Origin of the sequence: Paenibacillus selenitireducens (genome assembly GCF_002021565.1) — a bacterium.
GTDB classification, from domain to species: domain Bacteria; phylum Bacillota; class Bacilli; order Paenibacillales; family Paenibacillaceae; genus Paenibacillus_K; species Paenibacillus_K selenitireducens.
The window spans coordinates 288358-346028 of the sequence record NZ_MSZX01000007.1 but is presented as its reverse complement, the minus strand read 5'-3'; the positions used below and the strand labels follow the sequence as shown (position 1 = coordinate 346028).

The following is a 57671-nucleotide window of genomic DNA, read 5'->3' as shown; positions in this document are numbered from 1 at the left end:
ACGACTTCGTATATTCCCCGGACCCGATGTCGGCAACAAACGTCTCCCCATCGAGATGCAGCACGAAATTCCCAATATCGTTATGGTTATGGTGTTCGTCGTTATGTCCTCCTTTTGCGGCGAATGCCATTCGAAACCCTTCCACCGTCCGACGGCTGACATACCATTGTGCGTCAGGCAATAGATCATCGGTATCCGGCCAGTCCTCTCCTGTGGCTTCGACAGGCCCCCACACCAAATCGCGAACAGCCGGTGCCCATCGGCCAAGAGGGTCTTTAAGCAAAGTCATACGATGCCGCCACTCCGGTATGTGGATTTCCGTATCCTGTCGATGCAGCTCGTGGATGAGTCCGGGAGCGAAATATCCTTGGGGTTCACAATCGGAAAAAGGTACAGTCAGTAAACCGCTTAAGTAGCTCTTCTGATGGAACCTTGCAATATTGCGAACTTTGGGATGCTTCATCAGATCAATCTGTCCACCCGTACGCTGTTTCAACAAGGAGGCGAAATAGGCATAGAAGCCAAACCCATAGGTCCAGTAGCCGACGCCCTCCGTACAAGCCCCGTCTTCTTCAAATCCGCTTATGTAACACGCCAATGTCCCTGAGACCCGATAGAGAAGGGAGGCAAGCTCACTCTCATGCTGTAGGAGGTACAGCGCTGCAGACCCAATCGAGCCAGCGCAGACACTTGCCCAGTTGCTCGTCACCTTTTCCCACCCATACGAAGGTTTGGGGGAGGTATAAGGCACGAATATGCGCTTGCGGACTTCCTCCTCGGCACGGTGCACGATCATAGGGTGTAATGGCTGGTGGAGCAAGGAAATGATCTCTGCGAGTGCGAATCCCGTCTCTGCTGCGAACAAATCAATACTGTAGCGGAAATCACGATCCCGAGGGTCCAGTGATCTGCCGCCCATATGTGCCGGCAAACACCAGGTGTATTCTTCGCAGATGGCCCAGATCGTATCTTCGATGGCTGTTAAGCATGCCGGCGATTCCTCGAGCAAATAAGCAAGGACGAGAAGAGTTAAGCGCTTACGTCTTGCAAAATAATGCTGCTCATATTCGATGCGTGAACCTGTCGTATCAAATTGGCGGAATGCGGAGAATGGGAGCACGGGGATGGGCTCGTTCATTAGACGATGGCTCTCCGCAAGAATATACGCCACTTCCTCTTGATAATGTGGTGCTTCACGCAAGTTCTGCCAGTGCCCCCGAGCTCTCGCCTCTTCGAATAGCGTGTTCCTGTTATGTAACGGACCGGAGCCAGATCGGAGTGCCTGCTTCAATGCAAGAATGTCCATTGGATTATCCCCCTTCTATTCATAACCATAGTCTACACGCTAACCCGCACAGCTTAAAGAGAAACGCGTCATATAGCTGAATTTTTCATAAAAATCAGATTCGTTCACTACGCAGAAATCAGTATAATCCATCAACCTTTCAATGGTTCACTACCCCCGCGCAATTGCCAGATTTATACTCAAATCAATCGGTCAGGCAATAACGGTCAGCGGCATCCTACCCGGATGACACCAGACCATTTCAACAAGGAAGGTGATGAACCATTGAAAGCAGATCTTGTCGCAAGTCCAAACGCTCCTGGGAAGAAAAAACGTGAGGAACTCCCGTTAAAGAAGAAGAAAGGATTCCTGCATGAATTGATCACGAACCGGATCATGTTCCTCATGCTATTGCCAGCAATTGTGTTCTTTCTTATTAATTCGTACATTCCTATGGTCGGTATCTACTACGCCTTCGTGCGTTTCGATTTTAATACGAGCTTGTTCAACAGCCAGTTCGTGGGTCTGGAGAACTTCAAGTTCTTATGGAAGTCAGGAGCTCTTGGAAGATTAACGTTGAATACGTTCGGCTACAATCTTGCGTTTATCGTGATTGGGAATATGCTTGCGATTACTTGCGCGATTCTCGTCAGCGAGCTGCGGATTAAATGGCTGAAGAAGCTGACGCAGTCCATTATGTTCCTCCCGTATTTCATTTCATTCGTTATTTTAAGCGTTATCGTCTACAACATGTTCAATTACGAGACAGGGTTCCTCAATACGATGCTGAAGACCTTCCATATGGAGCCGGTCGATATGTACAGCAAACCGATCATGTGGGTATTCCTCATTATCATTTTCTACCTATGGAAAAATCTCGGGTACAGCATGGTGATCTACCTCGCAGCGATTACGGGAATCAGTGAGGAGTACTATGAAGCCGCAAAAATTGATGGCGCGAACATTTTCCAACGTATTTGGTTCATTACGCTGCCTATGCTGAAGTCAACGTTCGTCATGCTGCTCCTATTCGCACTCGGCAGCATTATGAAAGGACAGTTCGACCTGTTCTATCAATTGGTGGGTAACAATGGCTTACTCTATAACACGACGGATATTCTGGACACGTATGTCTATCGTTCCTTAAAAGTGACGTTTGAGATGGGGATGGCGACAGCTGCAGGGGTATATCAATCCGTGTTTGGATTTGTGCTCATTATGACCGTGAACTACATCATTCGAAAAGTGAATGACGAGTACGCACTATTCTAGAGGGGAGGAACCGTCACATGAAAATTAAAGATGAAAAATATCATCGATTATTTCAATGCATTGCCTATACGGTGGTGCTTCTGATTACTGCAGCATGTTTATTTCCCTTCTTGTTGATCATCTCGGCGTCGCTTACCGATAATGAGACGATTCTTACGCAAGGATATCACCTCATCCCGCCAGCATTCTCGCTCGAAGGATATCGTATGGTATTTCAATTTCCGGATGAAGTGCTTCGAGCCTACGGGGTTACGGGATTAACAACGGTTGTGGGGACGTTAGGCGGGTTGTTCTTCATTACGATGGCCGGCTATGTCCTGCAACGCAAAAGCTTCAAATACCGGAATCAGTTCGCCTTCTTCATTTACTTCACGACATTGTTCGGCGGCGGCTTGGTACCTTGGTATATTATGTACACGAAATATTTGAACTTAATGGATACGTACGCTGTTCTTATTATCCCGGGCCTCATGTCACCGTTCTTGATCATTCTCATGAAGAACTTCATTAAATCGGCTGTACCGGAAGAGATTTTCGAGTCGGCTCAGATCGATGGTGCGAATGAGTTCACGATCTATGCACGCATCGTATTGCAGCTCTCTCTCCCAGGATTGGCAACCATCGGATTATTCCTAGCCTTGCACTATTGGAATGATTGGTTCAGCTCGTCTATGTTCATTAACAATCCGCATATGTATCAGCTCCAGTACTACTTGTATAACGTCATTAATACGATTTCGTTCGTGACGCAAATGGGGGCAAGCAGCGGGGTATCGCTAGGTCAAGACATCCCAACCGAATCTACGAAAATGGCGATGGCCATTATCGTGACCGGCCCGATCCTGCTATTGTATCCGTTTGTGCAGCGTTACTTCGTGAAAGGTCTAACGATTGGAGCAGTCAAAGGTTAGGTTAGAACTGCGGAAGATCGAGAAGGCTCTTCATCAAGATCGAGGTTGAAATCTTTCGCAGCTAATATATATATTCATAGTAAGGGGAGGATGTACATGGCAACAAAAAGAAAAAGATTCATCTCCGCGCTTCTATCCGTATTTCTGTTGATCACCATTCTAGCAGGATGCTCGAGCTCCAATTCGGAGACAAAGACGGATACCACCGGAACAAGTGAAGCACCAACGACTACGGACAAAGACACGACGAGTACGACAGGTATCGATACATCGAAGAAAGTCGAATTGCAATTTTACATGCTAGGGAGTGCACCGAAGGATCTATCCGTCGTAGAAGCCGAAGTAAATAAGCTAACCGAGAAGGACTTGAATGCAACCGTGAAATTCAATTTCACCACCTGGACGGATTGGGAGCAAAAATATAAGCTGCTGCTATCCTCGGGACAATCGGTGGACCTCATCTATACCGCAGAGTGGACGCAATTCCAAGCGTATGCCAAAAAAGGCGCTTTTTTACCTCTAGATGACATCCTGCCGAAAGCTGCACCTAAAGTGCAAGCCTATGTGCCGCAAGACATGTGGGATGCGGTGAAGATCGATAATAAAATCTATACCGTTCCAGCGACGTATCAAGAGTACGTCACGAATGGTTTCGTATGGCGCGAAGATTTACGTCAGAAATATAATCTTCCGAAACCTGTGGACCTCGCTTCATTCGAAGAATATTTAGATGGAATCAAGAAGAACGAGCCTACGATGATGCCGCTCTCCGTCAACTCGGATGTTCGAGGCAATCTACTGAACCTTCTCCGTGAATTGCGCGGATGGATTGGCGGTCCGATTCCTTACGGCGTGAACATTCAGTATGACAAACCGGGCGAGGCCTATTCGTACTGGGGATCCGATGAACAGCTTCAAGACCTAGAGACGATTAAGCGTTGGCAAGATAAAGGCTTCTTCTCGAAGAACGTTCTGAATGTGAAGGATACGCTGCAGGACCCGGTAACAAGCGGAAAGGCTGCAGCGATACTTGGCGATAACCCAACACGTTACAATGACACGAATAACAAAATGAAATCGACCCACCCTGATTGGGATTTAGGTTATACGCCGTATGCAACCGTGACGGGGTTCGCTACGCCGGTTCATCCGATTCATAATGGGTTTGCCGTTCCTGCTAGCAGTAAGAACGCTGAGCGTGCATTGGCATTCTATGAGAAGATGGTGATGGATAAAACGTATAACTGGCTAACGGAATACGGGATTGAGGGCAAGAACTTTGAAGTGGATAGCGAAGGACACTATAAAATGCTTGGCGACAGTAACTCCAATGGATTCCAACGTGAAGGCATGCAAGGTTGGGCTTGGCGCAATCCGGAATTTATGTTGTTCGATAAGAGCTATGACGGCGTAGATGCCATCTTTAAAGAATTGGATAAGGTGAAGAAACCGGATCTTTATTTAGGATTTGCAGAGGATTACACGGCATATCAAGCGGAGCGGGCAGCCCTCGAGCAAGTGGAGAAGCAGTATCTCTTCCCATTGCAGGCAGGGATCGTGGCTGACGTGAAGGGCGGAATGGAGACCTTCATGACCAAAGCGAAGCAAGCAGGCTTGGATAAAGTTCAATCGGAGTATATTAAGCAGTGGAATGCGTATGTAGCTGAAAAAGGAATTCAATAAAGAAGAGCGGCCATCCTCCAAGTGGGGATGGCCGCTGCTTTTAGCTTAGCTGCTTGGCGAAGTTCGCCTTGCGATAATCTGCCGGTGTGACACCAAAATGCTTTTTGAACATGCGATGAAAGTAGGAGCTGCTCGTATAGCCTGTTTTTTCGGCAATCTCCGCAATGGAAGTGTTGCTCTCCTCGAGGAAGGCCCTCGCCTGGTCCAACCTCGTCTCATTGATCACATCAATGATCGCTGCCAGGGTCTGTTGCTTATATATACGGCTGATGTAAATCGAAGACATATCGAGTTGATCTGCGATCCAGTTCAAGCATAGATTGGAGTCGGCATAATTCAAGGCAATGAGTGAATTGATTTTGCGGACCAGTTCCTCTTGCTTCAAGCTCCGTTTCTCCAAGAGCTTATTCTGGATTTCATCGAAGTAAGTAAAGAAGGCCGTATGAATCTCGGCTAGCGTCTCATAGCTGTCCGCCGAAGGCATGTAGATATCCAGCCCGCCGCTAATTTCAAAGGTTCCATTCTTCTGGATGGTGAAAATGACATTATTCAAGGTCATCGTCAAATGCGATATCGCCAGCTGTACGACGTGGATCGGATATTGTGCCGTTTCATCGAGAATTTCGGAGAACACTTTCTTGGCTTCGTCTATTTTCCCCGCCATTAATGATTCGACAAGCTTCTTCTCCCGATCCAAGGGATACATATATGCTTTGGATTTGAGTGCAACAATATCGTCGGAATCAATCAAACAACCATGTCCATAGAACAATCGGTGCTTCGTCGCCTCTTTCACTTGTTGAAATAAAGGATGAAGGTGTAACGGCAAGTTCGTAACGGGACTGTAGGTGATGGATAGACCGATTTTCAAATAATTGAGACAGGCTAACTGAACCCGATGGAGCAAAGCTTCAAAAGCAGTATGATCCGCTAACTCCTCTTCATCCGGGAAATTCAGCAGTACCGCAATGGAGTCATCCTCAATGTCTACCGTCTCGACATCATACACACCGGATAGAATTTCCGAGCTAATGTTCATAATAGCGAATTTGTAAGTTGGCAGATCCTGCACATGTTCTTGCTTCAAGGTCTGAAAATGGTCAATTTGCAAAATCGCGATCCGGTAGTTCTTATGAAAATCGAATTTAATGCCCATCTGGCTAAGGTTATGCAATCGCGCCTCAAGCTTCGAGGGAGGAAGGCCTTGCAATAAGGAATGGAGTGCGTTCTGCTTCAAGGTATGTTGATTATTTCGTTTCTCCGTCTCGAGTGAATGAAGGCTCAACAGAATCTTGTGTATCGGTACATAAAGGAATCTGGATAATCGCCAAGACAACATGATGCCTAGAAGGAGAATAATCGCTGCAATCCCTATGGTCGTATTCCGAACGGTCTTTACATTGGTTGTGACATATTGATAGGGTGTTGCACGAATATACTGCCAGCCTAAGGGATCGGGTTGTGTATAAGAGATTAAGGATTTGACCCCTTCGAACTTGGATACCACATAACCTGTGTCTTGATTCTTGATTTTGGAATCGAGAAGCGCACGATCGGTCGAACTTAAATGTAAAGGCTGGAGCGTATCGGTACGCAATACTTGGTCACGATCGTCTAATAATAAGTTGGTTCCCTTGTCGTCTAAGGAGGTCAAATCCCCTTGGTTCCGATTGATCCAGTCGGACGAGATATTGACGATGACCGCTGAATTAATGACCTGGTTCCTTCCGATCGCATCATAGCAGAGAAACGTGTAAACGTTCACATGATCTTGCGAAGCATCATCGATGGCATACGTCCGAGGAATCGGTGTAAACGGTTTGTATTGTTGAAAGTCGTTCAGGATCGTAAGCAAGCCGGTATCGGTCAATTCGTTTTTCGAATAGATCCCGTTCTGCCCATGGTTGCCTTGGATATAGAAGACTTCGTCTTTGGCATTGTAGACGATAATGGATTCCACGAAGGGCATCGAATTCAAGTAGTTCGAGAGCTCGGTCATCGCCCCGGTCACATCGAAGATATGAGGTTTTTCGTAATACATTAATTTGGCGATGTTACTGTTCTGATATATTTGGAAGGATAAGGATTGGGCGCTGTCTCGTAAGGTTACGATTTGCTTGCTTGTCTGCGATAGGCTATCCACATCTGATTGAAATGTCTGCTTGAATCCAATGCGGGAGTAGTTCACATACAGGATATAGGAAGAGGCCAGTAAAGTGATGACAATGCACAATGTAATACTGATGAGAATGGTTGAATAGAGTGACGGTCTCTTCTGGAAACGACGAATCTTCATACCTCGACCTCCATACGTTTCTTTTTTCAATATATTAATGAAAGTGCAATATAATTAACATTACCGTTTTTAGTAAAAATTGAATAGTGAAAAAAGATGTAGAGTATGAACTATTCTAACTATATGAACCCTGTCGATCTTAAGCGGGCATCCATAGTTTTCCTTGTCCCAGCGTGGTATGATGAGGAAAAACCAACAATTAGGCGAAAGCAATTGACGAGTGAATTCGATCGTGATAACATGATCAATAAATCTTTAATTTGTTAGATTGGTAACTTGGTATCGCGTTAATATAATAAAGTAATTTCTGAGGTGGATGTTATGTCTAAACCAAAAGTATTCGAGAAGCCCGTCGGAGTCAAAGATTATCTGCCGCATGCCGTATCCAAGCTGCGTTCGATTGAACGTCGTGTATTGGATTGTATGGGCCGGTGGGGATACCAGCAAATCTTGACGCCAACGATTGAATATTACGATACAGTCGGGGTTGCGAGCGCAACATCTGATCATAAGCTGTTCAAATTATTAAATAATCGCGGTACGGCACTCGTGCTGCGCTCTGATATGACAGCACCCATTGCACGCGTGGTATCCTCTCTATTGAAGGATCAGTCATTCCCAATCCGTCTGTCTTACCATTCCAATGTGTTTCGTGCCATTGAAGAGGAAGCAGGCCGCGAGGCGGAGTTCTTCCAGACCGGCGTTGAGCTGGTTGGAGACGCGTCTGCGGAAGCGGATGCCGAGGTTGTAGCTTTGGCCATTGCATCCTTAGAAGCTGCTGGGGTGACTCATTTTAAATTTGCAATGGGGCATGTAGGTTTTCTGAACGGATTATATGAAGAGATTTTGCCTGGACGCCAAGAAGATCAAGAAGCGCTTAAGGCATGTCTTCTCAGTCGGGATTATGTAGGGTATCGGGAAAAAATACGGGCTTGGAGCTTAGCGGAGGAAGAACAGCAGAAGCTCGAAAGCATTCTGCGCCTACGGGGCGGTCGCGATGTCTGCGCTCAAGCGCTTCAGCTGAGCACGAATGTGGAAATGCAGGCTTCGATTCGCCATTTGGAAGAGATATGGGAAGTGCTAGAAGCTTATCAAGTGAGTGATCAAGTGTTGATCGATCTAACGATGATCGGAGATTTCTCCTATTATACAGGCATGACATTCGAAGGTTATGCCCTGGATCTCGGTTCACCGGTATGCAGCGGCGGTCGGTATGACAATCTATTGCAGCAATTCGGACGTCCTGCGCCTGCCACGGGCTTTGCGCTGAAGACGACACGAATTCTGGATGTGGTGGCGGATGAAGAGGAAGAGGCGAATCCCGTCACGGAGTTGCAATATACAGCAGAGACTCGCGCGGAAGTATTACAAGAAGCACGCCGCTTGCGGGAAGCGGGTCAGCGTGTAGTGACATCGGTAGTGAAGGAGGATGCTTCATGCGAGAAACGATAAAAGTAGCGATGCCGAAAGGTCGTATCTATAAGCAGGCTTCCGCATTATTCCGGGCAGCGGGATTGCCGATATCGACGGATTTTGATGAGACGCGGAAGCTCATTATCCCGTTGCCGGAAGCCAATATGGAATTCATTATGGCCAAACCCGTGGATGTACCCACGTATGTCGAATACGGCGTAGCGGACATCGGTATTGTGGGGAAAGACGTCTTAATGGAAGAAAATAAGGATGTGTACGAGCTTCTCGATTTGGGGATTGCACGCTGCCGGATGTCCGTGATTGCCCTTCCGAACTGGAAGCCTGTTATTCATCCCCGAGTGGCGACGAAGTATCCGAACGTGGCTTCGGAATATTTCCGCGAGTTGGGACAACAGGTGGACGTGATTAAATTAAACGGTTCGATCGAGCTTGCACCGCTCATTGGTCTAGCAGATCGAATTGTCGATATGGTCGAGACGGGTCAGACCCTAAAGGATAACGGTCTCGTTGAGATGGAACAAATCTTCAGTATTACAAGCCGATTGATTGCGAATCGTGTGAGTTACCGGATGAAAAATGAGGCGATTCAAGGGTTGTGTGATCAACTCCAAAAGGTCATCCCAACAACAACGAAATAATAGAGATGTTGAAAAGGTAGGAGGGATTATTCATGCGTATCGTACCGGCTAGAGAATTCTCATTGCAACGGGAAGTGGAATACGGTTCACCGGAACAAAATGCGACGGTCAAAGCGATTGTGCAAGACGTGAAGCATGAGGGAGATGCTGCATTACTTCGGTATACGGAGAAGTTGGATCGTGTGGCACTAGAGGCCTCCCAATTGCGAGTAACCGACGAAGAGATTCAAGCGGCTTACAGTAAAGTGGAGGCATCGTTCGTAACTGCCATTCAGAAGGCAGCTCATAATATTCGGGTGTATCACGAGAAGCAGAGACGAACTTCATGGTTCGATCTTCAACCGGACGGCACGATGCTAGGTCAAATTATTCGGCCGCTTCGCCGCGTGGGCGTCTACGTTCCCGGCGGAAAGGCAGCGTACCCGTCCTCGGTCCTGATGAATGTCATTCCAGCCCAAGTGGCAGGTGTGCCTGAGATCGTGATGGTTACACCTCCAGCTACAGGCGGGAAGGAAGGTATCGACCCTTACATTCTGGTTGCAGCAGCCGAAGCGGGTGTGAAGGAACTCTATCGCGTAGGCGGTGCACAAGCGATTGCAGCCCTTGCTTATGGTACAGAAAGCATAGCTCCGGTAGATAAGATCTGTGGACCGGGTAACATTTATGTGGCGCTCGCGAAGCGTGAAGTCTACGGAGCAGTGGATATCGACAGCATGGCGGGTCCAAGCGAGATTGTCGTCTTGGCCGATGATAAAGCGGACGCCTCTTATGTGGCTGCTGACTTATTATCGCAGGCTGAACATGATGAAATGGCCTCTGCGATTCTTGTAACGACTTCATCGAGTCAAGCACAAGCGGTGGCGGACGAAGTCGCACGGCAGGTTGCTGAGCTTCCTCGGCGTTCCATTGCACAAGCTTCGATCGATCAGTACGGCGCGATCATTGTAGTGGATACGATTGAAGAAGGGATTCAAGTCGTGAACCGCCTGGCGCCGGAGCATTTGGAAGTCATGGTTGAGGAACCGATGCAATATTTAGGGCTTATCGAAAATGCCGGAGCGATCTTCCTCGGTGCTTACAGTTCGGAGCCGGTAGGCGATTATTTGGCTGGGCCGAACCATATTATTCCGACGAATGGGACTGCACGTTATTCTTCGCCGGTCGATGTGGATGATTTTATTAAGAAATCAAGCTTAATTCATTATAGCAAGGAAGCCTTGCTCGCCAATGGCGCGACCATTATGGAGCTGGCGCGGCATGAGGGTCTGGAAGGACACGCGAGAGCGATTCAAATTCGGTTGGAGAAGGAAGGAAAGTAATCATGGCGGATGTAGTGAAAGAGCAAGGATTGGTACGCGAAGCAAGCGTGGCGCGCAAGACCAATGAAACGGATATTCAATTAACGTATAACGTAGATGGAACCGGCATCTCAGAAATTGAGACCGATGTACCGTTCTTGAACCATATGCTGGATCTGTTCACGAAGCACGGTCAGTTCGACCTGAACGTCGTGGCACGCGGTGACGTTGATATCGATGACCATCATACGGTTGAGGATATCGGCATCTGCTTAGGTCAGACCTTACAGCAAGCGTTAGGCGATAAAAAAGGAATTAAGCGCTATGCTTCCGTATTCGTCCCGATGGATGAAGCCTTGGCGCAGGTCGTGATCGATTTGAGCAACCGTCCTCACTTTGAATATCGCGCGCAATATCCTTCGCAGCAAGTGGGCAGCTTCTCCACGGAATTGGTGCATGAATTCTTGTGGAAATTCGCGTTGGAAGCTCGGATGACCCTGCATGTCATCATGCACTATGGGCAGAACACGCATCACATGATCGAAGCGATCTTCAAAGCGCTCGGACGCGCGTTGGATGAAGCAACGAGCATTGATCCGCGCGTGCAGGGGGTACCTTCGACGAAAGGGGTGCTGTAAGCATGGCAACCATTGCGATCGTAGACTACGGGATGGGCAACCTGCACAGCGTTGCCAAGGCCGTGGAGCGCCAAGGCAGCGAGGCGCTCGTCACGAGCGATCCGTCCGCCATCCTGGCGGCGGACGCGGTCATTCTGCCCGGCGTCGGCGCTTTTGGCGACGCCATGGCCTGCTTACGCGACACCGCGCTCGATGCGGTAGTCGCGCAGGCCGCGGCAAATGGCAAGCCCCTGCTGGGCATTTGCCTTGGCATGCAGCTGCTCTTCGCGCGCAGCGAAGAGCACGGCGACCACGAGGGCCTCGGGCTGCTGCCCGGCCGCGTGGTGCGGTTCACGGGCGGCACCTACAAAGTGCCGCATATGGGCTGGAACCGGCTGCGGTTCGAGCAGCCGGAGAGCCCGCTGTTCGCGGGCTTGGACGAAGGCCACGTCTACTTCGTCCATTCCTTTCACGCGCTGCCGGAGCGCGCGTCGGACCTGCTCGCCGTTACGGAGTACGGCGGCGGTCCTGTCACAGCTATCGTAGGCCGTGACAATGTGTACGGCATGCAGTTCCACCCGGAGAAGAGCGGGGAACTGGGCATGCAGCTGCTTCGCAACTTCCTGAAGCTCGCAGAGACAACCGTTCGGGTATCGTAAATCCCGATTCTATACATGCAAGTCTAGGAACGCTTTGCACCCGACAACATAGGGTAGCAAAGCCGTTTCTACATATTCATCCGAATTTATATTTCATTGTGAAGGAGATTTCTCTATGTCATCGTTTATTATATATCCCGCCATCGATATCCGCGGCGGCAAATGCGTACGCCTCGTTCAAGGCGATTATAATCAAGAGACCGTCTACAATGAAAACCCGGTCGAAGTTGCAAAAGAGTGGGAAGCAAAAGGCGCAAGCTGGATTCATCTCGTCGACTTGGACGGCGCGAAAGCCGGACATCCTGTGAACGACGAGCTAGTGGGTAGAATTGCCCGCAGCGTGAATGTACCTGTACAAATCGGCGGCGGTATTCGGACGATTGCTGATGTGGAACGTTACATGGAACTTGGGGTTTCCCGCGTCATCTTGGGAACGGCAGCCATTGAAGATCGTGCCTTCGTTGAAGAGGTGCTTGCAAGTTACGGGGAGAAGGTTGCCATCGGCATTGATGCCCGCGACGGTCTAGTAGCGACGCGCGGCTGGTTAGAGACTTCGTCCGTGAAGGCCGAAGACCTTGCTGTCGAGCTAGCAGCCAAGGGAGCAAAGACATTCATCTTCACGGATATTTCTCGTGACGGCATGATGGGCGGCCCGAATACGGAGGCGATCGCCAACCTAGCCCGCATTTCCGGTCAGACGGTAATTGCTTCGGGCGGCGTAAGCCAAATGAGTGACTTAACTAAATTGGCTGAACATACACAAGAAGGTGTCGGCGGTGCCATTGTTGGCAAAGCGTTGTATATTGGCAACATCGATTTGGCTCAAGCCGTTCAAGAGATCCATGCTGTGAATGCTGCTGCCAGCCAAGGGGGCAAGTAACATGTTAGCGAAACGCATTATTCCTTGTCTTGACGTCAAGGATGGCCGTGTGGTGAAAGGCGTTAACTTCGTGAATCTCCGTGATGCAGGCGATCCGGTGGAGCTCGCGGCACTCTATGATCGCGAGGGCGCAGATGAACTCGTCTTCTTAGATATCTCGGCTTCTGTCGAAGGCCGGGCAACCATGATTGAAGTCGTACGTCAGACGGCGGGTGAAATCGCGATTCCATTTACGGTTGGCGGTGGCATTTCGCATATCGATGATATGAAACGCTTGTTGCGAGCGGGGGCAGACAAGATCGGAATAAACACAGCAGCCGTTCGTAATCCGCAGCTGATCTCGGATGGTGCACGCAAGTTTGGCTCCCAGTGTATTGTGGTCGCAGTTGATGCGAAGTTCAATGACGCCTGGGGCGAGTGGGAAGTCTATACCCATGGCGGACGGACGCCAAGCGGTATACGTGCGCTTGAATGGGTGCGCGAAGCGGAGCGGCTCGGTGCGGGCGAGATTCTGCTTACAAGCATGGATGCAGACGGCACCAAGGACGGTTTTGATATTCGATTGACTCGTGCCGTATCGGAATCGATTGGCATCCCGGTCATCGCATCGGGCGGTGCAGGGAAGAAAGAGCATTTCTATGATGTGTTTACGGAAGGAAAGGCCGATGCAGGGCTTGCAGCGACCATTTTCCATTATAAAGAAATGACGATTCAAGAAGTAAAAGATGATCTATTGCATAAAGGAGTGGAAATTCGATGACATTAGAACAACTTTCCGCACAATTGAAATGGGACGCGGCCGGCTTAATACCCGCTGTCGTACAAGACTATAGCAGCAAGGAAGTGCTGATGCTTGCCTACATGAATCGGGAATCGCTCCAACTATCAGTGGAGTCGGGTGAGACGTGGTTCTGGAGCCGCTCTCGTCAGGAGTTATGGCATAAGGGAGCCACTTCCGGACATACGCAGCACATCGTGTCGATGCAGTATGATTGCGACGGCGATACATTGCTTGTTCGCGTAGATCAACAAGGGCCAGCTTGCCACACGGGTAAGTATAGCTGCTTCTTCAATGACATCCCTACTTCGGAGCAAGCGGGTGCGAGTCGCGAAGCAAGCGGATCCGATCGATTCGCAGTCCTATCCAAGCTGGATGCGACGATTGCTGAGCGATATGCGGAGCGCCCTGAGGGCGCGTATACAACCTATTTATTCGAGAAAGGCCTCGATAAAATATTGAAGAAGATCGGAGAAGAATCCGCTGAAGTGCTCATCGCCGCGAAGAATAACGACCGTGAGGAATTGCGTGCTGAAGCCGGAGACCTGATCTACCACCTCATGGTGTTATTACGTCAACAGAATATGCCGATCGATGAAGTGCTCCAAGTACTGGAGAATCGTCATTATACATCCGATATTAAGAATAAAACCAAATAAAGAGAGGCCGATAACTTATGCGGATCGATTACCATACCCACCATGCCCGTTGCGGACATGCCGTTGGAGAACTCGAAGAGTATGTGCTTCGTGGAATAGAAATCGGGCTGCAGCAGATCGGCCTTTCCGATCATATGCCGCTCCTTCACGTGGATCCTGCCACGTATTATCCCGAAATGGCCATGCCGATGGAAGAACTGCCGCGTTATGTGGAAGAATGCTTCCAATTGAAAGAAAAATATCAGTCTCAGATCGACGTACGCGTTGGGATGGAGGCGGATTATATTGAAGGTTATGAAGATGCAATTGAACGAATCATTCAAGCATACCCTTGGGACTATGTTATTGGTTCGGTGCATTTTCTAGGGGAATGGGATGTCACCGACTTCCGTCAGACCCATCAATGGGAAGGCAAGGATCGACTTGCCGTCTATCAGCAATACTACGATGCCGTTGAGCAAGCCGTCCGAACAGGTTTCTACGATTATATCGGACATATCGATGTCATCAAGCGGTTTGGATTCCCTCCCCCTGCGGAGCAAGCTGCTGAGGTAAGAGCTTTGGAATGGTCTGCCCTGAATACGGTCAAAGCGCATGATTTAGCGATTGAATTGAATGCTTCGGGACTTCGCATGCCTTGCGAGGAGATGTTTCCTAGCCGTGATATGCTCGAAATTTGCTATAAGTTGGGGATCCCGCTGACGATTGGTTCGGATGCACATCAACCAGAACGTCTAGGTCAATACCTCGATCAAGCTCGAGCACTCCTGCATGAAATTGGATATACGCAGTTAGCTACGTTTCAAGCGAGAAGACGGATGCTCGTCCCGTTTCAAATTTGAAACAATCCATGTATAATAAATCATATTAGCCCAATTCATAGTCTATTCGACAATATTCATAGGCATCATGACGGTTTCTATTTTTTATTAAATTCAGGAGGGTATCATGTCAAGCGACAAGTTACGTGTTTTTTCCGGATCTTCCAATCCGAAGCTAGCTGAGAAAATCTGCGCAGATTTAGGTGTTGAGTTGGGGAATGTGAAATTATCTCGATTCAAAAGCGGCGAAATTTATGTTCACTATGAAGAGTCGATTCGAAACTGCGATGTATTTCTCGTGCAATCCTTCTCGCATCCTATCAATGATCATTTCGTAGAGCTGCTGGTCATGATCGATGCGGCCAAACGAGCTTCTGCACGCACCGTCAATATTATTATGCCTTACTATGGGTATGCAAGACAGGAGCGTAAGGCAGCTCCACGTGAGCCCATCTCAGCGAAAATGGTTGCGGACGTGCTAACCACCGTTGGCGCGAACCGAGTGATCACAATTGATCTGCATGCACCGGCCATTCAAGGCTTCTTCAACATTCCGGTGGACCATTTAACCGCACTCGATCTCATCAGTGAATATCTTCGTTCTCAACAAATCGAGAACCCTATTATCGTATCCCCAGATGCTGGACGCGCGTCTACCGCAGAGAAGCTTGCCAATCAATTGGACTCTCCCTTTGCCATCATGATTAAGAAACGCCCAAGTCACAATGAATCGGTCATTACACATGTTATTGGCGATGTCAAAGGACGCACCCCGATTATCATTGAGGATTTGATTGATACAGGAACGACGATCGTGAATGTTGTCGAAGGATTGAAGGAACGCGGCGCGAAAGATGTCTACGTATGCGCAACGCATCCATTATTCTCTGGACCGGCATTGCAGCGATTGGATCATCCGAACATTCGTGAAGTTGTTGTGACGGACTCCATTCTGATTCCTGATAATCACCCCGAGCGGTTCAGAGTCATTTCTGTGGCGCCTATGCTCGCTGAAGCTACGCGTATTATTACGAATGGCGGATCGATTAGCACGTTATTTAAAGATGCTGGCATTTAACCCTCTTTTACAAGATTATGCACATTCTGGAAAACGGTTTAGGTAATCGCCTCAATTTATGGTATACTTAATTGCAAATAAGCTTGGTTTGAAAGCCATAGGGGGTGCCTTGTAATGAAAGAAAAAAAGCTGCAGCCGGAGACTCAGCGTAAGAAAATAATACCGATCCACTTGGATGCTACTTTTTTCTTTGAGCGCGCCGTTCGTTCGTTGGATCGCTGCCATTATGACAAGGCATTGAAATATTTTCGCAAAGCCGTGGAATATGAGCCGGAAAATCCTGTGAACCACTGCAATATGGCAGGTATTTTGTCGGAAATGGGCAAATATGAGGAATCCAATGAGATTCTGCGTACCGTAATCGATTCCATTGAGCCTGCCCTGTCGGAATGTTATTTCTATATGGCCAATAACTATGCGAACATGGACCAATTCGAAGAAGCGGAAGAGTCATTGCTTCGCTATCTCGAAGAGGATAAGAGCGGTCAATACATGAGTGAAGCGGAAGAAATGATGGATCTTCTTCAGTATGAGTTAGATCGCCCGACGCGTCTTACCTCCTTCAAATCCCGTGACGGGATGGCGGAGCATGATCAAGCGCGCGCCATGCTGGAAGAAGGCCGTTTTGGTGAAGCTGTCAAAGTGCTGGAACAAATTGTGGACGATCAACCTGAGTTTTTTGCAGCGCGTAACAATTTGGGCTTGGCCTATTATTATATGGGATTATTCGATAAAGCGATGGAGACCATTGTAGATGTGTTGGATCGGGATCCGGGCAATTTACACGCATTGTGTAACTTGGCAATCTTCTATCAGCACGCCGGAAATCTAAATGATCTCTTGCCGCTTGTCGTGGCATTGAAGAAGACGTACCCGTTCCATCAAGAACATGTCTTTAAATTAGCGACAACGATGGGAATATTGGGACAACATGAAGCGGCGTATACGCATTTTCGCCGACTGCTCAAAGACGAAGAGGTTAATTTCGACCCTTCCTTATATCATTATACAGCCGTGGCGGCATGCCATATTGGCCGGTTGGACGAAGCGGAGCGGCTGTGGCTTCATGCCCAGCGGTTAGATCCGAATTCGGAGATCCCGCAATTCTATCTCTCTCAATTGCAAGAATATCGGCATGTCGGGGTGGATACAAGCCCTGAAGGCGTCGAGAAGCCGATGTGGAGCTATCATTACCATCTGCCGTTTGAAGAGCAGTTCCGCCTGTGGGAGAAGACATCCGGAGGTCTTCCGGATCATCTCAAGCGCGATCCGCTTGTCCGGTCTTCTTTCTTCTGGGCATTGCGCCACGGGGATCAGCAGACTAAGCTTCAGGTGATTCAAGCCTTAGGCTTGATTGCCGATTATGAAGTGCAAGAAGCGCTTTGCGCTTTTCTGTTGGAGCCGGAGGAAGATGATTATTTGAAGCAAGTCGCCATCTTTGTATTGCGTTCGATGGGTTATGATCAACCGCTCCATGTGATTCTCGATGGAATTAGAACGACGATTGAGGGGAACGATTTATCTGCAAGGCTTCCTGCATGGGACGATCAATGGCAGCATGTGTTGGAGCTCGCGCTGCGCACGATGAATAAGCGATACGATATGCTGCAGCAGTATGATCTGCAGACCCTTTGGGTGGAGTTTCTGACACGCGTCTATCCAGACGTTCCCAAAATTCATAAAATTGAAGGATGGGCTGCGGCGCTGGAATATTTAACGGCCAAAATGCATCGCAGAGCGATCTCTTACCATGAAGTTGCACAACGATACAACACGTCGATCACCACGGTCAGCAAGTTTGTGAAGTGGATGGACGAAGTATGCGGGATCAAGAAGAAGATGGATGCGATATTCCCTTCGTATACGAAGGAATTTTGATGGAGTACTTGCGATCTTAGTTGAGGAGGTAACGTGGATGTACAAAACAATTGTAATCGGAACAGGGCCTGCTGGACTAACGGCAGCCATTTACTTAGCACGTGCGAATTTGAATCCTTTGGTGATTGAAGGTCCAGAGCCAGGCGGACAGCTTACAACAACGACGGACGTCGAGAACTTCCCTGGTTTCCCAGAAGGTATCTTAGGTCCGGAGCTCATGGATAACATGCGCAAGCAAGCAGAACGGTTTGGCGCGGAATTTAAGACTGGCTGGGTGAACAGCGTTGATTTCTCCAAGCGTCCATTTACGTTAAGTGTGGAAGGGTTGGGCGAATTACAAGCGGAGACGGTCATTATTTCAACAGGGGCTTCGGCAAAATACCTTGGTATCCCTGGGGAAAAAGAAAACTTGGGCCGCGGTGTCAGCGCATGTGCGACATGTGATGGATTCTTCTTCCGTAATAAGAAGATTATCGTCGTGGGCGGTGGAGACTCTGCCATGGAAGAAGCCAATTTCTTGACGCGGTTCGGAGATGTCACGTTGGTTCACCGTCGTGAAGAACTTCGTGCATCGAAGATTATGCAGGATCGCGCTCGCGAGAATAGTAAAATTACATGGAACTTGAACCGTGCACCTATCGAAGTCGTTGCTGGCGACAATGGGGTGAAAGGGTTAAAAGTGTTAAATAATGAGACGAACCAAGAAGAAATTATCGAAACGGATGGTCTGTTCGTTGCCATCGGACATACGCCGAACACGAAATTCTTGGATGGTCAAGTAGAAACCGACGAGCAAGGCTACATTATTGTGAAGCCAGGCTCGATGGAGACGAATGTTCCAGGCGTATTCGCATGCGGCGATGTGCAGGATACGAAATATCGTCAAGCGATCTCTGCAGCCGGAACAGGTTGTATGGCTGCGTTAGACGCGGAGAAGTTCTTGGAAGGGAATGCAACACACGATTGGAGCGGTAATTAATTCCATTTCAAGATGGCCGATTTGATACAAGCCGGCGGGCTAAGCCCGTTGGCTTTTTCTTTTTTCAATAGCATATTACGGGTCAACCTCACCTCATTCAGACAGATTTCCAAATATGAACGTTTTGCTAACATCGTAGGAATTGCTAGGCTTTTGCTCTTATTTTCGCCGTCTAGCTAATGAATGCTTGCAATGTTGGTGATACAATGATTGCAATATGATGTTCATTGTGATGATGATCATTGAAATGTAAAACATATGGTGGAGGTCTCTTAGAAATGAAGAAATCATTACTAGGTATTGTGCTTGGATTGATGGTAGTCGCAGCTTTATCTGCATGCGGAAGCAGCAGTAAATCAAGTGAGCCGGCGGTTCCGCCGACAGGGGTAACCGAGGAAGTGACGATTAACGCAACGAACTTTGCTTTTTCGGAAACGGAAGTGAAAGTGAAGAAAGGCGATACGATCAAGTTAACATTCAATTCTGAAGAAGGTATGCACGGGTTAATGATCAAGGACTTCGATGTGAACATGACAGAATCCGGCACAACTGAATTCGTAGCAGACAAAGTAGGTACTTTCGAATTCAATTGTTCGATTATGTGCGGCGGCGGTCACGGGGACATGGTTGGTAAAATTATCGTAGAATAGCAGGCTGCTAGAGATGCGAGAAGGGCTGTTTTTCGTTGAGAATACTCACGAAGAACAGCTTTTTATATGAACATGAGTAAGTGTTTCAAGAGCAGCCGGGTGTGCCCTGTTATCTTGACCGATATGCAGGCATAGCTTATAGTTGGTACTGAAACACAATTAACTTAGATAAAGGTGGATATCGCAATGTCTGAAACAATCTATGTTGGTGTGGACCTGGGCGGAACAGCAATTAAAGTCGGAATCTGCGATGAACAGGGCCAATTACTGAATACGTACGAAGGGCCAACAGAAACCGAAAAGGGAACGGAAACGATTATCGATAATATCGTGAAGTACGTTCATCTTATTGTGGAACAGTCGACATACACGTGGGAGCAAGTAGGTGGCGTAGGTGCTGGTCTCGCAGGGTTCATGGATCTTAAAGAGGGTATTATTTTGCATTCACCTAACTTACCGTTTCGGAATGTTCCGATTCGTGCCATTTTGTCGGAGCGTTTAGGGAAGCCGGTGCGCGTAGATAATGATGCGAACGTTGCAGCTTTGGGCGAAGCATGGAGCGGCGCAGGCCAAGGCGTCGCGAACTGCGTTTGCTATACGCTTGGTACAGGCGTTGGCGGCGGGATTATTATCGACGGCAAAATCTATCAAGGGTTCTCTGGCGTAGCTGGTGAGCTTGGACATATGGCAGTCATTCCAGATTTAGAAGCTATTCAATGCGGATGCGGTAAAATGGGATGCCTGGAGACGGTTTCTTCAGCAACAGGGATCATTCGTATGGCGAAAGATGCTGTTCAACGTGGAGATCGCACATCGTTATCTACATTGGAGCATATGATGGCTAAAGATGTATTTGATGCGGCCAAAGCAGGTGACGAAGTAGCAGCGCGGATCGTGAACCGTGCAGCCTTCTACCTTGGGAAAGCAATGTCAGCCGTTGCTATGGTTCTGAATCCAGAACGTTTTATTATCGGTGGCGGCGTATCCAAGGCAGGAGATATTCTATTTGACGAAATTCGTAATGTATTCTACAAGCTAACACCAGATTCCTTGCAAAAAGGGATTGAAATCGTTCCAGCAACATTAGGCAATGATGCGGGTATGATTGGAGCAGCAGGTTTGTTCAGATCCTAGAAGTCGTAGATCTCTTGCAGCATAGTAACGTTCTTAAATACGAGGGGGAAGAGCCGTGATGGATACTTCATCGATGGCAAAGCTGGTTATTATTACAGGGATGTCGGGTGCCGGTAAGACGATTGCAGTTCAGAGCTTGGAGGATCTCGGGTTTTTCTGTGTCGATAATTTGCCTCCAGTGTTAATTCCGAAATTTGCTGAGTTGATCGAGCAATCGAACGGTAAAATCGGTAAAGTTGCGCTAGTTATTGACCTACGCGGCCGAGAGTTTTTCACTGCGTTATCGGAATCGTTAAGTTATATCAAAGATCATTTTACCTTAAATACAGAGATTGTCTTCTTAGATGCGACAGATGCGGTACTTGTCCAACGGTATAAGGAAAGCCGCAGACGTCATCCGCTTGCCCCTGAAGGCATGCCGCTGGAAGGGATTCAATCAGAACGCAAGCTCCTGGAAGATTTGAAGGGCTGGGCTTCGCAAGTTATTGATACAAGCAATATGAAGCCGGCACAATTGAAAGATCGGATTATTTCGCGTTTTACGCACCTCGAAGGCAGTTCATTGTCGGTGCATATTACTTCATTCGGCTTCAAGTATGGGATTCCTATTGATGCCGACTTAATCTATGATGTTCGTTTCTTGCCGAATCCGCATTATGTGGAGGCATTACGTCCGCATACGGGGCAAGACCCCGAAGTCTATGATTATGTGATGAAGTGGCCGGAAACACAGACGTTTCTAACGAAACTCGTTGATATGTTACAATTTCTCATTCCGCAATATCGAAAAGAAGGCAAGAGCCACGTCGTTATTGGTATCGGTTGTACAGGCGGTAAGCATCGCTCTGTGGCGATTGCGGAGTATTTGGGTCGCATCATTGGAGCAAGCGAGACAGAGACAGTACGTGTAACGCATCGCGATGCAGAGAAAGACCGTCATTAAACCTAGAAAATTTGGCGAGGTGTTGAGATGAGCCTTGAATTTGAAGCTGTGCAGCGTCCGCGGATTGTCGTCATGGGCGGAGGTACCGGATTATCCGTGATGCTGCGCGGGCTAAAGGAAAAACCTTTAGACATTACGGCCATCGTGACGGTCGCCGATGACGGCGGAAGTTCAGGCATTCTTCGGAGTGAACTGCACATGCCGCCACCAGGTGATATCCGTAACGTGTTGGGAGCGCTTGCCGATGTGGAGCCTCTGTTGTCAGAAATGCTGCAATATCGTTTTAGCACAGGGGCAGGGTTAGCCGGACATAGTTTGGGCAATTTAATATTAGCGGCCATGACGGATATCTCCGGTGATTTTGTGACGGGGATTCGTGAATTAAGCCGTGTTCTTGCTGTTCGCGGGCGCGTATTGCCAGCTGCGAATCAAGCGGTCATACTGCATGCCGAGATGGAAGACGGAACGATTGTTACAGGGGAATCCACGATTCCGACAACGGGCAAGCGGATTAAACGGGTGTTTTTGGAGCCGGATCAGGTTGAACCCTTGCAAGAAGCCGTAAAGGCCTTACAAGAGGCGGATGCGATTCTTATCGGACCGGGGAGCCTCTATACAAGCATTATTCCGAATTTGCTCGTGCCGAAGCTGGCACAGGCGGTTGTGGACTCGAATGCGGTCAAAATCTTTGTATGTAATGTCATGACACAACCAGGTGAGACGGATAATTATACGGTGAGCGATCATTTGGATGCGGTATATGAACATATCGGGCATCATATCTTCGATTATGTGATTGTGAACAACGGTGAAATTCCGCCGCAAGTTCAGGATAAGTATGCCGAGAAGGGTGCCCAAGCCGTGCATCTGGACCTGGAGGCCGTTACGAACCGGGGTTATAAAGTGATCGCTGACCGCCTCGTGTTATTCCGCACCTATTTGCGTCATGATGCAGATAAGTTAAGCCATCATATTTACCAGCTCGTGAAAAATTGGATGATACGAAAGAGGTGAGTCGCTTGTCTTTTGCGGCACAGACCAAGAAAGAATTAACCCAGATTGAATCGGAGACGTGCTGCGAGCGAGCGGAGTTATCGGCTTTATTGCGAATGAACGGTTCAGTACAGCTGTCCGCCAATCGCAAAGTCATTCTAGATATATCAACAGAGAATGCAGCTATCGCTAGACGGATTTATTCCCTGATCAAAAAATACTATGACGTGCATACCGAACTCCTTGTGCGGAAAAAGATGCGTCTCAAGAAGAATAATGTGTATATCGTGCGGATTCCCGCCCAAGTACAAGAAATTCTAAATGACCTCAAGATCGTATCGGAAGGTTTTATATTTACCGATCGTATTGATCCGATTATTATTGCGAAGAATTGTTGTAAGCGAGCCTACCTGCGTGGCGCTTTTATGGCAGGAGGTTCCGTGAACAACCCGGAAGGCTCTTCCTACCACTTGGAGATTGCCTCCATGTATGAAGAGCACTGTCAGGCTTTAGTTGACTTGGCCAATGGATTTGGGCTGAATGCTCGTTGCATCGAGCGGAAGAAAGGCTTTATTTTCTATATCAAAGAGGGCGAGAAGATCATTGAGCTGCTGAACATCATTGGCGCGCACCAAGCCTTATTTAAGTTCGAAGATGTGCGCATCATGCGCGACATGCGGAACTCCGTGAATCGGATCGTGAACTGTGAAACAGCAAATCTTAATAAAACGATCGGCGCGGCGGTTCGTCAGATCGACAACATTAAATTATTACAGAAGGAAATTGGACTGGAAAGTCTGCCAGATAAATTAAGAGAAGTTGCTGAGGTGCGTCTTGCACATCCTGATATTAATCTGAAGGAAGTTGGCGAGCTTCTCAAAGGGTCTGTAAGCAAATCAGGTGTGAATCACAGATTGCGCAAGATTGACGAGATGGCGGAAAAAATTAGGAATGCGTAAAACTTTTTTTCCTAGTGATCTTCATGTTATAATGGTATAATGTTGTAAAAGAATTTTTAAAAAGGATAATCGCCAGATCGAATATGTAATAGGGGGTATTTTCCATGACAAAGCACCCGGTAGTTGTGCGGTTAAAAACGGGTCTCCATGCTAGACCAGCAGCATTATTCGTTCAAGAAGCGAATAAGTACTCGTCTGAGATTTTCGTGGAGAAAGATGAGAAGAAAGTTAATGCGAAGAGCATCATGGGAATTATGAGCTTGGCGATCAGCTCGGGAACTGAAATATACATTAGTGCAGAAGGTTCTGACGCTGAGCAAGCGATTTCTGCGCTGGTTCAATTGGTAAGTAAGGAAGAACTTGAAAATCAATAATGGTAATTGTTACATACAAAGGCTCCTGGATGCAGGGGCTTTTTGTTTTATCTAAATCATAAATAATGCGAAGAGATCCTGGAAATATTGAAACATTTAACAACTATTTACGTCTGAAAGGTAGAATCACAGGTTGAACATTTGAAAGGGAGGCGTTTTTAATGAAAATGGTACAGAGAAAAGGCACAACAATGAAGAAATGGGGTCTGCTTGCAATGTCAGCAGCGCTACTATTAACTATCGCCTGGGGAGGTCCAGCGAAAAGCGCCTATGCGGCAGAGTCGAACTTATCTGCTCAGGGTCAAGCGGCGATCCACACCATTAGCGTAACGGGCAAAGGTGAAATGACCATCACGCCGGATGTGGCTTATGTCACGTTGGGAATTGAGACCAAGGCTGCAACGGCCAAAGAAGCGCAGCGAGCCAATGCAGCGAAATTTGCTAAATTGAAGCAGGCGCTCACGAAATTTAATATCGCTTCGGCAGATGTGAAGACCGTGAACTTCTACGTTAATCCAGAGTACAATTATAACGATAAATCAGGACCGAAGGTGACAGGGTATTCGGCAACGCATATGGTTCAAGTGACGTATCGCGATCTCGATAACTTAGGAAATCTTATTGATGCCGCTTCAGAAGCTGGTGTGAACCAAGTGAGTGGCATTCGGTTCGACACGGAGAACCCTGAAGCTTACGAAACCAAGGTACTTGAGAAAGCAATGAGCAATGCGGAGAACAAAGCGAAAGCGATTGCTACTGCAGCGAAACAACAGATTGTAACAGTTATCAATGTCGTAGAATCCAATGCAGATGTGATCCCTGTATATGCAAATCAACTATTTGCTACAGCTTCGGAAGCGAAGGATAGTGCGGCTACAACCATTGAAACCGGACAAATTTCCATTAAAGCCAATGTTACGGTAATGTACGAGATAAAATAAGGAATTTGTATGTATTTATTAGCGAAATAACGAGAAAATAGTTGTATCATCGGACAAAACACGGTATAGTTGAAATGCTTTAAATAAAAAGAGACACCGTCGATGAAAGCCATACCAATGGATATGGCTTTCTTTTTCTTGAACTATATAAGGATAAGTTAGGGGTTGATACCGATGATACAACTCGTGAACATAGAAAAGCAATTTGCTGGACAACCCGTCGTTCACCCGTTATCACTAACGATTGAAGAAGGAGAATTCCTTACGTTGCTAGGCCCAAGCGGTTGCGGGAAGACAACCATTCTACGCATGATTGCAGGATTCGAGCAGCCAACAGTAGGTGAAATTTTTCTCGATGGTAAGAACGTGACGGAATTACCTCCGAATAAACGCGATTTGAATTTGGTGTTCCAACACTATGCTTTATTTCCACATATGACAGTAGAGCAGAACATCCAGTTCGGATTGAAAATGAAGAAGATTCCTGCCGCAGAGCAGAAGGAACGGATTGCTGAAGCTATTCGGTTGACGCAGCTTACGCCTTTAGCGAAGCGTTATCCACATCAACTATCTGGCGGACAACAGCAGCGTGTGGCGATCGCCCGTGCCATCGCGAATAAACCGCGGGTTCTTTTGTTGGATGAGCCATTAGGTGCATTAGATTTGCAGCTTCGCAAAAACTTGCAGGCGGAGTTGAAGCAATTGCAGCGCAGCTTGGGAATTACGTTTGTCTATGTTACGCATGATCAAGAGGAAGCAATGATGATGAGCGATCGTATTGTTATCATGAATACGGGCAAAATTGAACAGATTGGTACGCCTAAAGAGATCTATAATCGACCACAGACGTTATTTGCGGCTACGTTTATCGGAGAGAATAACGTATTCAATGAAGAAGATGGACGCATGTTCGCTGTTCGCCCTGAGAAATTAATTCCTGTTAGCGATAACAGTCGGGGATCCAAGCGGACGGGTGTCATTCAGGATATCGTATATCTTGGGAATGTCCATAAGCTTGTGGTGCATTTGGATCATGAACAGACATCGGTTTCGATCTGTCTAGACTTTACGGACGAAGATACCTGGCAGATTGGCCAGCAGATCGGTATCGACTGGAGTGACGCCTCCGAGGTGAACATCGGGCCATGAGAAAATCAAAATGGTTGGTGTCCCCTGTCGTATTATGGCTAAGCATCTTCCTTATTCTCCCGATGGCGATCGTGGTCGTCATCTCATTCCTGCAGCGGGATGAATTCGGAAATTTGATCTATCAGTTTACCCTAGATAATTACGCACGATTCTTCGATTCATTGTATATGGGCGTGTATTGGGATACCTTAGTACTGTCGATATCGACGACCGTATTATGTTTATTAATCAGCTACCCTTTAGCCTACTACATAGCTAATGCGGGTGCGACGAGACAAAAGATATGGCTGCTGCTTATTACCGTGCCATTCTGGATAAATTTTCTCATTCGGACCTACGCGTGGGTCCTATTACTACGTTCACAGGGTGTCGTGAACTCTGTACTTATGAATATCGGCATTATTGATGAGCCCTTGAAGATGCTATATACCAAAGGGGCCGTACTGCTCGGGATGGTCTATACCTTCATTCCATTTATGGTATTGCCGATTTATGTTGCGCTTGAGCAGATGGATAAGAAGCTGCTTGAAGCAGCGAGCGATTTGGGTGCGACGCGTTGGAATGCATTCCGCTTAATTACGCTGCCACAGACGAAGTCAGGGATCATGACAGGTTCGGTACTTGTATTTGTGTCCACGGCGGGGATGTATGTTGTGACCGATATTCTGGGCGGTGCGAAATCAGCCATGCTTAGTAATATTATTCAGACGCAGTTCCTCGGCGCGCGTGATTGGCCGTTCGGCTCCGCGTTGTCCGTCATTTTCGCGATTACATCTCTGGTAATGATTTTCCTATTCAACATGGCATTACGTTCGCGTCATGAACGGGCAAAGGAGGGACGTGCATGAAGCAGAAGACCAATCCGCTTCTGTCAATCCATTCATATATAGTGATTGCGTTTATTTACTTGCCGGTGCTGATGATTCTGATTTTCTCATTCAATACATCACGGATCAGCAGTAAATGGGAAGGGTTTACGTTCAAATGGTATGGATCTTTATTTTCCAATCGGTATGTGATGGATGCGTTGATGAACAGTTTAACGATTGCGATCACGTCGACGATCATTGCCACGGTATTAGGGACTATTGCTGCGATAGCGCTTCGTAATGCCTTGAAGAAGAGCAAGACGGTGCTCGGGATGCTCTATTTGCCTATCGTCGTTCCAGATATTATTATGGGTTTATCCTTGCTGCTCTTGTTCAGCCAATTTCATTTTCCGCTGGGGAAATGGACGATTATCATCGCGCATGTCACGTTCAGCATTTCCTACGTATATGTTATTGTGGCATCGCGGATTTCCGGTATGGGTAAGCAGTTGGAGGAAGCGGCACAAGACTTAGGTGCTTCCCCTTGGCAGACGTTCCGACATATTACCTTACCAGCCATATGGCCTGGGGTTCTAGCTGGAGCTATCATGGCATTCACATTGTCGATTGATGACTTCATGATCAGCTTCTTCGTATCGGGTCCGAACTCGACGACCTTGCCGATCTATATTTACGGGCTCGTAAAACGCGGAATTTCCCCGGAAATTAACGCATTATGTACCATTATGATTTTTGTTAGCGTTGGATTGATTTTACTTGCGCAATGGCTGCAGAATAAAGGGAATCGTGGCAAGAAAGCTTCGACATTACCTTTTTAAAAACAACCAAGAATTTGTATATGAAAAGATGTTCAAGAGAGGGGTAATAAGATTGAAAAAAATGAAATGGTTCGCCAGCACAATGCTGGCCAGTTCGATGATTATCGGCCTTATGGCGACAGCAGGATGTTCTCCAAAGAAGGACACGTTGAATTTGTATAGTTGGGCAGATAATTTTGACGAACAAGTGATTAAAGACTTCGAGAAGCAATTTGACGTGAATATTAATTATGACGTATTCGCGAATAACGAAGACTTGTTGGCGAAGTTAAAAGCCGGCGGATCGAACTATGACGTCATTCAGCCTTCCGATTATATGGTTGCAACGATGATTAAGCAAGACTTGCTGGAGCCGTTAAATAAGGAGAACATTCCGAACTGGAGTAATATCTCGGATCGTTTCAAGAATCAGCCTTATGACCCGGATAACAAATATTCCGTTGTATATACGACAGGCGTCACAGGGATCGCTTATAATAAGAAGTATGTGAAGGGCGACATCAACAGCTGGGCGGATCTATGGAAGCCGGAATACAAAGATAAAGTGCTATTGCTCGATGATGCGCGTGAAGTCATTGGTATGAGCTTGAAGAAGAATGGATTTTCGAACAGCACGACGAACGAAGATGAAATTAAAAAAGCTGTCGATGATATCAAACAGCTGCTGCCAAGCGTTCTCGCGTTCGATACGGATAATATCAAGCAAAAGATGATCGCGGAAGAAGGATATATTGGTACGGTGTGGTCTGGTGATGCGGCTTATATTGCTGCACAGAATCCGGATGTAGCTTATGTTGTACCCAAAGAAGGCGGAACGATCTGGTCCGATAACTACGCGATTCCTAAAGGCACAAAACATAAGGAATTGGCTGAAAAATTCATTAATTATATGTTGGATCCGCAAGTTAGCGCGAAGAACTATGAGTCCATTGGTTACAGTGACCCGAATGATAAAGCCAAAGAATTTCATAGTCAGGAATATTTAGCGAATACTATGATTAATTTAAGTGATGATGAAATAGCACGTACGGAATGGTTAATGGATGTAGGTAAAACCTTGCAAGTATATGACCGTTACTGGACTGAGATTAAGAGCGGTCGCGAATAAGGACTTTGGTTAGCAAGAAAAGGAGGCGTTCCCTTGAAAAACTGGTTAAGATTACTTGCACTATTGGTCGGCTGCTTCACAGTATTGCCTCATACATCTTATGCGGCAACGATAGCAACACAACAACAGGATACGAAGCTTGCTTCATCCATCCAACTCACGCTAGATGGCAAACCTTTAATCAGCAAAGGAATTGTGAAAGACGGGAGTACCTTGGTGCCACTCCACTTGTTATCAAAAGATTTAAATCTCGAAATGGATCACAATCCGGCACTTAAGACCGTTACGATTCATCCAGGCGATAAAAAAATCGTATTGAAACTGGAAGAAGAGTTTGTTGCTGCGAACGTAAATGGTCATGATTTATGGGATAGCTATGAGCGAGTGAATATGAATGGGAATAATTACGTGGCATTACGTTTCATCACCGATAACCTGGGCTATCGTGCGGCATGGAATGGAAAGACCAAAACCGTGGATTTGACGAAGATTCAGGAGAATGATGTGACCTGGTTGAATCAAAAGATCGATGAGAGCACCAAGGACGCGACAATCACGGTGCAGTATCCGCAGCTTAGCGGATTGAAGGATGCTGGAATTCAAGAGCAAATCAACTCGTTATTCGAGAAAGAAGCGAAGTCCTATGTGGCCAATGCCAAAGAAGCATCTAAAGGGGCTTACAATGATGTAGGATTCCAATATGAATATACATCGAACTATGATATCAAATACAATACGAATCATGTCATTAGCGTCATATTATGGAGCAATGAATATACGGGCGGCGCACATGGGATGCCTGGACAATGGTCGTATACAATCAATCTGGAGACAGGCAAAGTGTACAAACTAGACGATCTCTTAGCGTCGAATCCGAACTACAAAGAAATGATTAATGCGAAGATTAAGCAGGAGATTAAACCTTTGTTAATGCCGGATGTTGAGTTTAACGGGATTAGGGAGGAACCGTCCTTCTATGTGAAGGATGACGGTGTTGTCGTCTACTTCGGCGTCTATGAGTATACGCCATATGCGGTAGGCTTCCCAGAGTTCTATATGCCGTTCAGCACGTTGTTGCCTGATCTTCATGACAAATTACCATTTTAATCAGAATGTAAAAAACCCTCTTGCGATAAGCAAGGGGGTTTTTGTATGCAGTGACGCATAAGAAAATTAGAGTTTCTCGATGACTTTGTCAATCAGACCATATTCAGCCGCTTCATACGCGCTCATGAAATAGTCACGATCGGTATCTTGCTCGACCTTGGAAAGCGGCTGACCGCTGCGCTCGGATAAGATACGGTTCAAATGATCGCGCATCTTAATAATCCGTTTCGCACGAATCTCGATATCGCTCGCTTGACCTTCTGCGCCGCCAAGCGGTTGGTGAATCATGACTTCACTGTTCGGCAAGGCAAGACGTTTGCCTTTCGCACCAGCGGTAAGCAAGAAGGCACCCATTGACGCCGCCATACCTACACAAATCGTTGAAACATCAGGTTTAATGAATTGCATCGTATCATAAATCGCCATGCCTGCTGTAATGGAGCCGCCAGGGCTGTTAATGTATAGCGATATGTCTTTATCCGGATCTTCAGCTGCAAGGAACAGCAATTGTGCAATGATCGAATTGGCAACCACATCGTTCACTTGCGTACCCAGGAAAATAATACGATCCTTTAACAATCTTGAATAAATGTCATACGAACGTTCGCCGCGGTTTGTTTGTTCCACGACCATTGGAATGTAACCCACAGAAAATCCTCCTCTACTCAAATCATTTCGAAGTGATATCTTCCTCACAACACAAATAATACTCCAATTAAATTCAAAAGTCAAAGATAGTCAAACCAAGAAAATAAAAAAATCAGCCTTCGCTGATTAGGAGTAAGTATGATGGCGCGCCCGCTAGGAATCGAACCTAGATCTCAGGCTCCGGAGGCCTACGTCATATCCATTGGACCACGGGCGCAAAAGTGATAGCAAAGAGAATTATATGTGAAATATCGAGAAAAAGCAAGTCTTATTATTGAAACGATCTATTTGACGTAGGCAAATGCATAACTTTCAGAAAACATGACAATTCTACAATGTGGGGCTCTTGCAAACCGCTATAGAAAGGGTTAAAATAGGGGTGGGACTAAAAAGGTTTACGTGGGACGTTTTCGGGCCAACCAAGTTGCAGGAGTGGAGAAGAAATGCGGAAAATATTAGAGATACAAAAGCAACTTCTGCCTGATCTCATGGAAATATTAAAAAAGAGATATAACATCCTTCATCAGATTAAGCTATCTGAGTTAGTCGGTCGCAGAACGTTAGCAACTTCCTTAGGAATGACAGAGCGAGTTTTGCGAGCTGAGACGGATTTGTTTAAAGAACAGGGACTCATTGAGAGCGAGAGCGCGGGCATGCGGCTAAGTTCAGCTGGAGAGAAGCTAGTAGAGGACTTAGAATCGATTGTCAAAGAGCTGTTCGGTCTCACGAATATGGAGGAACGCATCCGGGAGCATTTTGGTCTGCAGCAAGTGCTGATCGTTCCTGGGGATTCCGATGTTTCGCCGATGACGAAGCGAGATTTAGGCTTAGCAGCCTGTAAAGTGCTTCGCAAAGTGATGGGTAAAGATGATGTAGTCGCTGTAACAGGCGGTTCTACACTAGCTCAGATGGCAGAACAGATGACATCCATGTCGCCGATGAAGACCAATTGGTTCGTACCGGCGCGCGGAGGATTAGGTGAGAGCTTGGAATATCAAGCGAACACGATTGCTTCGATGATGGCTAAACGTGTAGGAGCGCAATATCGATTACTGCATGTCCCAGATTTACTGAGCGATGAAGCTTATCAGTCTTTAATGCAAGAACCGAACATCCATGAGATTGTTGAGTTCATTCGTAGAGCGCGGATTGTCGTTCATGGAATAGGTGACGCATTTGCGATGGCGAAGCGAAGACGGGTGGATCAACAAACGGTTGATTCCCTTCGACAAGACGGAGCATTAGCAGAGGCATTTGGGTATTATTTTGACCGAAATGGGAATGTTGTACACAAGATGCTCTCACTCGGCTTACGCCTCGAAGAAATCCAACAGATGCAAGTGGTTATTGCTATTGCTGGTGGGGCTAGTAAAGGAGAGGCCGTTCACTCGGTATTGAAATTCGGTCGAGAAACCGTCTTGATTATCGATGAAGGTGCCGCGAATGTGATCGTGAAGATTCTGGATGCAGAAGAACAAACAGAAGTACATTAATTATCGTTGTCTTGACGAGCCATTAGGTGAGTCTTGCGTATATAAAAACAATATCTAGGAGGAATCATCAATGGTTAAAGTTGGTATTAATGGATTTGGACGTATTGGACGCCTTGCTTTCCGCCGTATTCAAGCTGTGGAAGGTATCGAAGTCGTAGCAATCAATGACTTAACAGACGCAAAAATGTTAGCACATTTGTTGAAATATGATACAACACAAGGTCAATTCCAAGGAAACGTTGAAGTACACGAAGGTTTCTTCAAAGTTAACGGTAAAGACGTTAAAGTTCTTGCTAACCGTAACCCTGAAGAATTGCCATGGGGCGAGCTTGGTGTAGACATCGTTCTTGAATGTACTGGATTCTTCACTACTAAAGAAGCTGCTGAGAAACACATCAAAGCAGGCGCTAAAAAAGTTGTTATCTCCGCTCCAGCAACTGGCGACATGAAAACAATCGTATACAACGTAAACCATGAAATCCTTGATGGTACGGAAACAGTTATCTCCGGCGCATCTTGCACAACGAACTGCCTAGCTCCAATGGCAAAAGTATTGCAAGACAAATTCGGAATCATTGAAGGTTTAATGACTACAATCCACGCTTACACAGGTGACCAAAATACACTTGATGCTCCGCATGCAAAAGGTGACTTCCGTCGCGCTCGTGCAGCTGCTGAGAACATCATCCCTAACACAACAGGTGCAGCAAAAGCAATCGGTCTAGTTATCCCTGAACTTCAAGGTAAACTAGACGGTGCAGCTCAACGTGTTCCAGTAGCAACTGGTTCTTTGACTGAGTTGGTAACTGTTCTTGACAAAAAAGTAACAACTGACGAAGTTAATGCTGCAATGAAAGCTGCTTCTGATCCTGCAACTTATGGTTACACAGAAGATGAAATCGTATCTTCCGACATCAAAGGTATGACTTTCGGATCGTTGTTCGATGCAACACAAACAAAAGTATTAACAGTTGGCGACAAACAATTGGTTAAAACAGTTGCTTGGTATGACAACGAAATGTCTTACACAGCACAATTAATTCGTACGTTGGAATACTTCGCTAAACTTGCTACGAAATAATGGCAGTTTCAGCACGATCTATAGAGCGGAAACAGATTTATTTGTTTCCGCTCTTTAACAATGTAGGTGCATTTCCTTAAAACTTAAATTAAATTCATGTTTGGAGGAACAATCGGATGAACAAAAAGAGTGTACGTGACGTAGAAGTAACTGGCAAACGCGTATTTGTCCGCGTGGATTTTAATGTTCCATTAGAAGATGGTAAAATTACAGATGATACACGTATTCGCGAAACCCTACCAACGATTAAATACTTAATCGAAAACGGAGCAAAGGTCATTCTAGCGAGCCACATGGGTCGCCCGAAAGGTCAGTTCGTTGATTCGATGCGTTTGACGCCTGCTGCAGTTCGTCTTGGTGAATTGTTGGGCAAACCTGTAGTAAAAGCGGACGAAGCGATTGGCGATGCGGTAAAAGCACAAATCGCTGCGATGAAAGATGGCGACGTATTGTTGCTTGAAAATGTTCGTTTCTATGCAGGCGAAGAGAAAAACGATCCGGAATTGGCTAAAGAATTTGCATCCCTTGCAGATTTGTTCGTCAATGACGCGTTCGGCGCAGCTCACCGTGCACATGCTTCAACAGCAGGTATTGCACAATACTTACCAGCGGTTTCCGGACTTCTTATGGAGAAAGAATTGAACGTATTGGGTAAAGCGTTACTTAACCCAGAACGTCCATTCACAGCGATTATCGGTGGATCAAAAGTTAAAGATAAAATCGATGTCATCAGCAAAATGCTAGAAATTGCAGACAACGTATTGATCGGCGGCGGTTTGGCTTATACATTCTTCAAAGCACAAGGCCATGAAATCGGACAATCGCTCTGCGATAACGAGAAATTGGAAACAGCTCTCGGATTTATCGAGAAAGCTAAACAACTTGGCAAAAACTTCTTGCTTCCAGTGGATATCGTGGTTAGTGATGATTTCAGTGCAAACGCGAATACGAAAATCGTAGATATCGACGGCATCCCAGCGGATTGGGAAGGTATTGATATCGGACCTAAAACACGCGAACTTTACGCAGACGTGATCAAGAACTCCAAATTGGTTGTATGGAACGGACCAATGGGCGTGTTCGAAATCGAGCCATTCTCCCATGGTACACGTGCGGTTGCCCAAGCTTGCGCAGATACAGCAGCTTACACCGTAATTGGTGGCGGTGACTCTGCGGCAGCGGCTGAGAAATTCCATTTGGCAGACAAAATGGACCATATCTCGACAGGCGGCGGTGCATCTCTTGAGTTCATGGAAGGTAAAAAACTTCCAGGTGTTGAAGCTCTAAACGATAAGTAAAAAAGCTCAATGTTGTTTGACAAAGCTGTAAGCCATGCCGCTCATTGCGAAAAATAAGTTGCCCTCTTCATCTCAGACATCTTGTTTTAAACCCCTTGATTTAACTTTTTAAGGTTGGGGTTTAAAGCCAAAACTCGTATTCAGGCAATCTTATTTCTCTCCATTCGCGGAATGGCTTAAGGCTTAGTTCAAACCTCATTTTCGCTAAGCAAGAAAGAAAAGGACGTGAAAATCTTGAGTAGAACTCCAATTATTGCAGGGAACTGGAAAATGTTCAAAACCGTAAGTGAGGCAACTGCTTTCGTTCAAGAAGTAAAAGGGAAAGCAGAAGTTGCGGGCGTGGAAAGCGTTATTTGCGCACCATTCACGAACTTGCCAGCACTTGTTGAAGCGGTAAAAGGTACTTCCATCAAAATCGGTGCACAAAACATGCATTTCGAAGATAATGGCGCATTTACAGGCGAAATCAGCGGCATCATGTTGAAAGATCTTGGCGTTGAATACGTCATTCTAGGACACTCCGAGCGTCGTGCTTATTTTGCTGAATCAGATGAGATCGTGAACAAAAAAATGCATGCAGCATTTAAACATGGCTTAACTCCGATTGTATGCGTAGGCGAGAAATTGGAAGAACGTGAAGCAGGCCAAACGAAAGACGTATGCAAAGTGCAGACGGAAGCGGCTTTCCAAGGACTATCTGCTGAGCAAGCAGCGCAAGTTGTTATTGCTTACGAGCCAATTTGGGCGATCGGAACAGGTAAATCTTCAACATCTGAAGATGCAAATGAAGTTATCAGCTACATTCGTGAACTTGTGAAAGGATTATATGGGGAGCAAGTAGCGAATGCGGTTCGTATCCAATACGGCGGCAGCGTGAAACCGGAAAATGTACGTGAGTACATGGGACAAAGCGACATCGATGGCGCTTTGGTTGGCGGTGCAAGCTTGCAGCCGGCTTCTTATATTGCATTGGTTGAGGGGGCGAAGTAAATGACAGCACCGAAACCTGTAGCACTAATTATTCTAGACGGCTTCGGATTGAAGAATGATCTCGTGGGCAACGCCGTTGCTCAAGCGAAGAAACCGAACTTCGACCGTTACTGGAATACATTCCCGCACACCACATTGACGGCATCTGGTGAAGCTGTAGGCTTGCCAGAAGGTCAAATGGGGAACTCTGAAGTAGGTCACTTGAACATCGGCGCAGGCCGTATCGTTTATCAAGATCTTACTCGGATCTCCAAGTCGATTCGTGACGGGGAATTCTTCGATAACGAAACGCTTATAGGCGCGGTTCGCCATGCGAAGAACAATAACAAGAAACTTCATCTGTATGCATTGCTGTCCGACGGCGGCGTGCACAGTCATATCGCGCATTTGTATGCGATGTTAGAGCTTTGCAAAAAAGAAGAATTGGATCAAGTCTACATTCATGGTTTCTTAGACGGACGCGACGTTTCTCCGGATAGCGCAAAAGGCTATATGGAGGATTTAATCGCGAAAATTCAGAAAATTGGTGTAGGTAAAATCGCTACGGTTCAAGGTCGCTACTATGCGATGGACCGTGACAAACGTTGGGAGCGTACGGAGAAATCCTACCGCGCGATGGTATATGGCGAAGGCCCTAAATACCAAGACCCGTTAAAAGCGATTGTTGAATCCTACGAAAAATCCGTGTTTGACGAGTTCGTAATGCCTACGGTTATCGTGGATGAGCAGGAACAACCGGTTGGTTTGATAGAGTCCGAAGATGCAGTTATCTTCTTGAACTTCCGTCCTGACCGTGCGATTCAGTTATCCCAAGTGTTCACGAACGCAGATTTCCAAGGATTCGATCGTGGAGACAAAGCGCCGAAGAACTTGTATTATGTCTGTCTCACGATGTTCAGTGAATCCGTAGATGGATTCGTGGCATACAAGCCGAAGAACCTGGACAATACGTTAGGTGAAGTTCTGGTTCAGAACAACAAGAAACAACTTCGTATCGCAGAAACGGAAAAATATCCTCACGTAACGTTCTTCTTCAGTGGTGGACGTGACAAGGAATTGCCAGGTGAAACGCGTATTCTTATTCCTTCGCCGAAAGTCGCAACGTACGACCTTCAGCCAGAGATGAGCGCGCATGAAGTGGCAGCCGCAGCGGTTAAAGAAATCGAAGCTGAGCGCCAAGATTGTATTATCTTGAACTTTGCGAACCCGGACATGGTAGGTCACTCCGGTAAGCTTGAGCCGACCATCAAAGCGGTTGAAGCAACAGATGAGTGCTTAGGTCTTGTGATCGAGGCTGTCCTTGCAAAAGGCGGTCAAGCGATCATCATTGCCGATCATGGTAACGCTGAGACAGAGATCGATGAGAACGGTCGTCCTCATACAGCACATACAACGAACCCGGTTCCTTGTATCGTAACCAAAGCGGGCGTGACATTGCGTGAAGGCGGGATTCTAGCGGACGTAGCTCCTACGATTCTTGACTTGATGCAATTGAACAAATCCCAAGAAATGACAGGGAACTCCCTGATCAACAAATAAATTAAAATAATCAACGTATTCCTAGCTAGCTTCGTGATCAAAAGCTGACTTTGAATACGACATTAAAAGGAGATAAGAACATTATGACAATTATTTCTGACGTATACGCACGCGAAGTCTTGGACTCCCGCGGTAACCCAACTGTTGAAGTAGAAGTATATCTTGAATCCGGCGCTAAAGGCCGCGCAATCGTACCTTCAGGTGCTTCCACAGGCGCTCATGAAGCTGTTGAGCTTCGTGATGGCGACAAATCCCGTTACATGGGTAAAGGCGTTCTAAAAGCAGTTGAGAACGTAAACGAAACAATCGCTCCTGAAATCATTGGCATGGACGCTTTGGACCAAGTAGGAATCGACAAAGCGATGATCCAATTGGACGGAACACCGAACAAAGGTAAATTGGGTGCTAACGCAATTCTTGCTGTATCCATGGCCGTAGCTCGCGCAGCTGCTGAAGCTTTGGATATCCCTCTATACGTATACCTAGGCGGATTCAATGCGAAAACTCTTCCAGTACCAATGATGAACATCATCAACGGTGGTGAGCATGCAGACAACAACATTGACGTTCAAGAGTTCATGGTTCTTCCTGTAGGCGCTCCAAGCTTCAAAGAAGCTCTTCGTACAGGCGCTGAAATCTTCCACAACTTGAAAGCTGTATTGCAAGCAAAAGGCTTAAACACAGCTGTAGGCGATGAGGGTGGTTTCGCTCCGAACTTGTCTTCCAACGAAGAAGCAATCACAACAATCATCGAAGCGATCGAAAAAGCTGGTTACAAACCAGGCGTAGACGTATTCTTGGGTATGGACGTTGCTTCCACAGAGTTCTACAAAGACGGTAAATACACACTTGCAGGTGAAGGTAAATCTTACACATCCGCTGAGTATGTTGACCTTCTTGCTTCTTGGGTTGACAAATACCCAATCATCACAATCGAAGACGGTATGTCTGAAGACGATTGGGAAGGTTGGAAATTGCTTACTGAGAAATTGGGCAACAAAGTTCAATTGGTTGGTGACGACTTGTTCGTTACGAACACAGAGCGTCTTGCTACAGGTATCGAAAAAGGAATCGGTAACTCCATCTTGGTTAAAGTTAACCAAATCGGTACGCTTACTGAAACTTTCGATGCAATCGAAATGGCGAAACGCGCTGGTTACACAGCAGTTATCTCTCACCGTTCTGGTGAATCCGAAGATAGCACAATCGCTGACATCGCGGTTGCGACAAATGCGGGCCAAATCAAAACAGGTGCTCCTTCCCGTACAGACCGTGTAGCGAAATACAACCAATTGCTTCGCATCGAAGACGAATTGGCTGACTTGGCTCAATACGGCGGCATCAAAGCATTCTACAACTTGAAAAAATAATTGCTGTTCATATAGAAAAGGGATTGGAACCACTAAGGCTCCAATTCCTTTTTACGGTTATCCTGTATAATCGACTTTGGGTTCTTATCTTGTAATTTTCAATAGTTAATGATACAATAAGAATACTGTTTTTTTATAATGAATTATAATCTCATGAGTGGTTAATGAATTTCATTTACGGAAGAGGTTTGCAACGCAATTCTTTAGGAGGTGGAACTATGGAAACTTTATTCACAATTTTGCTTGTTATTTTTTCGCTAGGCTTGATCGCTGTCGTACTTCTACAAAAAGGGAAGAGCGCGGGACTATCGGGTGCCATCTCCGGGGGAGCGGAACACCTTTTCGGTAAGCAAAAAGCACGTGGCTTGGATTTGTTCTTGCAACGTTTAACGATCGCATTGGCTGTAGGATTCTTCGTGCTTGCCATGGTCGTAGCTTATTTGGTTAAAACAGCATAACTTACTTACATGAGAGTTCAGACAGCGGGAGAGCGAATCTTCCGCTGTTTTTTTACCACAATATAATTTATAAAAGTTTTGATGTATCTAAACTGAAAAATTCTGTTTGGCGATAAAAACTACCTCTAGACGCGGTCGCTCATCTTTGAATGGGCCTCGATAGAGGTTTTTCTCATTTTGCGTGGCGGAACCACTGTTTTTGGGGAATACGGATGTATAAGCTATATTTCGTGTATACTGAGTATAGATTTGCTTATTAAGATGAAGTACATATGTGCAACATGAGTTGGATTTGATTCGAGGTGATTCGGTGATAACAGAACAAGATCTGTTGGATTTTATGCGAGAAACGGCTTATAAGCCGATGACGTATCAGGAAATGGAACAGCATTTTCAGATTGACGATGCACAGGAATTTAAAGCTTTCCTGAAATTATTAAACCAAATGGAACATGAAGGCAAGATCATTCGCACCCGTTCGGAACGGTATGGGATTCCCGAGCGAATGAATCTTTTAAGAGGACGGCTGCAGGCGCATGCGAAAGGATTCGCATTCCTGATTCCCGATGATAAAGATCATCCGGATGTGTATATCCATGCCAATGATTTGAAGAGCGCGATGAACGGGGATATTGTCCTTGTGCGCGTCACTTCCAAAGGATCGGCTGGCGGGAAGTTAGAAGGGGAAGTCGCGCGAATTGTTAGTCGAGCGGTTACCCGTGTGGTAGGGGTATTTCAGAATCTGGAGACCTACGGCTTCGTCATTCCAGATGATAAACGGATTAACAGAGATATTTTTATTCCGAAAGATGCTTTTCAAGGCGCTGTAACAGGGCAGAAGGTTGTCGTACAGATTGTTAGCTATCCAGAAGGCCGCGCTGCGGCTGAAGGCGAAGTTATCGAAATTCTCGGTCACAAGGACGATCCTGGGGTGGATATCCTCTCGATCATTCGTAAGCACCAGTTGCCTGAGGCATTTCCGGAGGAAGTGATGGAAGAAGCGGAATCCGCGCCGGATTCCATTACGGATGCTGAGATTCTCGAGCAGGGACGCAGAGACTTACGCGGGCAACGGATTGTAACGATCGATGGCGAAGACGCGAAGGATTTGGATGATGCGGTGAATGTGGAGCGTCTTCCGAATGGGAATTACAAGCTTGGCGTTCATATTGCGGATGTGGGGTATTACGTTCGTGAGCGTTCGAATCTGGACCAAGAAGCGTATGCACGCGGCTGCAGCGTATATTTGGTAGATCGGGTCATCCCAATGCTGCCGCATCGATTATCCAACGGGATATGCAGTCTTAACCCGCAGGTAGATCGGTTGACGCTTTCTTGTGAGATGGAGTTCGACAATCACATGAAGGTCGTGAACCACGATATTTTCACCAGTGTGATTAAGACCAAGGAACGCATGACCTACACCAATGTACGCAAAATCTTGACGGAACCGGAAGAAAATCCGGATTTGATGGAGCGCTACAAAGATTTAGTAGATGATTTCCACTTGATGCAAGAGCTTGCTACAAGGCTGCGGAAAAATCGGATGCATCGCGGCGCGATTGATTTTGACTTTCAAGAGTCCAAAGTGATTGTGGATGAGAATGGCAAGCCCGTCGATATTATTAAACGCGAGCGCTCTATTGCAGAAATGATTATTGAAGAATTCATGCTTGCGGCGAACGAGACGGTGGCTGAACATTTCCATTGGTTGCGCGTACCGTTCTTATATCGGATCCATGAAGACCCGGATTCGGAGAAGCTGCTTAATTTCACACAGTTCGCTGCGAATTTCGGCTATGTCGTACGTGGCAAAGGCAATACTGTTCACCCGCGTGCATTACAGACGTTATTGGAAGAGATTCAAGGCACCAAGGAGCAGACGGTGATTAGTACCATGATGCTGCGCTCCATGAAGCAGGCGAAATATGATTCGGAGAGCCTCGGGCATTTTGGCTTGGCAGCCGAATACTATTCGCACTTTACGTCTCCAATTCGTCGTTACCCAGATCTTGTGATCCACCGGATTATTCGGGAGGTTGCAGAGAATGGCGGAGCCCTTACAGAAGAACGTCACGAGTACTTAACGTCTCGAATGAAGGAAATTGCTCAGCATTCCTCGGAACGGGAACGGGTAGCTGTGGATGCAGAGCGCGATACCGAACAGCTGAAGAAAGCTGAATTTATGCTTGATAAAGTCGGTGAGGAATTCGAAGGCATGGTGAGCAGCGTGACCAGCTTCGGTATTTTCATCGAGTTGGATAATACGGTTGAAGGCTTAATCCGCTTGAGCGATATGACCGACGACTACTACCATTTCCATGAGCAGCATATGGCTCTGATTGGAGAGCGTACGTCCAAGATCTATCGTATTGGGGATGAAGTCAAGATTCGCGTAGCTCGTGTGAATATGGACGATCATACGATTGATTTTGAAATGGTCGATATGAAGCCGCGCGGAAATCAGGTGAATTTCGTCGACGGTTTCGGTGATCGCGGACGTGGCGGCAAGGGACGCGGTTTCGGCCAAGGCGGTTTTGGCTCACGCGGCAAAAATGATCGCGGCGGTAAGTCGAGTGGCGGCGGTGGCAAATCACCAGGTAAACCAAGCAAATCTGGTAAATCAGGTGGACTCAGCAAGCCTGGTAAGCCGGAGCAAGGCAATAAAGGCGGCGGTAAATTTGGTAAGTTCCAGAAGACCGACAGTCGACCGAAACGTTCCGATGCTCCGAGCGCACCTGCCTCGTCTGGGAAAAAGTTCGGATTTGGCTCAGGAAAAGGCGGCTATGGTGCTCCAATCGAACCGGCCAATGGTCAAGGAATAGATGTTGAGCATAAAGATACACGGCGTAAGAATACGTCCGAGAGCGGTATTTTTGTAGGTGAAGGCAGCAGCGGTGCATCGCGGAAACGCGGGAAGAATAAGAATTCAACAGCATCGTTCGTTCGGAAGAAGAAGAAATAGAGAAGTTCGAGAGTCTGCAAAGGTTTTGCAGGCTCTTTTGCTGCGGTCGTGATAGGATAGAAGTGGAATCTCATAATAAGGATGGTGTAGGGATGGACAACTCTTTAATCACCAATCAAGTGATCGTACAAATCGGTCTTGTGGTTCATGATATTGAGGCAACCTCGCAAGCCTATGCAAAGATCTTCGGCATTGAGAAGCCAAAGTGGTTCTTGACGGATCCGATGGAGCAAACCCAATGTGAATATAAGGGCAATCCGAGTGAGGCACGTGCCAAGTTAGCTTTTCTGAATTTTGGACAGGTACAGGTGGAACTGATTGAGCCTGACGGCCATTCGAGTACGTGGCGTGATCATCTAGATGCACATGGCGAAGGGGTCCATCATATTGCTTTTATGGTGGAAAATATGGGGGAACGAGTAAAGCTGTTCGAACAGCGGGGAATATCCCTCGTGCAAAAGGGAGAATATACAGGCGGGCGATATGCTTATCTGGATACGTCGAACGAGCTGAAGGTTATTCTTGAATTGCTGGAGAAGGATAAAAAATAGCACGTTGCACGAAGGTGGATGATGGAGTGGAATCACAGTGCTGGTGCGGGTTTAACTTGCGTTAGAGGGCTGAACTCTGATACAATAGAACCCTACTAGATCGTGCGGCAACGAGCCGAGAGGAGTGATTTTCATGGGTAAGAAAAATGATGGTAAAGTGCTGGCCCAGAACAAAAAAGCTTCCCATGACTATTTCATCGAGGACACGTATGAGGCGGGTCTTGTGTTAACGGGAACTGAGATTAAATCCTTGCGGTTGGGACGAGCGAATATTGGCGATGCGTTCGCAACCATTCGGAATGGCGAGATTTTCATTCATAACATGCACATTAGCCCATTTGAGCAAGGGAATCGATTTAATCCGACTGATCCGACGCGTGCGCGTAAGCTATTATTGCACCGTGTGCAGATTCACAAGCTATTGGGACAGACGAAGACGGAAGGATACACTATTGTTCCGCTGAAGATTTATGTTCGTAATGGTTATGCGAAGCTGCTGATCGGCTTAGGCCGAGGGAAGAAGCAATATGACAAGCGTGAAGCTGCGGCGAAGCGAGATGCACAACGTGATATTCAACGCATATTGCGTGAGAAACAGAAGGTCGCCAGATAATGGCGGGCGTCACGTGCTCATGTAACTACTGCGTGTAGGATAGAATATAAATACGGTGGCTCATCAGGCAGGAGCTTCCATGGATAAGGTTTGGAGTGCAAGAACATTATGGTGCTCCTTTACTTTTGAAGCATCCGCGCCGTATAATAAGAATGTAACCACGATGGATATGAGATTCACGGTTACGTATCTACCATGCTCGATTGAAGTCGGTGGACTTCAGAATTATCACTGGTCCAGATCGAATATTAGTTGGTTCGATCGGCGCATACCCTTTATAGAAACGCGCTGTCCTAATCAGGACGACGTAGATTTCTACTTACATGGGGGCGTTCTTGGATTCGACGGGGGTAGTTCGGGCATGAGTAGCGGGTAGTGGGGACGCGTCCGCTTCATCAACGCTAAAGCCTATTAAACGGCAAACAACAAACAAACTACGCTTTAGCAGCTTAATAACCTGTTAGCGTGCTCCTACCTTCCATCGCCCATGTGGCGGGCTAGGGGCTCAACTTTAGTGGGATACGCTGTCACATCTCCGCCTGGGGTGTGCTGAAGAAGATAATCAGGCTGACCTAAAGTATAGCCGGTTACGGGGCGATACTAGGGTGACATCAAAACTGTGACTACACCCGTAGAAGCTTATGTTGCGTTATCTTCGGACAGGGGTTCGATTCCCCTCGCCTCCACCAAATGTAAAGACACTGACCGCGAGAGGTCAGTGTTTTTTTCATTTGGTGGAGTTGTAAGAGGGGTCGAACCCTTGGGTTCAGCCCGCGCGCAGGGAGCGTAGCGTACGAGCACGGCGTTTATATCCAACCTCTAATATCGTCGGCGGAGGATAGCATCGTGAGCAAGTAAGATGGAGATATGAACATTCCCCTCGCCTCCACCAACATGAAAAAGGACACCTCAGAGGTGTCCTTTTTGCATTGGTGGAGTTTCGAGGGGTCGGACCCTGGGTTCAGTCCGCGCGGACTGGAGCGAAGCGTAGGGAGCACGGCGTTTATATCCAACCTCTAATATCGTCGGTGGAGGATAGCATCGTGAGCAGATAAGATGGAGATATGAACATTCCCCTCGCCTCCACCATGTAAACCCACAACCGCATAAGGTTGTGGATTTTTGCTTTTCATCTAGCTTGTAAATCCAAATTTATTAGAATATTTTTCTAAAAAAACTTGACTCTCACGTATACTGGAGACTATATACTTGTTGTTGAGAGGTGGGGTCATTATGTACAGCATTGGAGAGTTGTCCAAGAATACAAATATATCTATAAGGACACTGAGATACTATGACGAGATCGGTTTACTAAAGCCTGCCAAGGTAGCTGATTCCGGCTACCGGTACTATTCAAATGAGGAGATTAGAGTGCTCCAGCATATAGCTGCATTGAAGGAGCTGGGCTTTACGCTGGCGTCCATCAAGGAAATGTTGTCTACAGGGAAGGATTCACAGGAGCAACGTTGGAGAGATTATCTGGATTTTGAGCTGGGAGCTATTGTAGAGGAAAGGAAACGTCTTGATGAGATGGAGAAGCTGTTGCAGACAGCAAGGCATGCCTTTGAAATGAAAGGAAAGATCGAAACGGAGGATATCTTTCTTTTCATCAGGTCACTGCAATCCCCCTTCGAGGCTAGAGAAACATTTTTTGCCCAGCATTTTTCGGATCATGAAATTAATATTATTAAAGACTTGCCGGATCTGAGTTCAAACGATCCACGAAGCATGGAGTGGGCGAAGCTGATGCGAAAGGTCAAGGAGCATATGCACGAATCCCCTTCCTCTATCATTTCTCAGAAGCTTGCGGCGCAAATCGTTGAGGTTTCCATGGAATGGTTTCAGCATGACGAGCAACTCATTGATAAGTATTGGTCATTAATTCGCCCTGAAGAAGGAATGGAAACAAAGGTGTACGGAATGGATGCCGAAGTAATGGAACATATCGATCGAATTGTTGACTATTATCTGCAGCACTTACAGGAGGGAGACGGCAATGACAGTTAAAACGGATAAGCGAATAAGTGAGGCAAGAGCATGGACTTATGTACTCTTAGGCGGACTATTGGAGATCGTGTGGGCAAGTGGGTTCAAATACGAAGATGTTCCTAGCATTGTCGTTCTTGTCTCCCTGTTGGCAAGCTTTGATTTAATTATTAGAGCAGCCAAGGCATTGCCGGTTGGAACGGTATACGCTGTGTTTGCAGGGATGGGAACTTTGGGGACTACGATTGTGGAAATCGTGATGTCTGGCGGTACCGTCAGTATGTTGCGGATTGTTTTCATCTTATTGCTGTTAGCGTGTATTATTGGTTTGAAATTGTCGAGCAAAGGAAGTGAAGCCTGATGGATTGGATGGTGCTTATTGCGGCTGGATTGCTGGAGGTTATCGGGGTAATCGGTATTAAACGCGTAGCTAAAAATAATAACTGGACCAATAACATCATCCTCATAGGCGGGTTCTTCCTCAGCTTCAAACTGCTTGTCGGGGCAATGGGAACAATACCGCTGGCGACTGCTTATGCAGTTTGGACAGGAATTGGAACGGTGGGAGCTGCTATTGTTGGAATGATATTTTTTAAGGAGTCGAAAAGCTGGCTTCGTATCGGCTGCATTCTTGGAATTATTTTTGCCGTTGTTGGCTTGAAGCTGGTCAGCTAATATTGGATTCCCCAAACCCCTATCAAAACGCGACTGCGAATTGTGGTTTTGCACAGCCATGCTTCGCCTCCATATCGAGCGCCTTTATAATCTGTAATTGTAGCTTTCTACGTAAGTGGGTCTAGGCTGTACACAAAATCATCAGGACCAGTCCTAGCCTAAAGTCTAGCTTCAGATACCCCCTAAGACGGTTATGTCAGGCGAATAAGGCGGATATAATGGATTTATAACTCAGAGCGTGACTTATGAAGCCAAAGGAGTGTTTGAATGTGAAGGCAATAGAAGCGACTGCAATGGCGCGGGCAGGTAAGGTGAATTGGGTGCTGTTTAATCCAAAAACCTATGCAACGATCCTCTATTTACTGCTATCTCTCCCGTTAGGGATTATCTATTTTACAATAGCGATAACGGGACTTGCACTATCAATCGGTTTAACTCCAATATTTATCGGAATACCGCTGTTTTTTGGAGTATCTAAGCTGTTGAATGGGATTGTGAATTTTGAACAAAGCATGATTAGACAAATTTTAGGTTTACCTACTCCTCCTGTTTCGTATACCTACAATCGACAGTCTGAAGCTGGGCAGAACTGGTTGATGCGAATGATGAGAGGTTTTGACGGGGGGCTATTCATTCGAAATCTGCTGCTCGTATTACTAAGATTTGTAACAGGCATTGTATTCTTTGTTATTATGGTAACGGTGATTTCACTAGGACTAGGATTTATTGCTCTTCCAGTCGTGCATATCATTTTGATGAATGAAATGCAACTTGATATTTTAGAGAATAGCTTGTTTAGTTATTTTCATATAGATTGGACCTATAATCAGCAATATCTGCTGTACGTAGGAGTTGGCCTTGTACTTTTTTGGGTCGCGCTTCGCGTCGTGAATGGGCTCATGCAAATTCAGCGCAGAATCATGTATGTGGATGAGCCATATCAGCAGCCGTCAGTGCCAGTGGAAACACAAATACATGCGACGGTTCAGCCGCAATATTATGAGTACCAAGAGGATCAGCCTACTCAAGGGATGATGCAGCCAGACTATAGAGAGCTTTAGAACATGAAGGTTATAATAGATATAAGGAAGAACCTAAATTTCTCAACTGCCAGTACAATAAACAAATCCTTACGATCCCCACGATGGGGGTCTTTTTTTTTGGAAAAGTAGTGAAATGACTTATTTATTGAGCGCCATTGTGCATTATTCAATGAATAGCTAATGCGTTTGTTTCCAGTGATCATTGTGCGCTTGCTGCTGCGTAATGATTCTAGAATGTTTACGGGTATCGCAGCTTTGCTGATTAAGTTTTTGTCCGACTGGATATCATTTCAATTGAAAGCTTCTTATGTGGTGTTTTTATTTTATGACAAACTAACCGTTAGATTTTTTTATAAAGTAAAGTGATTTTTTAATTGTTATGTTACTTAATATCTGTTAACCTTAAATTAAGTAACATTAATCGGAGGGATTCTCTGTGCAATTTGTTAATCCGATTCGGGACGTAAAAACCATACAAGCGATGAAAGAGGAGTTGAGAAAACACTCTGTAAGGGATCTGTTGCTTTTTGTATTGGGAATTAACACCGGGATTAGTCTTCTTGATTTGCTCAACCTTACTGTACAGGACGTTTGGGATGGCCAGAATGCTAAACAGTTTCTTTATATTAAGGATGAAAAGACAGGAGAAGAAAAGGCTTATTACTTAAACGGGAAGATCGGGGAAATACTAACCGAGTATTTATCCAACATCAATTGGAAATCTGAGGATTATTTGTTTAAATCGAAAAAGGATTGTCACCCGATTACCCGTCAGCAGGCGTACCGAATTATTAACCACTCGGCAAGGGAGGTAGGGATATCTGAGAAAATCGGGACGCATACGCTGAGAAAGACGTTTGGTTACCATGCGTATTACAGGGGAGTTGCCATCTCTATCTTAAAGTCGATTTTGCATCATCATTCCACGGCAGAAACGTTAAAATATCTGGGAATCGACAGGACTGAGAAGAGACCGATTAAAGTGGATGTTGATTTATAAATGATCTGTGTTTTGAAAAGACAAAAAAAATCTCCACATTAAACATGTGGAGAAGGTTAGTTTCTTTATTTAACTTTTATTCAACAGAGTTGTCCAAACCCATCGCTGCATAAATATCTACATTTTTTAATTCGGTGATAATCCCGTCACTAACGAGAACGTGCAAAGTTGCAGCGTCTTTCATAAATCGGAAAATTCCGTTATCGAAATCTGTGTCGACTTCTTTGAAGAAAATACCCTCATATTCCGTTTGTTTTTCATGATTGAAGCTTAACTTGTAATGATCCCCATCTTTAATCAAATAAGCTCGAATTCCCTTTTCATAAATACCTTCTTCATCCCGAATATAACGGGCAACGGAAACAATATGCAGGTCTACAAATGGGATCTCGCGTACCAAGGAGTTAATGATAGATCCCTTCGTAATTTGTTCCCATCGGCTGTGCGCCGTTTGACCAAGAATGATCTGTGTGATGTTGTTATCTCTGGCCACTTCTGCAATGACCTTAGAGACAGGGCGGCTTTCATTGTCCTTCATGATAAATTGGGCCGTTGCATGAGAGTGAGCATATTCTTTCCATTGCTCGATATAGAATAGTTTCTCGGCATCCAGTTCGTCGAATGGCTTCGGATCAACGGTCAATATATAAAGCGGAGCTTTCATCATATTAGCGATTTTACAACCGCGTTTGAGTAGTCTTTCGCCATTGGGACCATAATAAACGCAAACAAGAATGCTCTCATTAGACATGTTATTCATTTTAAGTATTTCACCTCAATGCTAGTAGTATGGCTCGATTAAACTATGTAAGACTATAGTTGATGTCACCAAAAGAGTCAATACGCAGATAAGGAAACAGAAGTCATGAATAAGGAGGAGTGCACTTGACTATATTCTATACCTTTATTTTTCTCCCGTTGATAAGTGCAATGCTTGTTCCCTTACTATATAAGTATTTCAATCGCATAGTGCACACGGGATGGTTCGTTTTACTTGTCCCTTCATCTATTTTTGTCTATTTGTTACAGTATATACCTGGTGTAGCGGCAGGTGATACCTATAAATACACATTATCTTGGATTCCGTCCCTTGATATGAATATTGTCTCCTATGTGGATGGGCTCAGCCTGTTATTCGGTCTGCTCATCAGCGGTGTAGGCACCTTAGTTATTATTTATTCAATTTTTTATATGTCTAAGGTTCGGGAGGCTCTCCATAACTTCTATATTTATTTGCTCATGTTCATGGGCGCCATGCTGGGATTAGTATTCTCGGATCACCTTTTGGTCCTGTACGGGTTCTGGGAGTTAACCAGCGTCTCGTCCTTCTTATTAATATCCTATTGGTATGAGCGCAAGAGTTCTCGCCAAGGCGCTTTAAAGGCACTATTGATTACGGTTCTTGGCGGATTCGGCATGTTAGCCGGATTTATTATGCTGATCATGATGGCGGATACGTACAGCATTCGGGAAATGATCGCGAACCTGGATGTCATCCAAAGCCATGCGTTGTTTATTCCTGCCATGCTATGTATTTTGCTCGGTGCATTTACGAAATCCGCGCAATTTCCGTTCGGTATTTGGTTACCAGATGCGATGGAGGCTCCAACTCCGGTCAGCAGTTACCTTCACTCGGCTACAATGGTCAAGGCTGGCATTTATTTAGTGGCGCGTATGACTCCGATATTCGGGGGTAGCTCCGTATGGTTCTGGCTTGTGGCCGGTATTGGTATCATTACGATGCTGTATGGTTCTTTGACGGCGCTTAGACAGACCGATTTAAAGGCGATGTTAGCTTATTCTACGATTAGTCAATTGGGATTGATCATGTGCCTGCTTGGGGTCGGTTCTTTAGCAGTCTATTTTGGACCTGGTGAGAGTGGCACTATCTTTACGGTAGCTACATTTGCCGCCCTATTCCATCTGTTTAATCATTCGACCTTTAAAGGAAGTTTGTTTATGGTTGTCGGTATTATTGACCATGAGACAGGTCGGCGGGATATTCGCTATTTAGGCGGTTTGATGCAAGTGATGCCGGTCACGTTCACGATCGCTTTGATTGGCGGCTTATCTATGGCGGGATTACCGCCGTTTAACGGCTTTTTGAGTAAGGAAATGTTTTTTGCAGCAGTGAATGACGTATCCCAAACCGGTATTTTCGGTTTGAGCAGCATTGGTATCCTGTTCCCGATTATTGCTTGGGTAGCCAGCATATTTACTTTTGTCTATTGCATGATTTTTGTATTCAAAACCTTTGGAGGACAATATCGTCCTGAAAAATTGACACGAAAAGTGCATGAAGCGCCTTGGGGGATGCTGTTTTCACCAGCCCTTTTAGCATTACTCGTTATATTCATCTTCTTCTTCCCAAATGTATTGGGTAAGTATATTCTCACCCCGGCGTTAACCGCGATTTTGCCGATGATGCCGATGTCTCCATACGACCTGAAAATCAGTGCATGGCATGGGCTCAATATGGAGCTCGTGATGACAATCGGTGTCATTGTTGTCGGTCTCCTTCTCTTCAAAACAACGAAGCAGTGGATTCAGACCATGCGGAGTTATCCGCAGAAATTAACGCTGAATCATTGGTACAATCAGGGCTTATCAGGTACAGAGAGACTCTCGGTATCCCTAACGAATCGGTATATGACAGGCTCGCTGAGACATTATCTGATCTACATTTTTTCTTTCTTTGTCATTGTATTGATAAGTTCGCTTCTGCTGCTCCATGGTCTCCAGTTCGATTTCGCAAGTAATGCAGCTATCAGTATTTTTGATGCGGGCCTTGTGCTCGGGATGGTGATCGCCGCAGGTACGGTCTTGTTTGCCGGCAATCGGATCGTGGCTATTGTTGCACTAGGCGCCTTAGGTTATATGGTTTCAATGTTCTTTGTTATCTTTAGGGCTCCTGACCTGGCATTGACGCAAATGGTGGTGGAGACGGTGACAACGGTTCTGTTCTTGCTGTGCTTCTATCATTTGCCGAAACTTACGAAAAGCATCGAGCGGATTCCTTTCAAACTGACGAATCTGGTCATATCGATCGCGATGGGTCTAACGGTGACCCTGCTCGCATTGTCCGCGAATGGACATAAATTATTTGAACCAATATCATCATTTTTTGAAAACGCCTTTGAGCTGGCGGGCGCCAAAAATATTGTCAACGCTATATTAGTGGACTTCCGCGGATTCGATACAATGCTGGAAATATCCGTGTTGGTCATTGCCGGGCTAGGTGTATATGTATTCATTCATCAGCGTTCCAAAAGGAGGGAACAAAATGAAATCGAATGATGTGATATTGAAAAGTGTAACTCGAGTAGCTGCCGTGATCATATTGACCTTTTCGATCTATTTATTTATGAACGGTCACCATCATCCGGGAGGAGGATTCATTGGGGGGCTGAGTATGGCATCATCTATTGTCCTACTGTATCTTTCTTTTGGAATCGAGAAGGTAAGGGAAAATATTCGGGTTGATTTCAAAAAACTTTCAGCGATTGGTGTGTTGATTGCAGTTGCGACCGGAATGGTGAGCGCCGTATTTGGTAAACCTTTTTTAACCCAGACCTTCGGTCATGTTGATTTACCGATCTTTGGAGATACTGAGCTCGCGTCTGCTTTGATTTTTGATACCGGAGTCGCTTTGGCTGTCATAGGCACCGCAGTCAATATTATTCTAAGCATAAGTGAGGATCGTTAATATGGAGACACTAATAGTCATACTGGTCGGTATTTTAATATCCATTGGAACCTATTTGATTCTATCTAAGCAACTACTGCGAATTGTGCTCGGAGCATCGATTGTGGGCCATGCGGTTAATTTGTTGCTCATCACTTCTGGTGGGCTGAAGACGGGGAGCGCCCCTCTGCTTGGAGAGAAAGTTGCGGGTTTTACGGATTCTATTCCTCAAGCATTAATTTTAACTGCGATCGTCATTAATTTTGCCGTGACAGCGCTAGTATTAGTTTTATGTTACCGCGCCTATCAAAGCTTTGGGACGGATGACATGGAGCAATTAAGGGGAAATGAGCAATGAATAATTTGTTGATCACGCCGGTTATCATTCCTCTATTGACGGGGATGCTCCTTATTATATTCCAGAAAAACTTAAAGCTGCAGCGGATTCTTAGTCTGGTTGCATTGTTAGCTACCAGTGTCATTTCAGTTCTATTGATGAATCAGATCAGAGATGGCGGTATTCAAACATTACAGTTGGGTGGTTGGGAAGCGCCTTACGGCATTAGTTTCGTGGGTGACATGTTCAGTGCTTTACTGCTTTTGGCTACCTCTATTGTTTCGGTATGCTGCTTAATTTATGCTTTTTCATCGATTGGCCGAAAACAAGAAAAACTTTATTTCTATCCTCTCTTTCTGTTTTTGATTACAGGTGTCAATGGTTCGTTCTTGACAGGGGATTTATTCAATTTATATGTCTTTTTTGAAATGTTTCTGGTTGCATCTTATGTACTGATCACGTTGGGTGGATCTCAGAGGCAGCTTCGCGAGTCGCTGAAATATATTTTTACGAACATTATTGCATCGGCGTTCTTTTTGATCGGCGTTGCCTATTTATATTCTATGACCGGCACATTGAACCTCGCCCATTTATCGATCCGGATTGCAGAGGTTGGTCAGGATGGGTTAATTACCACCGTCGCATTATTATTCCTGATCGTTTTCGCCATGAAGGCGGGATTATTGCTCTATTTCTGGCTACCCGGATCATATAGTGTACCGCCAACGGCAATCGCTGCTATTTTCGCTGCATTACTCACAAAGGTAGGGATATACGCCATTTTCAGAATGTTTACGCTCATCTTTTATCATGAACCGCAGATTACCCATCTGTTTATCGGGATTTTAGCAGCTATTACAATGGTACTAGGCGGACTCGGAGCGATTGGATATTGGGATTTGAGAAAAATATTAACCTACAATGTGATCATCAGCGTTGGATTTATTATGGCTGGGCTCGTCTCTTTCACATCCACCGGCATAGCGGGTTCTATATATTATTTGATTCACGACATGTTGATTAAGGGACTTGTATTTATGATCGGGGGAACGATTGTTCATCTCACGGGAACAAGTAATTTGAAGAATATTAGCGGCTTGATTCGGCTTCACCCCCAATTAGGCTGGATGTTCTTCATCGCGGCTTTGTCTATGGTTGGAATTCCTCCGTTAAGCGGTTTTCTTGGCAAAGTATTTACGACGCAAGGTGTCTTTGAAGCCGGCTATTATTGGCTCGGAGGAATCGGGCTACTGGCCAGCTTGTTCATTCTGTATTCTATGATCAAATTGTTTATGAAAGCTTTTTGGGGTGAAACGATTCTGAGTGTAGAGGAGGAGAAAGGGACAACGAAAGGTTTATTGCTTCCTATCGCTCTATTGACGCTGGCTAGTGTTGCTCTGGGAATCGGTGCTGAGGCGATTACGGGTTATGTAGCTCAAGCTGCGGAGGAATTGTTGAATCCAGGTTTATATATTCAGGCCGTGTTTGGTTAAGGAGGGAAACAGTCATGCCCGTTCAAGTGCTACTCAACATATTCATTGCCTACTTGTGGATGTTTCTGCAAGAGGATATGAGCATATTAAACTTTTTCAGCGGTTACTTTGTTGGTTTGTTTATTTTACTGTGCATCCGCCGTTTCTTTAAAAAACCGTTTTATCTATTCACGCTAGCTGCAATCGGTAAGTTGTTCGTTCTGTTTATCCATGAGCTGAATACTTCTGCGATGATGGTCATGAAGCATGTACTCCGTCCTAAAATCGATGTCAAGCCAGGAATTTTCAAGGTAGAAACGGATTTGGAGGGGGATTTGGAAATCACGCTCCTATCTTTATTAATTTGCTTAACGCCAGGCTCAGTCGTCATGGAGGTAACCCCTGATTCAAAGGTGCTGTACATTCACGGTCTGAACATGCCTGAATCCAGGGATTCTGTATTAAAATCAAAATCTGTTTTTGAAAAAGCGATAAAGGATGTGACAAGAAAATGATATTTGAGACGGTGTTGATCACTGCATTATGTATATTAATGTTGGCCATACTAGCCAATTTATATCGGATTGTGAAAGGGCCTTCCAGTGCAGACCGTGTTCAAGCGTTGGATTCCATTGGTATTAATCTGATCGCCAGTACCGCCGTGTTCTCCGTGCTGCTGCACACACATGCCTTTTTTGATCTTATATTACTGATCGGGATCCTTTCATTTATTGGAACGGTTGCCTTTGCCAGATTCATTGAAAGAGGTGTTGTTATTGAGCGGAAGCGGTGAAGTAGTCGGGGCAGTCCTCATTCTCATTGGAGCCATTTTCAGCTTGATCAGCGCGATTGGGATTGTGCGTTTGCCCGATGTGTACACAAGGTCTCATGCTGCATCTAAAAGTTCTACGCTTGGTGTGCTGTGCGCGCTCGTTGGAACATTACTGTATTTCTTAATTTCCGACGGTTTCTTCAGCATCCGCCTCATCTTGGGAATCTTCTTTGTGTTTTTGACAGCTCCAGTGGCCGCCCATGTGATCTGTCGGGCCGCTTACCGCCACCAGGTGCCGTTAGCCGAGCAGAGCGTCCAAGATGAATTGAAGGACTATTATATGGAGAATGAGATCTTCGTTGTAGAAGATAAGGTTGAATTAGTTAATGATCAGGCGAAATAAACCGGATAAATCGCTTGTCATGAGAACAGCCCAAGGACCTTTTCCCATGGAGACGACTTATACTGGGAAACAGTCGTACCCAATTCAACCCGAATGACTTTGTGGAACAGGGGGAATCCGACCGGATTTTCTATGTTATTTGCTCCGTTACTTGAAAAACAGACTTGAAATGAGTGGCCGGATGATACGAGCTAAATGAAAAAGGACACCTCAGAGGTGTCCTTTTTGCGTTGAAGGAGACGAGCGGGGTCGCCCAAAAAATTCTATTTTGCGTTCTTATCCGGCTGATGAATGCCAAAAATATTTCCTTCGGTATCTATATAATATCCCTGCCACGCCATTCCAGGCAGAGCATGTTTCGGCAATGCGACCTTGCCTCCAAGATTCAGAATTTTGGCATCCGTAGAATCGTAATCTTCCACGCCCATCGTACATGCATAGCCATTCATAGCTTGGCCTTGTTGTGGAGAAGCGCCTTGACGCTGCACCAGAGCTCCGTTAACGCCAAGCTCATTGGCATCACCAGTCGTTGCTCCAAAATACGGCATTCCGGCATATTCGCTCCAATCTTCGAATGTCCATCCAAATACTTCTCCATAAAACTGCTTAGCACGCTCCATGTCCCCGACATGAATTTCAAAATGAACTAATCTGCCCATGATCTCCTCCTGATTTTTGACTTCCTTAAATCTTTTAGTATGTTTCTAGCTATCGTTTTGATTGTCCTTCTTTTATTATTGTAAAAAATATATAAAATTAATCATGAACTATGCGTTACATGCTACGTATTTTTCCCCTGTTGTCGCTAATACCCCAATAGCCGCGATCCTTTTCTATAATTAATGGAAAGTGTACTAGAATGAAATTCGGGGTGTACTTATGTCTTTATACATTATGCCAATAAAAGTGGCTATTATCACTTTTTTATTGATTATGCGGCAGATATCGTGCCTAACAAAAAATGACTTCTTAAGGCAAATTCGAATAAGTTTCCGCCTCTATAAAACCATGTATTCTATTATAGATAATAAGATGGAGAATCCTAAAATAACTCCAATTACAATACTGTGCCGTTTACGATTCATGACAACAAGAGCAATATATTCGCGAATCATGGCATTTGGCCAATAGTAGAGTGCTGTTTTTGAACCAATTCCTTGACTATTTAGTCCAGCTTGCTTGGCGTATAGTCCTGCACGGAACAAGTGGAAGTTATTTGTCGTAAAGATGCTGTTATAATTAGCCCCGTGTAAGTCATCCATAATTTTCTTTGAAAAAAGCATATTCTCATACGTATTGGTGGAACGATCTTCTTTAATTGTTTGTTCGAGAGGGATTCCCTTTTCCAGAGCGTAATTTTGCATCGCTTCAGCTTCAGCAAGGTTTTCATCAGATCCTTTACCACCAGAAAAAATGATTGTTGGAGGCGTAGTTACGGTCGCCTGCTTCCCATAAAATTCAATCGCTTTATTAATTCTGCTGGCTAGGAGTGGGGGAACTTTATCATGAATTAAACCACTTCCAAGAACGATGATAAAATCTTGATTATATTTGGGTCTATTGAATTGATAGAGAAAATAAGCCGTTAGGAAATTAAATAAGTTGACGAATAAATATAAAATAATAAAAGTCATTCCTGCATATAGCGGCTGAATCTTAACAGATAAAAAACGAGACGGATTGATGATAGAAATTAGGATTAAAAGCAAAAGACAAATGCCAAAAAGAAGAGTTAAATAATTTGAAAAACGTCGTCCTTCTTTTTTTATTAGAATTTTTGCGTTTATAAACATTCCCACCATGAGGGCGAATAAGCCAAAACTGAAAGCAAAAAGAATCACAAAAAAAGGAACGAGTCCTATAACAACTAAAAACGGATTCTTTGAGCTAAGAGCTGAATAAATAAGTAAAATACTCAATGAACCAAAAAATAAGTTGAATAGTAAGCCGTTAATTGTTCTTCTGGGGTCTGTTAAATAAAAATATAAAAAAATAACAAGAAAAATAACGGTTGTAATGCCGAAAAAGTTAAAAATAAACACGTTTTCCTAACACCTCTTTATTGATTGTGAGTCTTAATGATATTAGTATAACCCAAAAAAAGAGTTAATAAGATGTAACGGTATATTAGTATCACCAGTCTTTTAGAAGGAGATGCATACGATGATTCGAACCTTTGAACCTATAGATGCCTTGCATAAAATAGTGGACTATATCTGGGTCGTAGACTTCGACTTTCTTGCAGATGACAACAGAGAAGACATTATTATGCCGCTGGGGTATATTAATATCATTTTCAATTATGGGTCTGCTTATAGGCTGGTGGGAGAAGATCAGGAAATGGTGATCCCGAATACGGTTGTGATTGGTCAAATGAAAAGCGCGAAATATGTTCGATATGGACAACAGCTGTATCAAATCGGGATTTCATTAACTCCGTTAGGGTTTATACAATTGTTTCATGTGCCCAGCCTCGAATTGACAGAGCGAATCGTACAGGCCATCGATGTGGACCCTGATCTAGATGAACTGTACCGAATGATGATGAGATCTAAAGATGTGGAGCAACATATCACAGCAATCAATCATTATTTGCTGCATAAAATGGCGTTGAATAAGAAGGATATTGGCCGCATAGAGAAAATGCTTACTTATGTAGAACGAGAATATGAAAACTTGAACATTGTGAGTATGGCAAAATTTTTTGGTGTTTCAGTAAGTACGTTGGAGCGTTTCTTCAAAAAACAGATCGGACTGACCCCAAAGGCCTATGGAGATATTGTGAAGTTCAGAAAACATGTTGAGGATGAAGGTTTGAGGAAGGATATGCAGTATCGTTACTATGATCAGTCTCACCTCATCAAAACATCCAAAAAATTTGCAGGCAAAACCGTCAAAGAGTTAGAGAAGCTGCCACAAGAATTAACCCTTCGTTATGTATGGCATGGTCAGGAGTGATGAACGCCTGATCATAGATGCTGATTTTTTACAATACACTCTCTTTCCTTCCTGTTAATCTTGAGACACTAACAGATGAGAGGAAGAGATAACAATGCAGGATATTATGATCATGGCAAGTTTAGTGGTGTTTTTAAATGTAACATTGTTGGCGATATTGGT

General features: G+C 45.5%; 57 protein-coding genes, 1 tRNA gene and 1 other RNA gene (2 of these 59 only partly in view). 52 read left to right on the top strand and 7 right to left on the bottom strand.

Features of this window, described 5'->3' with window-relative positions:
• Positions 1-1306, bottom strand: partial view of a heparinase II/III family protein gene (locus BVG16_RS19285; protein WP_078500650.1) — the 5' portion only. It extends 554 nt beyond the left edge of the window; the window shows 1306 of its 1860 coding nt (coding positions 1-1306); the start codon lies at positions 1304-1306; its stop codon lies beyond the left edge, outside the window.
• A gap of 375 nt (positions 1307-1681) precedes the next feature.
• Between BVG16_RS19285 and BVG16_RS19280 the strand changes: the two genes are divergently transcribed.
• The 3 genes from BVG16_RS19280 (at position 1682) to BVG16_RS19270 (ending at position 5151) form a co-directional block, all read left to right on the top strand.
• Positions 1682-2557 (top strand): ABC transporter permease, encoded by an 876-nt coding sequence (locus BVG16_RS19280; RefSeq protein ID WP_233147103.1) that lies wholly within the window; start codon positions 1682-1684, stop codon positions 2555-2557.
• A gap of 17 nt (positions 2558-2574) precedes the next feature.
• Complete coding sequence (locus BVG16_RS19275) at positions 2575-3468, top strand: carbohydrate ABC transporter permease (RefSeq protein ID WP_078500647.1); 894 nt, start codon at positions 2575-2577, stop codon at positions 3466-3468.
• Between the two features lie 90 nt (positions 3469-3558).
• A complete protein-coding gene (locus tag BVG16_RS19270) occupies positions 3559-5151 on the top strand; it encodes an extracellular solute-binding protein (protein ID WP_408635351.1) in 1593 nt (530 codons plus the stop codon).
• Positions 5152-5191: 40 nt separating this feature from the next.
• Here the strand turns inward: BVG16_RS19270 and BVG16_RS19265 are convergent, their stop codons facing one another.
• Positions 5192-7447, bottom strand: coding sequence for a helix-turn-helix transcriptional regulator (locus BVG16_RS19265; RefSeq protein ID WP_078500643.1), 2256 nt, complete (start codon positions 7445-7447; stop codon positions 5192-5194).
• Positions 7448-7768: 321 nt separating this feature from the next.
• Between BVG16_RS19265 and BVG16_RS19260 the strand changes: the two genes are divergently transcribed.
• From BVG16_RS19260 to BVG16_RS19145, 24 genes are all read left to right on the top strand, one after another.
• Positions 7769-8899 (top strand): ATP phosphoribosyltransferase regulatory subunit, encoded by a 1131-nt coding sequence (locus tag BVG16_RS19260; RefSeq protein ID WP_078500641.1) that lies wholly within the window; start codon positions 7769-7771, stop codon positions 8897-8899.
• Positions 8884-9519 (top strand): ATP phosphoribosyltransferase, encoded by a 636-nt coding sequence (gene hisG, locus BVG16_RS19255; RefSeq protein WP_078500640.1) that lies wholly within the window; start codon positions 8884-8886, stop codon positions 9517-9519. The genes BVG16_RS19260 and hisG overlap by 16 nt, the downstream gene beginning before the upstream one ends.
• Positions 9520-9551: 32 nt before the next feature.
• Positions 9552-10838, top strand: coding sequence for a histidinol dehydrogenase (gene hisD / locus BVG16_RS19250; protein ID WP_078500638.1), 1287 nt, complete (start codon positions 9552-9554; stop codon positions 10836-10838).
• Positions 10839-10840: 2 nt separating this feature from the next.
• Positions 10841-11455 (top strand): imidazoleglycerol-phosphate dehydratase HisB, encoded by a 615-nt coding sequence (gene hisB, locus BVG16_RS19245; protein WP_078500636.1) that lies wholly within the window; start codon positions 10841-10843, stop codon positions 11453-11455.
• Positions 11456-11457: 2 nt separating this feature from the next.
• A complete protein-coding gene (gene hisH / locus BVG16_RS19240) occupies positions 11458-12093 on the top strand; it encodes an imidazole glycerol phosphate synthase subunit HisH (RefSeq protein WP_078500634.1) in 636 nt (211 codons plus the stop codon).
• Positions 12094-12208: 115 nt separating this feature from the next.
• Positions 12209-12973 (top strand): 1-(5-phosphoribosyl)-5-[(5-phosphoribosylamino)methylideneamino]imidazole-4-carboxamide isomerase, encoded by a 765-nt coding sequence (hisA, locus tag BVG16_RS19235; RefSeq protein ID WP_078500632.1) that lies wholly within the window; start codon positions 12209-12211, stop codon positions 12971-12973.
• Position 12974: 1 nt separating this feature from the next.
• Positions 12975-13733, top strand: a complete 759-nt coding sequence (gene hisF / locus BVG16_RS19230) for an imidazole glycerol phosphate synthase subunit HisF (protein WP_078500630.1) — start codon at positions 12975-12977, stop codon at positions 13731-13733.
• Positions 13730-14410, top strand: a complete 681-nt coding sequence (hisIE, locus tag BVG16_RS19225) for a bifunctional phosphoribosyl-AMP cyclohydrolase/phosphoribosyl-ATP diphosphatase HisIE (protein WP_078500629.1) — start codon at positions 13730-13732, stop codon at positions 14408-14410. Before hisF ends, hisIE begins: the two co-directional genes overlap by 4 nt.
• Positions 14411-14427: 17 nt before the next feature.
• On the top strand, positions 14428-15252 hold the full coding sequence (gene hisJ / locus BVG16_RS19220; RefSeq protein WP_078500627.1) for a histidinol-phosphatase HisJ: 825 nt from the start codon (positions 14428-14430) through the stop codon (positions 15250-15252).
• 106 nt (positions 15253-15358) lie between these two features.
• The gene (locus tag BVG16_RS19215) at positions 15359-16309 is read left to right on the top strand and encodes a ribose-phosphate diphosphokinase (protein WP_078500625.1); all 951 of its coding nucleotides are present in this window, start codon (positions 15359-15361) and stop codon (positions 16307-16309) included.
• 114 nt (positions 16310-16423) lie between these two features.
• Entirely contained in the window at positions 16424-18187 is a 1764-nt protein-coding gene (locus BVG16_RS19210) for a tetratricopeptide repeat protein (protein WP_078500623.1), read from the top strand.
• Positions 18188-18224: 37 nt separating this feature from the next.
• Positions 18225-19166 carry a thioredoxin-disulfide reductase gene (gene trxB / locus BVG16_RS19205; RefSeq protein WP_078500622.1) on the top strand — a complete coding sequence of 314 codons (942 nt, stop codon included), beginning with the start codon at positions 18225-18227 and terminating at the stop codon, positions 19164-19166.
• Positions 19167-19444: 278 nt separating this feature from the next.
• Positions 19445-19816, top strand: coding sequence for a cytochrome c oxidase subunit II (locus BVG16_RS19200; protein ID WP_078500620.1), 372 nt, complete (start codon positions 19445-19447; stop codon positions 19814-19816).
• A 186-nt stretch (positions 19817-20002) separates the two neighbouring features.
• A complete protein-coding gene (locus BVG16_RS19195) occupies positions 20003-20950 on the top strand; it encodes an ROK family glucokinase (RefSeq protein ID WP_078500618.1) in 948 nt (315 codons plus the stop codon).
• A 58-nt stretch (positions 20951-21008) separates the two neighbouring features.
• A complete protein-coding gene (rapZ, locus tag BVG16_RS19190; RefSeq protein WP_078500616.1) occupies positions 21009-21893 on the top strand; it encodes an RNase adapter RapZ in 885 nt (294 codons plus the stop codon).
• A gap of 27 nt (positions 21894-21920) precedes the next feature.
• Positions 21921-22907 carry a gluconeogenesis factor YvcK family protein gene (locus BVG16_RS19185; protein ID WP_078500614.1) on the top strand — a complete coding sequence of 329 codons (987 nt, stop codon included), beginning with the start codon at positions 21921-21923 and terminating at the stop codon, positions 22905-22907.
• A 5-nt stretch (positions 22908-22912) separates the two neighbouring features.
• Positions 22913-23845 carry a DNA-binding protein WhiA gene (whiA, locus tag BVG16_RS19180; RefSeq protein WP_078500613.1) on the top strand — a complete coding sequence of 311 codons (933 nt, stop codon included), beginning with the start codon at positions 22913-22915 and terminating at the stop codon, positions 23843-23845.
• 104 nt (positions 23846-23949) lie between these two features.
• Complete coding sequence (locus BVG16_RS19175) at positions 23950-24219, top strand: HPr family phosphocarrier protein (RefSeq protein WP_018759086.1); 270 nt, start codon at positions 23950-23952, stop codon at positions 24217-24219.
• A 161-nt stretch (positions 24220-24380) separates the two neighbouring features.
• Entirely contained in the window at positions 24381-25160 is a 780-nt protein-coding gene (locus BVG16_RS19170; protein WP_078500611.1) for an SIMPL domain-containing protein, read from the top strand.
• A gap of 174 nt (positions 25161-25334) precedes the next feature.
• Positions 25335-26309: an ABC transporter ATP-binding protein gene (locus BVG16_RS19165; RefSeq protein ID WP_078500609.1), complete on the top strand. Its 975-nt coding sequence runs from the start codon at positions 25335-25337 to the stop codon at positions 26307-26309.
• Positions 26306-27157 (top strand): ABC transporter permease, encoded by an 852-nt coding sequence (locus tag BVG16_RS19160; protein ID WP_078500607.1) that lies wholly within the window; start codon positions 26306-26308, stop codon positions 27155-27157. Before BVG16_RS19165 ends, BVG16_RS19160 begins: the two co-directional genes overlap by 4 nt.
• Positions 27154-27957 carry an ABC transporter permease gene (locus BVG16_RS19155; protein ID WP_078500605.1) on the top strand — a complete coding sequence of 268 codons (804 nt, stop codon included), beginning with the start codon at positions 27154-27156 and terminating at the stop codon, positions 27955-27957. The genes BVG16_RS19160 and BVG16_RS19155 overlap by 4 nt, the downstream gene beginning before the upstream one ends.
• Before the next feature lie 52 nt (positions 27958-28009).
• On the top strand, positions 28010-29065 hold the full coding sequence (locus BVG16_RS19150) for an ABC transporter substrate-binding protein (RefSeq protein WP_078500603.1): 1056 nt from the start codon (positions 28010-28012) through the stop codon (positions 29063-29065).
• A gap of 33 nt (positions 29066-29098) precedes the next feature.
• Entirely contained in the window at positions 29099-30172 is a 1074-nt protein-coding gene (locus BVG16_RS19145; RefSeq protein WP_078500601.1) for a PdaC/SigV domain-containing protein, read from the top strand.
• A gap of 66 nt (positions 30173-30238) precedes the next feature.
• Here BVG16_RS19145 and clpP read toward each other — a convergent pair whose 3' ends face one another.
• The gene (gene clpP / locus BVG16_RS19140) at positions 30239-30820 is read right to left on the bottom strand and encodes an ATP-dependent Clp endopeptidase proteolytic subunit ClpP (RefSeq protein ID WP_078500599.1); all 582 of its coding nucleotides are present in this window, start codon (positions 30818-30820) and stop codon (positions 30239-30241) included.
• A gap of 142 nt (positions 30821-30962) precedes the next feature.
• Positions 30963-31037: transfer RNA gene (locus BVG16_RS19135), tRNA-Arg, on the bottom strand.
• A gap of 226 nt (positions 31038-31263) precedes the next feature.
• On the opposite strand from BVG16_RS19135, the gene BVG16_RS19130 reads away from it, so the two are divergent.
• The 16 genes from BVG16_RS19130 to BVG16_RS19055 all read left to right on the top strand — a co-directional run bounded on the left by BVG16_RS19130 (position 31264) and on the right by BVG16_RS19055 (position 47882).
• The gene (locus tag BVG16_RS19130) at positions 31264-32313 is read left to right on the top strand and encodes a sugar-binding transcriptional regulator (protein ID WP_078500597.1); all 1050 of its coding nucleotides are present in this window, start codon (positions 31264-31266) and stop codon (positions 32311-32313) included.
• Between the two features lie 70 nt (positions 32314-32383).
• Positions 32384-33394 (top strand): type I glyceraldehyde-3-phosphate dehydrogenase, encoded by a 1011-nt coding sequence (gene gap, locus BVG16_RS19125; RefSeq protein WP_078500595.1) that lies wholly within the window; start codon positions 32384-32386, stop codon positions 33392-33394.
• A 116-nt stretch (positions 33395-33510) separates the two neighbouring features.
• Complete coding sequence (locus tag BVG16_RS19120; protein ID WP_078500593.1) at positions 33511-34692, top strand: phosphoglycerate kinase; 1182 nt, start codon at positions 33511-33513, stop codon at positions 34690-34692.
• Positions 34693-34926: 234 nt separating this feature from the next.
• Positions 34927-35682 (top strand): triose-phosphate isomerase, encoded by a 756-nt coding sequence (gene tpiA, locus BVG16_RS19115; protein ID WP_078500691.1) that lies wholly within the window; start codon positions 34927-34929, stop codon positions 35680-35682.
• Positions 35683-37221, top strand: a complete 1539-nt coding sequence (gene gpmI / locus BVG16_RS19110) for a 2,3-bisphosphoglycerate-independent phosphoglycerate mutase (protein ID WP_078500591.1) — start codon at positions 35683-35685, stop codon at positions 37219-37221.
• A gap of 83 nt (positions 37222-37304) precedes the next feature.
• Positions 37305-38591: a phosphopyruvate hydratase gene (gene eno, locus BVG16_RS19105; protein ID WP_078500589.1), complete on the top strand. Its 1287-nt coding sequence runs from the start codon at positions 37305-37307 to the stop codon at positions 38589-38591.
• Between the two features lie 218 nt (positions 38592-38809).
• A complete protein-coding gene (gene secG / locus BVG16_RS19100; RefSeq protein WP_078500588.1) occupies positions 38810-39049 on the top strand; it encodes a preprotein translocase subunit SecG in 240 nt (79 codons plus the stop codon).
• Between the two features lie 310 nt (positions 39050-39359).
• Entirely contained in the window at positions 39360-42014 is a 2655-nt protein-coding gene (gene rnr / locus BVG16_RS19095; RefSeq protein WP_078500690.1) for a ribonuclease R, read from the top strand.
• Positions 42015-42106: 92 nt separating this feature from the next.
• On the top strand, positions 42107-42565 hold the full coding sequence (locus tag BVG16_RS19090; RefSeq protein ID WP_078500586.1) for a VOC family protein: 459 nt from the start codon (positions 42107-42109) through the stop codon (positions 42563-42565).
• A gap of 133 nt (positions 42566-42698) precedes the next feature.
• Complete coding sequence (gene smpB, locus BVG16_RS19085) at positions 42699-43178, top strand: SsrA-binding protein SmpB (protein ID WP_078500585.1); 480 nt, start codon at positions 42699-42701, stop codon at positions 43176-43178.
• A gap of 325 nt (positions 43179-43503) precedes the next feature.
• Positions 43504-43867, top strand: a transfer-messenger RNA (tmRNA) gene (gene ssrA / locus BVG16_RS19080).
• A gap of 544 nt (positions 43868-44411) precedes the next feature.
• Positions 44412-45185 (top strand): MerR family transcriptional regulator, encoded by a 774-nt coding sequence (locus BVG16_RS19075; RefSeq protein WP_078500583.1) that lies wholly within the window; start codon positions 44412-44414, stop codon positions 45183-45185.
• Complete coding sequence (locus BVG16_RS19070; RefSeq protein WP_078500581.1) at positions 45175-45525, top strand: DMT family transporter; 351 nt, start codon at positions 45175-45177, stop codon at positions 45523-45525. The genes BVG16_RS19075 and BVG16_RS19070 overlap by 11 nt, the downstream gene beginning before the upstream one ends.
• Positions 45525-45839 (top strand): DMT family transporter, encoded by a 315-nt coding sequence (locus BVG16_RS19065; protein WP_078500580.1) that lies wholly within the window; start codon positions 45525-45527, stop codon positions 45837-45839. Before BVG16_RS19070 ends, BVG16_RS19065 begins: the two co-directional genes overlap by 1 nt.
• Before the next feature lie 269 nt (positions 45840-46108).
• A complete protein-coding gene (locus tag BVG16_RS19060; RefSeq protein ID WP_078500578.1) occupies positions 46109-46900 on the top strand; it encodes a sensor domain-containing protein in 792 nt (263 codons plus the stop codon).
• Positions 46901-47318: 418 nt separating this feature from the next.
• Positions 47319-47882, top strand: coding sequence for a tyrosine-type recombinase/integrase (locus BVG16_RS19055; RefSeq protein ID WP_078500576.1), 564 nt, complete (start codon positions 47319-47321; stop codon positions 47880-47882).
• A gap of 76 nt (positions 47883-47958) precedes the next feature.
• Here the strand turns inward: BVG16_RS19055 and BVG16_RS19050 are convergent, their stop codons facing one another.
• Positions 47959-48642, bottom strand: a complete 684-nt coding sequence (locus BVG16_RS19050; protein ID WP_078500574.1) for a universal stress protein — start codon at positions 48640-48642, stop codon at positions 47959-47961.
• Positions 48643-48767: 125 nt separating this feature from the next.
• Here BVG16_RS19050 and BVG16_RS19045 point away from each other — a divergent pair, with 125 nt between their 5' ends.
• The 7 genes from BVG16_RS19045 to BVG16_RS19015 are packed head-to-tail and all read left to right on the top strand — an operon-like array spanning position 48768 to position 54551.
• Entirely contained in the window at positions 48768-51179 is a 2412-nt protein-coding gene (locus BVG16_RS19045; protein WP_144027421.1) for a Na+/H+ antiporter subunit A, read from the top strand.
• A complete protein-coding gene (locus BVG16_RS19040; RefSeq protein WP_078500571.1) occupies positions 51166-51588 on the top strand; it encodes a Na(+)/H(+) antiporter subunit B in 423 nt (140 codons plus the stop codon). Before BVG16_RS19045 ends, BVG16_RS19040 begins: the two co-directional genes overlap by 14 nt.
• A 1-nt stretch (position 51589) precedes the next feature.
• Positions 51590-51925: a Na(+)/H(+) antiporter subunit C gene (locus BVG16_RS19035; protein ID WP_078500569.1), complete on the top strand. Its 336-nt coding sequence runs from the start codon at positions 51590-51592 to the stop codon at positions 51923-51925.
• Entirely contained in the window at positions 51922-53397 is a 1476-nt protein-coding gene (locus BVG16_RS19030) for a Na+/H+ antiporter subunit D (protein WP_078500567.1), read from the top strand. Before BVG16_RS19035 ends, BVG16_RS19030 begins: the two co-directional genes overlap by 4 nt.
• Positions 53398-53411: 14 nt before the next feature.
• Complete coding sequence (locus BVG16_RS19025) at positions 53412-53891, top strand: Na+/H+ antiporter subunit E (protein WP_078500565.1); 480 nt, start codon at positions 53412-53414, stop codon at positions 53889-53891.
• A complete protein-coding gene (locus BVG16_RS19020; RefSeq protein WP_078500563.1) occupies positions 53888-54169 on the top strand; it encodes a Na(+)/H(+) antiporter subunit F1 in 282 nt (93 codons plus the stop codon). The genes BVG16_RS19025 and BVG16_RS19020 overlap by 4 nt, the downstream gene beginning before the upstream one ends.
• A complete protein-coding gene (locus BVG16_RS19015; RefSeq protein WP_078500561.1) occupies positions 54153-54551 on the top strand; it encodes a Na+/H+ antiporter subunit G in 399 nt (132 codons plus the stop codon). The genes BVG16_RS19020 and BVG16_RS19015 overlap by 17 nt, the downstream gene beginning before the upstream one ends.
• A 263-nt stretch (positions 54552-54814) precedes the next feature.
• Here the strand turns inward: BVG16_RS19015 and BVG16_RS19010 are convergent, their stop codons facing one another.
• Together BVG16_RS19010 and BVG16_RS19005 are read right to left on the bottom strand one after the other, a co-directional pair.
• On the bottom strand, positions 54815-55210 hold the full coding sequence (locus tag BVG16_RS19010; protein WP_078500559.1) for a VOC family protein: 396 nt from the start codon (positions 55208-55210) through the stop codon (positions 54815-54817).
• A 339-nt stretch (positions 55211-55549) separates the two neighbouring features.
• On the bottom strand, positions 55550-56593 hold the full coding sequence (locus BVG16_RS19005) for a YdcF family protein (RefSeq protein ID WP_233147093.1): 1044 nt from the start codon (positions 56591-56593) through the stop codon (positions 55550-55552).
• Positions 56594-56714: 121 nt separating this feature from the next.
• On the opposite strand from BVG16_RS19005, the gene BVG16_RS19000 reads away from it, so the two are divergent.
• Positions 56715-57509 (top strand): helix-turn-helix domain-containing protein, encoded by a 795-nt coding sequence (locus BVG16_RS19000; protein ID WP_078500557.1) that lies wholly within the window; start codon positions 56715-56717, stop codon positions 57507-57509.
• Between the two features lie 112 nt (positions 57510-57621).
• On the top strand, positions 57622-57671 hold the start of the coding sequence (locus BVG16_RS18995) for a hypothetical protein (RefSeq protein ID WP_144027420.1). The gene runs 322 nt beyond the window's last position; the window shows 50 of its 372 coding nt (coding positions 1-50); the start codon lies at positions 57622-57624; its stop codon lies off the right edge, out of view.

Coding starts and splice junctions, on each gene's coding strand:
- BVG16_RS19040 (WP_078500571.1), top strand. CDS start 51,166: ATGAAATCGAATGATGTGATATTGAAAAGTGTAACTCGAGTAGCTGCC.
- hisG (WP_078500640.1), top strand. CDS start 8,884: ATGCGAGAAACGATAAAAGTAGCGATGCCGAAAGGTCGTATCTATAAG.
- BVG16_RS19200 (WP_078500620.1), top strand. CDS start 19,445: ATGAAGAAATCATTACTAGGTATTGTGCTTGGATTGATGGTAGTCGCA.
- BVG16_RS19025 (WP_078500565.1), top strand. CDS start 53,412: ATGCCCGTTCAAGTGCTACTCAACATATTCATTGCCTACTTGTGGATG.
- BVG16_RS19020 (WP_078500563.1), top strand. CDS start 53,888: ATGATATTTGAGACGGTGTTGATCACTGCATTATGTATATTAATGTTG.
- hisB (WP_078500636.1), top strand. CDS start 10,841: ATGGCGGATGTAGTGAAAGAGCAAGGATTGGTACGCGAAGCAAGCGTG.
- gpmI (WP_078500591.1), top strand. CDS start 35,683: ATGACAGCACCGAAACCTGTAGCACTAATTATTCTAGACGGCTTCGGA.
- BVG16_RS19265 (WP_078500643.1), bottom strand. CDS start 7,447: ATGAAGATTCGTCGTTTCCAGAAGAGACCGTCACTCTATTCAACCATT.
- BVG16_RS19195 (WP_078500618.1), top strand. CDS start 20,003: ATGTCTGAAACAATCTATGTTGGTGTGGACCTGGGCGGAACAGCAATT.
- BVG16_RS19280 (WP_233147103.1), top strand. CDS start 1,682: ATGTTCCTCATGCTATTGCCAGCAATTGTGTTCTTTCTTATTAATTCG.
- BVG16_RS19070 (WP_078500581.1), top strand. CDS start 45,175: ATGACAGTTAAAACGGATAAGCGAATAAGTGAGGCAAGAGCATGGACT.
- BVG16_RS19165 (WP_078500609.1), top strand. CDS start 25,335: ATGATACAACTCGTGAACATAGAAAAGCAATTTGCTGGACAACCCGTC.
- BVG16_RS19120 (WP_078500593.1), top strand. CDS start 33,511: ATGAACAAAAAGAGTGTACGTGACGTAGAAGTAACTGGCAAACGCGTA.
- hisF (WP_078500630.1), top strand. CDS start 12,975: ATGTTAGCGAAACGCATTATTCCTTGTCTTGACGTCAAGGATGGCCGT.
- gap (WP_078500595.1), top strand. CDS start 32,384: ATGGTTAAAGTTGGTATTAATGGATTTGGACGTATTGGACGCCTTGCT.
- trxB (WP_078500622.1), top strand. CDS start 18,225: ATGTACAAAACAATTGTAATCGGAACAGGGCCTGCTGGACTAACGGCA.
- BVG16_RS19065 (WP_078500580.1), top strand. CDS start 45,525: ATGGATTGGATGGTGCTTATTGCGGCTGGATTGCTGGAGGTTATCGGG.
- eno (WP_078500589.1), top strand. CDS start 37,305: ATGACAATTATTTCTGACGTATACGCACGCGAAGTCTTGGACTCCCGC.
- BVG16_RS19050 (WP_078500574.1), bottom strand. CDS start 48,642: ATGAATAACATGTCTAATGAGAGCATTCTTGTTTGCGTTTATTATGGT.
- hisA (WP_078500632.1), top strand. CDS start 12,209: ATGTCATCGTTTATTATATATCCCGCCATCGATATCCGCGGCGGCAAA.
- BVG16_RS19075 (WP_078500583.1), top strand. CDS start 44,412: ATGTACAGCATTGGAGAGTTGTCCAAGAATACAAATATATCTATAAGG.
- BVG16_RS19090 (WP_078500586.1), top strand. CDS start 42,107: ATGGACAACTCTTTAATCACCAATCAAGTGATCGTACAAATCGGTCTT.
- BVG16_RS19010 (WP_078500559.1), bottom strand. CDS start 55,210: ATGGGCAGATTAGTTCATTTTGAAATTCATGTCGGGGACATGGAGCGT.
- BVG16_RS19175 (WP_018759086.1), top strand. CDS start 23,950: ATGACAAAGCACCCGGTAGTTGTGCGGTTAAAAACGGGTCTCCATGCT.
- BVG16_RS19260 (WP_078500641.1), top strand. CDS start 7,769: ATGTCTAAACCAAAAGTATTCGAGAAGCCCGTCGGAGTCAAAGATTAT.
- smpB (WP_078500585.1), top strand. CDS start 42,699: ATGGGTAAGAAAAATGATGGTAAAGTGCTGGCCCAGAACAAAAAAGCT.
- BVG16_RS19170 (WP_078500611.1), top strand. CDS start 24,381: ATGAAAATGGTACAGAGAAAAGGCACAACAATGAAGAAATGGGGTCTG.
- BVG16_RS19275 (WP_078500647.1), top strand. CDS start 2,575: ATGAAAATTAAAGATGAAAAATATCATCGATTATTTCAATGCATTGCC.
- BVG16_RS19185 (WP_078500614.1), top strand. CDS start 21,921: ATGAGCCTTGAATTTGAAGCTGTGCAGCGTCCGCGGATTGTCGTCATG.
- BVG16_RS19160 (WP_078500607.1), top strand. CDS start 26,306: ATGAGAAAATCAAAATGGTTGGTGTCCCCTGTCGTATTATGGCTAAGC.
- hisIE (WP_078500629.1), top strand. CDS start 13,730: ATGACATTAGAACAACTTTCCGCACAATTGAAATGGGACGCGGCCGGC.
- BVG16_RS19130 (WP_078500597.1), top strand. CDS start 31,264: ATGCGGAAAATATTAGAGATACAAAAGCAACTTCTGCCTGATCTCATG.
- BVG16_RS19210 (WP_078500623.1), top strand. CDS start 16,424: ATGAAAGAAAAAAAGCTGCAGCCGGAGACTCAGCGTAAGAAAATAATA.
- BVG16_RS19155 (WP_078500605.1), top strand. CDS start 27,154: ATGAAGCAGAAGACCAATCCGCTTCTGTCAATCCATTCATATATAGTG.
- BVG16_RS19035 (WP_078500569.1), top strand. CDS start 51,590: ATGGAGACACTAATAGTCATACTGGTCGGTATTTTAATATCCATTGGA.
- BVG16_RS19215 (WP_078500625.1), top strand. CDS start 15,359: ATGTCAAGCGACAAGTTACGTGTTTTTTCCGGATCTTCCAATCCGAAG.
- hisH (WP_078500634.1), top strand. CDS start 11,458: ATGGCAACCATTGCGATCGTAGACTACGGGATGGGCAACCTGCACAGC.
- BVG16_RS19270 (WP_408635351.1), top strand. CDS start 3,559: ATGTACATGGCAACAAAAAGAAAAAGATTCATCTCCGCGCTTCTATCC.
- hisD (WP_078500638.1), top strand. CDS start 9,552: ATGCGTATCGTACCGGCTAGAGAATTCTCATTGCAACGGGAAGTGGAA.
- rapZ (WP_078500616.1), top strand. CDS start 21,009: ATGGATACTTCATCGATGGCAAAGCTGGTTATTATTACAGGGATGTCG.
- secG (WP_078500588.1), top strand. CDS start 38,810: ATGGAAACTTTATTCACAATTTTGCTTGTTATTTTTTCGCTAGGCTTG.
- BVG16_RS19000 (WP_078500557.1), top strand. CDS start 56,715: ATGATTCGAACCTTTGAACCTATAGATGCCTTGCATAAAATAGTGGAC.
- hisJ (WP_078500627.1), top strand. CDS start 14,428: ATGCGGATCGATTACCATACCCACCATGCCCGTTGCGGACATGCCGTT.
- BVG16_RS19030 (WP_078500567.1), top strand. CDS start 51,922: ATGAATAATTTGTTGATCACGCCGGTTATCATTCCTCTATTGACGGGG.